The organism is Kribbella sp. NPDC059898 (assembly GCF_042730855.1).
Taxonomy (GTDB): domain Bacteria; phylum Actinomycetota; class Actinomycetes; order Propionibacteriales; family Kribbellaceae; genus Kribbella.
The window spans coordinates 1-57671 of the sequence record NZ_JBHWKR010000017.1; the positions used below are offsets into that span (position 1 = coordinate 1).

A 57671-nucleotide genomic window follows, 5' to 3' on the forward strand; every position below is an offset into this window, starting at 1 on the left:
GGGGGGGGCCCCCCTCATTTTAAAAACCGGGGGGGCCCCCCCAAATTTTTTTTGTTGGCCGGGCCACCCCAGGCGCTGTCCAGTCAAGCGACGGAGCGGACCCGGGTGACGAGGACGCCCGCCAGGACGGTGACGGCGGAGGCCAAGAGGTAGAGGACCGGGTAGCCGCCCAGGTGTTTGACGATCGGGGCGGCGATGACCGGGGCGAGGACTTGCGGCAGCGAGTTCGCGATGTTGATGACGCCGAGGTCCTTGGCGCGGTCGCGGGCGTTCGGGAGTACCTCGGTGAGCAGGGCGAAGTCGACGGACAGGTACACCCCGAAGCCGGCGCCGAGGACGATCGCGCCCGTGATCGCGCCGGTCCAGGTCGGCCAGACGGCGAGGATCACGCCGGCCACGGCCATCACCCAGCCGGAGACGTTGACGAAGATCTTCCGGCGAGCGGAACGGTCCGACCAACGGCCGAAGGTGATCGCGGTGGTCAGCACGCAGACGCTGTAGATCGCGGTCAGGATCAGTACGCCGGTGTCCGGGTCGGTGACGCCGACCTCGTCCTGGAGGTAGTAGAAGAGGTACAGCGTGCCGAGCGCGTTACCGACGTTGAAGAGGAACCGGGTCAGCCAGGCCCAGCCGAAGTCCGGGTAACGGCGCGGGCTGATCCAGAAACTCTTCAGGAAGTCGGGGAGGACGAACGCCGGACGTTCCGTCAACGGCTGGTCGTGGCTGCGCAGTAGGTACGGCACGACGGACAGCAGGAGGAAGGCGGCGCAGGCGACGTACCCGAGGGTGTAGTTGTTGAAGGACGCCGCGAGGGCCGTTCCGACCAGGGCGCCGAGGACCTGGGAGATGGCGACCCAGCCGCCCACGACCCCCCGTTGCGCGACAGGCACCCGGTCAGGGATCACCGCGGTCGCCGCCGCGAGGAGTGCGTTGCCGAACAACTGCATCAGGCACCAGCCGATCAGCATCAACGCGATCACCCGGGCGCCCGACAGGATTCCCAGACCGATGGCGCCACCAACGGCACCGGCGATCACCCACGGCACCCGTCGACCCAGTCGTGACGTCGTACGGTCGGAGATCGCCCCGAACGCCGGGTTCGCGACCACCGATACCGCCGCGCCGACCCCGGTCACCAGCCCGAACACGAACTCCTTGTTGCCCGGAGCAACCGCCTCGGACTGCTTCGCCAGCAGCACCTGGATAGGCCCGAGCCAGGCCGCGAACACGCCTACGTTGGCCAGTACGACGGCGGCGGTCCACCCACCCCGCACCCGCACCGTCGGTTCCGCCAACGCATCCCCAGCGCCCCACGCAGCCGCGGCGGGCGACGTGGGGTGCACGCCGGCGAGCGGCTCCTCCCCCTCGGGAATCATCTGCGGTTCTGAGCGATCAGGGCCTGCAGCCAGAAGTACGACTCCTTCGGGGTCCGCTTCTGTGTCTCGAAGTCGACGTCCACCAGCCCGAACCGCTGCGAGTACCCGGCCGCCCACTCGAAGTTGTCCAGCAACGACCACTGGAAGTACCCGCGCACGTCGATCCCGTCGTCGATCGCCACCTTCAGCGCCCGCAGATACCCGTCCAGGTAGTCGATCCGCCGCCGGTCCGACACCCCGTCGTTGATCGCGCACCCGTTTTCGGTGATGTAGATCGGCGGCAGCTTGTCGCCGTACCGCCGCTTGAAGGTCCTTAGGATCTCGCCGAACGCGTCCGGCACGATCGGCCAGCCGAAGTCCGTGGCCGGGTATCCGGGCAGCGTCCGCGGCTCGAAGGGCAGACCAGGCGGCAGCTGTACGCCGTCGGTCGCGGCCGTGTCGCCCTGCCCGGTGGCCGCGCCGACCGACACCGGCGCGTAGTGGTTGATCCCGAAGAAGTCGAGCGGCGTCGAGATCACCGCGAGATCGTCCGCGACCGGCCCGGGCATCCCGTCGCCGATCCCTGACGGGTACTCGCCGAGGATGATCGGATCGGCGAACATCCAGTTGATCAGGTTGTCGTACAAACCGGCCGCTTCGACGTCCTCGGCGCTGTCGCTGGCCGGCCAGGTCGGCGCGTGGTTCGACGCGATCCCGATCTGCGAAGCCCCGGCGGCACGCAAGGCCTGCACCGCGCGTCCGTGGGCGAGCAGCTGGTGGTGCGCGACCGGTAGCGCGTCGAAGAGCAGCTCCTTCCCGGGCGCGTGCGCACCGAGCGAGTACCCCATCAACGTCAGCACCATCGGCTCGTTGATCGTGATCCACAACGGCACCCGATCCGCGAACCGGGCGCCCAGCAGAGCGGCGTACTCCGCGAACCGCTCGGTGATGTCGCGGTTCAGCCAGCCGCCCGCGTCCTCGAGCGGCTGCGGCGTGTCCCAGTGGAACAGCGTCGGCGCCGGCTGGATCCCGGCGCCGAGCAGCGTGTCGACGAGCCGGTCGTAGAAGTCCAGCCCGGCCGCGTTCGCCGGTCCGCTCCCGGTCGGCTGGATCCGCGGCCACGCGAACGAGAACCGGTACGTGTCCACGCCCAGTTCCCGCATCAGCGCGACGTCCTCGGCGTACCGGTGGTAGTGGTCGCACGCGACCGCTCCGGTGTCGCCGTTCAGGATCTTGCCGGGCGTGGCGCAGAACGTGTCCCAGGTGGAGGTGCCGCGACCGCCCTCGGCCACGGCACCCTCGATCTGGTACGCCGACGTCGACACACCCCACCGGAATCCGGGCGGAAACGTCAGATCAGCTGTCATTCGCATCATCCTCATCAGGCTTGGAGTCCTGTACCCGCGGCGGCTCCACCTTCTGCACCACGACCGCCGTACCGTAGGCGGCCACCTCGCTCATCGTGTTCGCGATCTCGTTGCAGTCGAACCGCATCGCGAGGATCGCGTTCGCGCCCATCTGCTGCGCCATCTGGCACATCCGCAGGACGGCGACGTGCCGGGACTCGGCCAGCATCTGGGTGTACTCCGGCACCTCGCCGCCGCCGAGCGACCGGAAGCTCGCGGTGAAGTTCGACCCGAAGTCGCGACTCCGCACGGTCAGCCCGAACACCTCGCCGAACACCTTCTCCGCGGTGTACCCGGGTAGGTCGTTCATCGTCGAGACCAGCACCGGGTACGGCGAACCCTGCGGCGCCACGTGCGGCACGTTGGACGGCGCCGGCTGCTGATACCCGCCCTGCTGATACCCGGGGGGCGGCCCCTGCTGGTACCCGGGCGGCGGGCCCTGGTACCCGGGAGGCGGACCCTGCTGGTAGCCCGGCTGCTGCGGCGGATACGGCTGGTTCGGAGGAAAGTTCTGTGTCATGCACTCATCCTGGCATCACCATCGGAACACCTGGAACTCATACAGCGAATAGCCGTACGACGTCGCCCGCTGCGTCCCGGTGACGCGCACGTACCGAGCCGGTGTCGCCGCGAACCGGACCACGTCCTCCCCGCCGTTCCCGGCCGTCGTCGCGTACACCTGTTGCCACGTCGCCCCGTCCCGCGACACCTCGACCCGGTACCCCTTCGCGTACGCCGCCTCCCAATCCAGCACCACCCGGCCGATCGTCTGCTCGTTGCCGAGGTCAACCTTCAGCCACTGCGGATCCGACCAGTCGCTCGCCCACCGGGTGTCGAGCTTCCCGTCGACCGCCTGCGCCGGCGGCGAGTTGTACCAGCCCTTCTCGTAACTGCTCGCGGTCGCGGCTCTCCCGGCCGCCAGGTTGCTCACGTCGTCGCCGCGCTTCGCCGGGAACTCCACCACCTGCTGGTACGTCGGCCGGTTCACCCACGCGATCCGGTCCTGGGTGATGCCGCCCATCGGGTTGTGCGCGATCTGGTCGGCGCAGAACTGGTCCCCCGCTGCACAGTCCGCGGTCGCCGGGTACGTCGTACTCGCCGGCACCTTGGTTGCCGCCAGCAAGGTGTCCGTCAGGACCGAACGACAGCCCGCGAGGGATCCACCGCCGCAGTACGTGACGGGCTGCGACGCCTTCACGGGATCGCCCAGAACCTTGCGCATGTCCCGTTGGACGAAGCCCCACCAGCCGCTCTGGAAGGACGAGCCCTGCGCGCTCGGTCGCTCGTCGATCTTCAGGTTGGCCGTCAGCGAGTTGTAGAGGTCCGGCCCGAGGTCCTTGAACTCGGCCGGGACCAGCAGCGGCCACCAGGCGTCCAGGATGCGGATCGCGTCGGCGTTGTCGTAGGTGCGGGAGTTTGCGTTGGGGGTCTTTCGGTGCGCGCCGGACTGTTGCCACGCGGTCAGCTTGTTCACCGCGTCGGCGACCGCCGGGTCGGTGATCGGGGCCGACTTGAGAACGCGCAGCAGGTACGGCAGAACTTGGTCGCCGCGGAGGTCGACGGTGGCAGCGTCCTCCATCGATTCGACCAGCTTGCCGCGGGTGAACTTCTGCCCGCTGTCGATGACGGCCTTGATCCGGTCGTCGAGCGGCTGGCTGCGGTAGACCGCGTTGTATCCCCATTGCCCGTCCGAGGCGGAGTACCCGGGCGCCTGCTTGTTGTTCCAGCTGGTCAGGTAGTCCTGGTTGACGACCTGCGGGTGCTGCGCCGGCGGCGTGTAGGTCGCGCGGTTCGTGTCCGGGTTCCAGCCCTTCCACTCGTACGTGCTCCAGGTCGGCAGGTTCGGGTCGGCGCCGTCGGCCCGGACCGGGTTGTCGCCGGAGTTGAAGTACGCGATCGAGTTCTTGTCCGTGTAGAACCAGTTGAACGTGTACCCGATGTTCGCCGCGGCCTTCTGGAAGTCGGCGGCCGAGTGGATCCTGTCCGGGTCGTTGAACTGCATGAACCCGAGCGCCGACCCCGCCTCGTTCCCGTACGTCGACCGGTCCCTCGTGAAGAGAACAGGCTTGCCGCCGACCGTTCCGCGATGTGTCACGATGCCGTACTTGGTGCGCAGGGCAACCAACGTGTACGAGCCGGCCGGCTCCGAGGACCCGAGGCTGGAGTACCACGAGTTGTGCCGTTCGAGCCGCTCGATCGGCACGCACTGGCCACGGAAGACGTAGTACTGCGAGGCTTTCGTCGGCGTTCCGCCGTCGGGTTCGCACAGCGGTACGGCGAACGTGTCGGTGATGTCCTGCCCGGCGGACGTCGCGCTCCACGAGTAGTCCGGGCCACGGCCGATCAACGTGTAGAAGTTCAAGCCGGCGAACGCGATCCCGCGGGAGCTGACGCCCGGGCCTTGCAGCTCCTGGCGCAGCAGCAACTGCGGCGCGAAGTACCCGGTCTGCGGGCCGTAGACCGCGATCGGGTTTCCGGACTGGGTGTGCGCGCCGGAAACGAGGAGTGCGTTCGACATTCCCTTCTTTCCGAAGCCTTCCGGGAACAGGCCTTTGTCGAAGATTCCCTTCAGCGCCTCGGATCCGGCCGGTGCCGGTTTCGCGGCCGCAGTCTTGTTCGCGGTCTGGTCGATCACCTCGGGCTCGGCGGTGACCGAGCCGCGGTCCGGCATCGCGCGACCGGGCGGGTTCGGCCCGGTGGTCCCGTACGGGAAGGTCGTCCCGTTGTGCACCGTCGTACTGGCCTCGGGGTCGTTCTGCGAACGGAACGACTCCCACACCTTGGTGCCCTCGGCAACGCCGTACTTCGCCTGCGCCTCGAGCAGCGCCAGCGCCGACGTGACCTCGGAACCGCCGCCGGTGCCGAAGATGCCCGCGACGACGGCGGCGGTGGCGACCACGTCGGTCACCTTCCAGTGCGGCGTCGGCCACTGCAGACCGAGCGCGACGTACTCACCGGGGTAGCCGATGCCGACCGTGTCGATGTAGTGGTTGACGCCGTCGACCCAGGCCTGGATGTCCTGCTGCATCTTCACGCCGTCGGCGCCGTACAGCGTGGCGGCGTCGTCGAACTGGCGCTGCAGATCGGCCTCGGTGTACGGCGCGGTCCGCCAGAACTCCTGCTCGAACTCGCGGTTCGCCGCGGCACCGCCCGCGAACGGCGTCAGCTGCCCGCGGCCGAGGTGCCGGAACACGTCCATCACGAACAGCCGGTCCTGCGCGCCGGCGTACCCGGCACCGAACATCGTGCCGAGCCGCGTGGTGCCGGTGATGTGCGGGATGCCGCGGGACTTGTCGCGGACGATCGTCACGTCGCCGCGCGGGTGGACCGTGCTCGCGACGTCGTCCGGTTTCACCCCGAACGACGAGTCGTCGTAGTACGGCGCAAGGCCGTCGTCGGTCATGCCCTGCGAGTTCCAGACCAGGTCCTGGTACGGCTTCAGGCTGTCGCTGAAGTGCGGCGGACGGACCCCCAACGCCTTGAAAGCAAGGAGATCCGTGAACGTCGCGCTGCCGTTCTGGCCCGGCGGCAGGATGTCACGACATTGCCCAAGGCAATAATCTGTGGGGCCCGCGGCAACGGCCTGCGGCGCCGCCTGGGTCGGTGCGGGCAGGGCGGCGAGAACGGCGACGACAGCGGCAACGGCTGCCGAGGCGCGAAGGCGGGTGCGAAGTGCGGGGCGGGGCACGGTCCCTCCTCAGGTCGGTAAAAGTGAGAATGACTCACGAGTAGCTTCAGGTCAAGAACTTGCCACCGACAGACTCTCGCCAATTGCGGTCCGTGACCACTACGCTCAGCAACACCATGAGCATCCACGATCGTTATCGATTGAGTGTGGTGATCAACGCCAGGGGGACGTACACGCCGTTGGGGGTGTCCCGGAGCTCTGACGGAGTCGCGGCCGCCGTCGCCCAGGCGCTGCCCGAGTTCTTCGTGCTGGACGAACTGCGCGACCGGGCGAGCGAGGCGATCGCGCAGATCACCGGCGCACCCGCGGGCGCCGTCGTGCACTGCACCGCGGCCGGGATCACGCTCGCGGTCGCGGCCACGATGACCGGCGGCGACCCACGCCGTACGGCGGCGTTGCCCGACACGACCGACATGCACAACCGCGTCGTCCTGCCGGCCTGCCACGTGGTCGACTACGGCCACTCGAACCTGCAGGGCATCCGGCTGTCCGGCGCGCAGGTGGATCTCGCCGGCGACGAGGACAGCTGCACGCTCGCCGATCTGGAGGCCGAGCTCGACGGGCCGGACGTCGCCTGCCTGATGCTGGTGTCGTCGCGGCTGACCCGGGGCGAGCCGATCGACCTGGCGGCGGCGATCAAGGCCGCGCACCGGCGCGGCGTACCGGCGATCATCGACGGCGCGGCGCAGTTCCCGCAGATCGCGGACCTGCTCGCCACCGGCGCCGACCTGGTGCTGGTCAGCGGGCAGAAGTACCTCGGTTCACCGACCGCCGGGCTGGTGGCCGGGACCTGGCCGCTGGTGCAGGCGGTCCGGGCCCAGGACAAGGGCATCGGGCGGGTGATGAAGCCGACCAAGGAGGCCATCGTCGGCGTACTCGCGGCGCTCGAGGAGTGGCAGGCGATCGACCGGGTGAAATGGCAGGCGGACGAACGCGCCAAGGTGGACGCGTTCGTGGCCGCGGTGTCGCGGATCCCCGGCGTGGTGGTCACGGCGGAGCCGGACCCGGCCGGCCTGCAGGTGTCCCGGGTGCTGCTGAAGGTGGACGACGCCAAACGCGTCGCCACCGAGCTCGAGGCCGGCTCGCCGCCGATCTACGTGATGACCGACCGGGTGGCCGACGACGAGTTGATGCTCGAGCTGGTCCCGCTGGACGCCGAGGAGATCGCCACCGTCCTCGCCCGGCTCTGGGCCGTCCTCACCTGACCACCCCGGCCAGGGTCCGCAGTACCGCCGGCCCGTACGTTTCAGGGGTCAACCTCCGGCCTTGTCCCTTGACCGCCGGCATGCAGCGGGTCAAGGGACAGCCTCAGTGGTTGACCCCTGAAACGGCGGGACTCAGTGCTGGTAGGACTTTCCGTCGGTACGGCGGGGGCCGCCGTTGCGGCGGGGGGCGTTGCCGCGGCCGCCCGGACGGGCGCTGCCGAAGCGGCGGCCGCCACCCTTGTTGCCGCGCGGCTTCGGCACCGGCAGCTTCACCGGGTAACCGGACGGCTTGGTGCCGCCGGTCAGCTCGGTGACCAGCTCGTCGCCCGGACGGGCCCGCACGGGCTCGGCCTTGACGCCCGCGGACTCGGCCATCCGGATCATCCCGCGCCGCTGGTGCGGCAGCACGAGCGTGACGACGGCGCCCTTGCCGCCGGCGCGCGCCGTACGACCGGCACGGTGCAGGTAGTCCTTGTGCTCCGCCGGCGGATCCGCCTGGACGACCAGGCCGACGTCGTCGACGTGGATGCCGCGGGCCGCGACGTCCGTTGCCACCAGCACCGGGACCGAACCGTCCTTGAACTGGTCGAGCGTCCGGTTCCGCATGCCCTGGGTGAGACCACCGTGCAGGGCCGCGGCCATCACGCCACGGTCGCGCAACTGGGTCGCGATCCGGTCGGCGCCGAGCTTGGTACGGACGAACACGATGGTCCGCCCGTCCCGGCTGGCCAGCTCCGCCGTCAGCGACTGCTTGTGCGCCGGCTCGATCACCAGCAGGTGGTGCTCCATCGTGGTGACCGTCGCCTGGCCGGACTCGGTCGAGTGCTGCACCGGGTCCTTCAGGTAGGTCTTCACGATCTTGTCGACGTCGTTGTCCAGGGTCGCGGAGAACAGCAGCCGCTGGCCCTCGGGCGGGGTCATGTCGAGCAGCGTGGTGACCGCCGGCATGAAGCCCATGTCGCACATGTGGTCGGCCTCGTCGAGCACCGCGACCTCGACCGCGCCGAGGTCCGCCGCGCCTTGCTCGCACAGGTCGATCAGCCGGCCCGGGGTGGCGATCAGCAGGTCGACACCGCGCCGGAGCGACTCGATCTGCTTCGGGTACGGCAGGCCGCCGGCGATCAGCTTCAGCGACACGTTCATCACGTGCGCCAGCGGCTCGAGCGCGTCGTGCACCTGCATCGCGAGCTCACGGGTCGGGACCAGGATCATGCCGCGCGGACGGCGCGACTCGGTCCGGCCGCCGGCCAGCCGCATCAGCGTCGGGAGACCGAAGCCGAGCGTCTTGCCGGAACCCGTCTGCCCACGGCCGAGCACGTCCTTGCCGGCCAGCGCGTCCGGGATGGTCGCCGCCTGGATCGGGAACGGCGACGTGATGCCGTCCCGGGCCAGCCGCTGGACCAGCCGCGGGGCCAGCCCGAGCGCGGCGAACTGGTTGTCCTCGGCAACGGTGCCGAGGTCGACCGGCTCCTCGGAGCGAATCGGCTCGCCCCGCCGGGCGTCCTGCGACGCACGCCGCACGAACGGCTTCTCGTCCCGCCGGTACGCCGAACGCTCGTCCCGGTCGTACTGCGGCCGCTCGTCCCGGTTGTACTGCGGCCGGTCGTCCCGGTTGTATTGCGGCCGGTCGTCCCGGTTGAACCGCGGACGCTCATCCCGGGTGTACGCCGGCTTGTCGTCCCGGTTGTACGAGGAGCGGTCGTCGCGGGTGTGCTGCGGCCGCTCGTCCCGGTCGTACCGCGCACGGCTGTCGCCACCACGATCATCGCGACGGAACGGCTGCTTCTCACCACGGTTGAAGGACGAACGGTCATCGCGGTTGAACCGCGGACGCTCGTCCCGGTTGTACGACGAGCGGTCGTCCCGGTTGTACGTCGGCCGACTGTCGCCACCACGATCATCACGGCGGAACGGCTGCTTCTCACCACGGTTGAAGGACGAACGATCGTCCCGGTTGAACCGCGGACGCTCGTCGCGGTTGTACTGCGGCTTGTCGGCACGGTTGTACTGCGGCCGGTCGTCGCGGTTGTACGCCGGACGGTCGTCGCGGTTGCGGTCGTTGGGGCGCTGGCCTCGGTCGGCGCGGGGCTGCTCGGAGCGGTACCCCTTCACGGGGCCGTTCTCCCGGGGTGCCTCGAACGTCGGCTCCGCGGCCATCCGCTCGCCGTACGACTGGTTCTGGTGCTTCTTGTGCCGGGGCTTCTTGTCCCGCCCGTCGGCGGATTCGGCGTCGAACTGGTGGTGCTGGGTCACGCAAACTCTCTCTCGTATTCACGGACGAGGGGCGCCGGATCGCAGCCGCACGTGAGCGCCGGTCACGAAATCATGACCGGACTACGTACTCAGCAGGAGACGGGCATCGACCTGCGGGTGCTATCGCGTTGCACCCATGTCGCCGGAGTTCTCAGCGGGATGCTGAAACCGACGGGTCGGAGCACCTGGGAACATCTCTGGTGACGCGACGCGCGCACCGACACCACAAAAGTATAACCGATCGTGACGACCGCCCCGACCAGCAGACCAGCCGCCGCACTGGTCCCCTCCCACACTTCAAGCATGCTTGAGTGTTTGGAGCACCGATCTACTGTGGCGGTATGTCGGAGGAGAACGTTCCGAGCAAGGAGCACTGGCTCTCGATCGGGGAGATCGCGCAGCGGTCCGGAGTGGCGGCGTCGGCGTTGCGGTTCTACGAGGACCAGGGCCTGATCGCGTCCCGCCGTACCGCCGGCAACCAGCGGCAGTACCAGCGCAGCACGTTGCGCCGGATCGCCTTCGTGCAGGCCGCGCAGCGGGTCGGGCTGGCGCTCGCCGAGATCAGGAACGCGCTGGACTCGCTGCCCGAGGACCGGACGCCGACCCGGGCCGACTGGAGCAAGCTGTCGAAGTCGTGGCGCAGCCGTCTCGACGACCGGATCGCCGAGCTCGAGCGGCTCCGCGACGACCTCGACACCTGTATCGGCTGCGGCTGCCTGAGCCTGCAACGCTGCAACCTCTACAACAAAGAGGACCGCCTCTCCACCCGCGGCCCCGGCGCCCGGCTGCTGAACGTCGGCATCCCCGGCGAGAGCTAGGCCAGCAGCCCGCACTCCACCACACCGACGACCAACTCGCCACACCGTCCACCGGCCGCGCCTCCTCCACCGCTGCACCAACCGAGGCCACCAGCGTCGACACCAGGTGCTCGTGTGCGGCCTCGACCAGCTTCTGCTTCGACGCGAAGTGGTAGAGCACGCCTACCCGGAGTGGATCGCGGGGGATCTGCGGGTGTTCCTCATAACGTCGCCGCTATGACCGGCATAGAACGGTCCTGCTGAAGCGCGGGTTATCCCCAGGGTTTCGCGGCAGGCGATGCGCGAGGGGTGGAGTTCTTGGCAGCATCCGAATGTGGCGATCGGTAATCCGCCCGTCGCTATCCGCCACCGATTTCGGAGTGAGGCCTCCATGTCGTATCGCCGTATCCTGTCCGGTCTCGCGGGGCTCGCCGCCGCCGCGCTGGCCGTCCCCGCGCTCGCAGCGTCCCCCTCGACTGCCGCGCCCACCAACGTGTCCACCGCCGCATCCCGCGCCGCGTACGTCGGCTCGCCCCAGGACGAGGCCGCTAGCAAGGCGTTCTACGACGCCGTGATGAAGTCCGCCCGCGCCAAGATGGCCAAGCAGGCCGCGAAGGGCCGGAAGGTCACCGCGGTGACCGTGACGTACGCCGTCGACGCCCCGACGTTCGCGTCCCAGATCGCCTCCAGCGCACAGATCTGGAACTCGTCGGTGAGCAACGTGAAGCTCGCCGAGGGCAGCAACTACGACTTCTACTACACCGAGGGCAACGACTCCCGCGGCTCGTACGCGTCGACCGACGGGCACGGCAGTGGATACGTATTCATCGACTACACGCAGGCCGGGCAGTACGACAAGACCCGGATCGTCGCCCACGAGACCGGCCACGTCCTCGGCCTGCCCGACCACTACTCCGGCCCCTGCTCCGAACTGATGTCCGGCGGCGGCCCCGGCCCGTCCTGCACCAACCCGTACCCCGACAGCACCGAACGCTCCAAGGTCAACCAGCTCTGGGCCAACGGCTTCAACAGCACCATCACCCCGTTCCACCTCTCCAAGTAACCCACAGACCTCCGGCCCGGAGCCGCCCGGCAGGGGACGGCCCCGGGCCGGAGCCTGTTCTCAGCGGGCCGGGCCGGTGGAGCCGCGGACTACCAGTTCGGGGCGGAAGAGGAATTCGGTGTGGGGGGTGGCGTGGCCGCGGACCTCTTCGAGGAGGGACTGGACGGCGGCGAGGCCCATCGCCTGGACCGGCTGGCGGATGGTGGTCATGGGTGGGTCGGTGAACTCCATCATGGGAGCGTCGTCGTAGCCGACCACGGAGATGTCGCCGGGAACCGAGAGGCCGCGTTGGCGGGCGGCGCGGATGGCGCCGAGGGCCATCATGTCGGAGCCGCAGACGACCGCGGTGACGCCGGCGTCGAGCAGCTGGCGGGCGGCCGCCTCGCCGCCCTCGACGCCGAACATGCTGAGCGCGACCATCGGGTCCAGGTCGTCGTCGGACAACCCCAGCTGGGCCTTCATCGACGTACGGTAACCGGCCAGCTTCCGCTGGACGACGAGGAACCGCTCCGGCCCGGACGCGAACCCGATCCGGCGGTGGCCGAGGGCAACGAGATGGGACACCGCGAGCTCCATCGCGGCGTACTCGTCGGACGACACGAACGGCGCCTCGACCGACGGCAGCCAGCCGTTCACGAACACCACCGGGAGCCGGCGTTCGACCAGTGCCTGGTACCGCTCGTGGTCGGCGCCGGTGTCCGCGTGCAGACCGGAGACGAAGATGATCCCGGAGACGCCGCGCTCGAGCAGCATCTCGACGTACTCCTCCTCGGTCGCGCCGGACGGGGACTGCGTGCACAGCACCGGGGTGTACCCGCGCTGCGACAGCGCCGACTCGATCACCTGGGCGAACGCCGGGAAGATCGGGTTCATCAGCTCCGGCATCACCAGCCCGATCAGCCCGGCCGACCGCCGCCGCAACCGCGCCGGCCGCTCGAACCCCAGGACGTCGAGAGCGGTCAGCACGGACTGTTTCGTGTCCTCCGCGACCCCCGGCTTGCCGTTCAGCACCCGGGAGACCGTCGCCTCGCTGACCCCCGCCTTGGCCGCGATGTCCGCCAGCCGCGCTCTACTGCTCACGCGGGCACTGTACAGAGGCGAGGCTGACATTTCAGCAAGATCCTGCAAGAACTTGCAGCCTGCGGGCCGGTGTCCACTCCGTGAACAGAATGGACACATCACACCCCACAAACCTTGTCAGGACGAGTGGGGCCGGGCGAGGATAGGCGGACTCCCCCGCCCGGAGGAGAACCTTTACTCGGATCGTCCGGCACGTTCCTGCCGGTGAAGGGAAAGATCAGTCATGGCTACTGTGTCGTTCAAGGCGGCAACCCGGATCTACCCCGGTGGTGACACCCCCGCCGTCGACAAGCTCAACCTCGAGATCGAGGACGGCGAGTTCATGGTGCTCGTCGGCCCGTCGGGTTGCGGCAAGTCCACCTCGCTCCGGATGCTCGCGGGCCTCGAAGAGGTCAACGAGGGCGCCATCTACATCGGCGACCGCGACGTCACGCACCGTCCGCCGAAAGAGCGGGACATCGCGATGGTGTTCCAGAACTACGCGCTCTACCCGCACATGTCGGTCGCCGACAACATGGGCTTCGCGCTGAAGATGCAGGGTGTCTCCAAGGAAGACCGCGCCAAGCGCGTCATGGAGGCCGCCAAGCTGCTCGGCCTCGAGGAGTACCTCGACCGGAAGCCGAAGGCGCTGTCCGGTGGTCAGCGTCAGCGTGTCGCCATGGGCCGCGCGATCGTCCGTAACCCGCAGGTCTTCCTCATGGACGAGCCGCTGTCGAACCTCGACGCCAAGCTGCGGGTGCAGACCCGTACGCAGATCGCCGAGCTGCAGCAGCGCCTCGGGGTCACGACCGTGTACGTCACGCACGACCAGGTCGAGGCCATGACCATGGGTGACCGGGTCGCGGTCCTCAAGGACGGTCTGCTCCAGCAGGTCGACACCCCGCTGAACCTGTACGACAACCCGAAGAACAAGTTCGTCGCGGGCTTCATCGGCTCGCCGGCGATGAACCTGCTGACCGCCGACATCGCCGAGGGCGGCGCCAAGTTCGGTGACTACGTGATCCCGATCGGCCGCGACCTGCTGGCCAAGGCCGGCAGCGACAAGACCCTGACGGTGGGCGTTCGCCCGGAGGCCTTCAAGGTCGCCGACGAAGGCGTGCCGGTGAAGGTCGCCGTGGTCGAGGAGCTCGGCGCGGACGCGTACCTGTACGGCACCGCCGAGCACGACGGTGAGAGCCAGCAGATCGTCGCCCGCATCGACGCCCGCATGCAGGTCGAGAAGGGCTCCACGGTCCGCCTCGCGGCGGTCCCGGAGAAGCTGCACCTGTTCTCCACCTCCACCGAGGAGCGGCTGACCGCCTGATCCTCAGCAGTACTCGCTACCGGCCTCGGGTGACTTCACCCGGGGCCGGTGGCTTTTGCAGGCGGTCCGCCGGGTCCATGTTGGTCTGCTTCAGCAGGTAGTGCGGGCGCTTCTTGGTCTCGTAGTAGATCCGCCCGATGTACTCGCCGATCAGCCCGAGCATCACCATCTGCAGTCCGCCGAGGCCGGTGATCGCCGCGATCAGCGTGACGTACCCGGGCATGTCGACCCCGTGCAGGATCGCCGCCACCAGGACCCACACGGCGTACCCGGCGGCGACCGCGGTGAGCAGCAGGCCGATGTAGATCGCCGCCCGCAGCGGCTTGTTGTTGAACGAGAGCAGCCCGTCCAGGCCGTACTCGAGCAGCCGCCGGAACGTCCACCGGCTCTTCCGGTCCGCCGGCGCCTGCACGTTGTCGTACTCGAACAGGATCGACTCGAACCCGATCCAGGCGAACAGGCCCTTCGAGAACCGGTTGTACTCGTTCAGCTCGAGCAGCCCGTCGACCGCGCGCCGGGACAGCAGCCGGAAGTCGCCGACGCCGTCCATCAGCTCGACGTCGGCCCACTTGTTGATCAGCCAGTAGTACGCCCGCGAGAACAGCGTCCGGGTGGCCGGGTCGCCGGTCCGGTTCCGCCGGGCGATCACCTGGTCGAACCCGCGCTCGTACTCCTCGAGCATCCGGCCGATCAGCTCCGGCGGGTGCTGCAGGTCGGCATCCATGATCACCACGGCGTCACCGGTCGCGTACCGGAGACCCGCGAGCATCGCGGACTCCTTGCCGAAGTTCCGGCTGAACGAGAGGTATCTCACCGACTCGTCGGTGGCTGCCAACCCGACCAGGGCGTCGAGCGTCCCATCAGCACTACCGTCGTCGACATAGACGATCTCGTAGGGACGGCCGGTCCCGGCGAGCTCCCGGCTCAGTGCCTGATGGAACCGGGAGATCACCTCGACCTCGTTGTAACACGGCACCACCAGACTCAAGCGCATCGTTGTCCCCGCCCGCCCCGTCCATAGACCATGGTGCGATTCTTGTCCAGACCAGTACTACCCGCTAGCTTTGGCGGCCGAACGATCGGAACGAAGGGGCGGCCAGTGGTTTCCGAGGACGCTGTCGAACAACAGGCCCCACGGGGGCGTTCGGCATTACTCCCTGCCGGCGTCGCCGCTGTCGGGGTGGCGGCGGTGTTCATCGCCTCCGGAATCATCCGCGGTACCTATCCCTTCGGTTCGCTGTCCCGCAGTACCAACGATCTTGGCACGCAGTACGTCCCCTTCTTCGCCCACCTCTGGGACGTCCTGCACGGCCAGGCCCAGGGTGACCTGCTGTTCAACTGGCAGAGCGCGTTCGGCGTCGGCTTCTGGGCCGACCTCGGCGTCGACCTCGGCAGCCCACTGTCCCTGCTGGTGGGCCTGTTTCCGCGCGACCGGGTCGACCTCGCTGTCTTCGTCATTACCACTCTCAAGCTCAGCCTCGCCGCCGCCGCGATGGCCTACGCGTTGCTCAGGATGCGTCCGGGCCCTCGGTGGGTCGCGGCGATGCTGGGCATCTCGTACGGCGTCTGCGGCTGGGCGCTCGACGACGGATCCTACGTGCCGATGTGGCTGGACGGCCTGATCGCCCTGCCGATGTTCTTCCTGGTCGCGGAATGGTCACTGCGCCGCACCAACCGGATCCTGAGCGTGCTGGTGGTCGCCGTCTTCTGGCTGTCCAACTTCTACACCGCCTACATGGCAACGTTCGCGGGTGGGATCTACCTGCTCGCCCGGTTGCTGAGCAGCGACCTGAGCTGGTCCCTGCGACTCCGGTCGCTGGTCCGGCACGGCGTGTCGTTCGCGCTCGGTATGGGTCTGATCGCGCCCATCCTGCTACCGATCATCCTCGCCAACCGCGCCGCAACGCCGTCCCCGTCCGGGAACTTCCACCCGTCCGCGATCGACGTGTTCCTGTCCCGGCTGCTGCCGCTGACCGAGGGCGTCGGCAAGACGGCCAGCCTGTACGTCGGCACGCTCGCGTTGCTGCTCGCGCTGACGATGCCGTTCAACAAGTTCGTGCCGTGGCGGTCGAAGATCGTCTGGGTGATCACGATCGTCGGCGTCGCGCTGACGTTCCGGTGGGCGCCGACGCAGGAGTTCTGGCACGCGTTCGACACCCCGAACGGCAGCCAGTACCGGGAGGCGTTCGTCCTTTGCGGTCTGCTCGTCGCGGTCGCGTGGATCTCGGTCGCGCACAAGCTGCCCGGGCCGCTCGCGCTGCTCGGCGGCGGCGCGCTGCTCGCGGTGATCGCGTACGTCTCCGACGGCAGCCCGCTGCTGAAGGAACACTGGCTGACGGCGCTGAGCGTTTCCGGAGCGGTCGCTCTGGTTGCGTTCGGCACCATTTGGCTGCTGCGCCGGAAGCCCGGGCCGCGGCGGGTGCCGGTGGCGGCGGCGTTCGCCGTACTGCTCGCGGTCGTCGCCCTGGAAGCGACGTGGAGCGCGGTCGTCACCGACGAGTACCGCGGGAAGATGCTCAGCTCGTCGGCCGCGGCCTGGGGCGATCCGCAAACCGCGCAGTACAAGGCGATCCGGGCGGCCGGCGACTGGCCGAAGTACCGGACCGAGGCGGGAACGGCGACCGTACCGAACGACCCGATGCTGCTCGGCGGGCAGGGCGCGGGGCTGTACAGCAGCCTGCTGCCGTACTCCGTGAACCAGATGATGACGAGCCTCGGGTTCGGCTGGTCCGGGTACGGGCGGGCGTCGCGGACCCTCGACAACCCGGTCACCGACGCGATCTTCTCGGTCGGCGCCCGGATGCGGCTGATCGGCGGGGACCCGCACATCAGCAAGGCGACGGTGCCGCCATTGGTGACGGTACGGCGGCGGCTGGATCCGGCGGTGCCTGTCGACACGGATGCGCCGAACGCTTACGCGGCGCAGGAGCGGTTGCTTGGGTCGACGGTTTACCAGGTGCCGGACTACAAGGGGACTCGGTTCGCCACCGGGGATGTGAAGCTGGTTGCGGCTTGCGCGCCGACGAGTACGGCGTACCTGTTCATGCCGCGCGTTGGTGGGCGAGCGCGGCTGGATGGTGGGGATTGGCACGAGCTGAGCTCGACTCGGCGGCCCGGGATCAACACCAGCAGCGCGATGATCAAGCTGGGCACGGTGCCGAAGTCCGGGATCGTGCTGATCGAGGTCAACTTCGGCGAAGATCCGCAAGGGATTCCGCCGCACAACGCGATCGGGTGCCTGAGCCCGACGGCGTTGGAGAAGGCTATGAAGACGCTGCGCACTACGGGTGCTACGGATGTGCAGGCCGGCGGGCATTCGCTGCGCGCGACGTTGCCGGCGGGGAGCAAGGGGTGGGCGGTGATCGCCGTACCGAAGATCGACGGCTGGTCCTGCAAGGCCGGCGGCAGTAACCAGGTCCCCAGCGACTTCGGCGGCCTGATGGCCGTCCCCCTCGCCAACGGCGCCACCCAGGTCGCCTGCACCTTCACCCCACCCGGCCTCCGCCGCGGCCTAGCCATCGCCGCGGCCGCCGCCGTACTGACCCTCGGAATCGCGGGCATAGGAGCCGTACGCCGCCGCCGACGCACGACCTGATGTCAATCCCCCCGAATGCTCCGGTCGCTCCGCTGGCGGCTGCGGGTGGGGCGTGTGACTCGCGGCAGGAGCAGGCGACGGATTGCGGGTTCTGTGTTCGAATCAGGACCGTGTTCATCGACGGTCGGCTAACGGGCGGCACGGAAGTCCTCAGGTACCCGTGATTCCCACCAATCTCATTGCTCCCGGGGCCGTGGGTGCCCTCGCGTTCGTTGTGTGGGTGCTGCTACGGCTGCACCGTTTGGACCGGCGGGGGCTGGGCGACCAGGCGGCGCGGCTGGCACGGAGTTGCCTCGGCCTCTGGTTCGTCGGTCTCCTACTGGTGACGCTCGGAGACCGACCGCACGATCCCACCCGGGGCAGCTACTTCAACTGGGTGCCCTTCGGAGCGCAGAGTGCGGCACCGGCAATCGAGAACCTGGTGAACCTGCTGCTTTTCGTCCCGGCCGGTTTGTTGCTCGTGTGGATCGCAAGGCACGCGTCGGCGGGCCGGCTGGTGCTGATGTCGTCGGCCGGCGCGCTTCTTCTGTCGTTCTTGATCGAATGCCTTCAGGCCTTTACGCCGTTGGGCACCGCCGGAGACATCACAGATGTCCTCCTGAACATCACCGGGTGCATGGTCGCCACAGCCGTCAGCATCGGCGTCCGTCACGCGCTGGCTCGCCGGTGAGTGCATAACCGGTCGCCGGGCGGGACTGTGCATACCCCGTGGTGTCGGGCGACAGGCTATGGCTTGTTGCCGGACCCCATAGCTTGTTCGCAGTCCCCAGGACTCTTACCCCCAGGTGGTATTCGTTCGGTACTTGCGTTCGATACCCAGAGGGGGTAACTTCATGGGCGTGGAGATACCCCCGAGGGGTAGCTGAGCGAGGAGAGGGACGCGAGATGACCAGCGAACACGTGCATGGGTACACCGCCAAGAAGGACAGCCACCTCAAGCGGCTGCGGCGGATCGAGGGGCAGGTTCGCGGTCTGCAGCGGATGGTCGAGGAGGACCAGTACTGCATCGACATCCTGACCCAGGTGTCGGCGGCCACCAAGGCGCTGCAGTCGTTCTCGCTGGAGCTGCTCGACGAGCACCTGTCGCACTGCGTGGTCGAGGCCGCGCAGAAGGGCGGCCCGGTGGCCGACGAGAAGGTTCGCGAGGCATCCGAGGCGATCGCCCGGCTCGTTCGTAGCTGAGCGCCTCCACATCACAACCCGTTTCGAGCAAGGAGCGTTGATATGAGCACCACCACTACCTACTCCGTGTCCGGTATGACCTGTGGGCACTGCACTTCCGCGGTGACCGAGGAGATCAGCAAGCTGGTCGGGGTCCAGGAGGTGCGGATCGATCTCGTCGCGGGTGGCACCTCCGCGGTGCACGTGACGAGCGAGGCCGGGCTGGACGAGTCCGCCGTACGGGATGCCGTCGACGAGGCGGGCTACGAACTGGCGGGGTCGTGAACCGGGCCGCCGCGCTCCGGCTCGGCGCGTTCGCCGGTGCGCTCGCGCTCGCCTTCGGGGCGGCGTTCGGCATCGGGTCCGCGGTCGACCCGATCGCGGCGGCCGACGACACCTCCGCGGCCCCCGCGCACGGAGAGGAGATGGGTGGAATGGAGCAAGGCTCACACGGTGGGCACGACGCCGGCGGGCAGGTGCCCGGGCTGGCGGTGTCCGATCAGGGGTACACGTTCGCGCCGGTGAAGACGTTCTTCACCGGGCAGCAGCAGACGGAGTTGCGCTTCACGATTCAAGGGCCGGACGGCAAGCCGATCACGAAGTACACGAAGACCCACGAGAAGGACCTGCACCTGATCGTCGTACGGCGGGACCTGTCCGGGTTCCACCACGTGCATCCGGTGCTGGCGGCGGACGGGACGTGGAGCATCCCGTTCACGTTCACGGCGGGCGGGACCTGGCGGCTGTACGCCGACTTCCAGCCGGCCGGGCACGACAGCACGATCACGCTCGGTACGGACGTCAACGTCACCGGGATGTACGTCCCGGTCCCGGTCGCCGAGCCGGCGAGCGTGTACAGCTTCCACGGGTACGACGTGACGCTGGCGGGCACGCCCGTCGCGGGCAAGGAGTCCGAGCTGACGTTCAAGGTCAGCAAGGACGGCAAGCCGGTCACCGATCTGCAGCCGTACCTGGGCGCCTTCGGGCACCTGGTGTCGCTGCGCGGCGGCGACCTGGCCTACCTGCACAACCACCCGGCGGAGCATGCCGAGCCGGGGGCGAAGGGCGGCCCGGAGATCAAGTTCGCGACCACCTTCCCGACCGCGGGGACGTACAGCCTGTTCCTGGACTTCCAGCACGGCGGCACCGTCCACACCGCGGAGTTCACGGTGCAGGTGGACTCGACCGGTACGACGATCACGCCGCCGGCCGCCGTACCGACGCACACTGGAGCAGAGGAGGCACACGAGCATGAGCCAGTCCGTTGAGCTCATCATCGGCGGGATGACGTGCGCCTCCTGCGCCGCCCGCGTCGAGAAGAAGCTGAACCGGATGGACGGTGTCACCGCGACCGTCAACTACGCCACCGAGAAGGCGAAGGTGACGTTCGCGGAGGACATCTCCACCGACGATCTGGTCGCGACGGTCGAACAGACCGGGTACACGGCGGCGCTGCCGTCGCCGGCTGTCGAACCGTCCGCCGAGGCACCGGACGAGCTGAAGCCACTGCGGCAGCGGCTGACCGCGAGCATCGTGCTCGCGGTCCCGGTGATCGCGTTCGGGATGATCCCGGCGCTGCAGTTCGACTCGTGGCAGTGGGCGTCGCTGACGCTGGCGTTCCCGGTGGTGACGTGGGCGGCCTGGCCGTTCCACAAGGCCGCCTGGACGAACCTGCGGCACGGCGCCGCCACGATGGACACGCTGATCTCACTCGGTGTGGTGAGCGCGTTCCTGTGGTCGCTGTACGCGCTGTTCCTCGGCTCGGCCGGTGCGCCCGGGATGAAGATGCCGTTCACGCTGATCCCGTCCCGGGGCGGCGGCGCCGAGGAGATCTACCTCGAGGTCGCGGCCGGTGTCACCACGTTCATCCTGGCCGGGCGGTACTTCGAGGCACGGGCGAAGCGCCGCTCGGGCGCCGCGCTCAAGGCACTGCTCGAGCTCGGCGCGAAGGACGTCGCCGTACTGCGGAACGGAACCGAGACGCGGATCCCGGCCGACCAGCTCGTCGTGGGTGACGAGTTCGTCGTCCGGCCCGGCGAGAAGGTCGCGACCGACGGCGTGATCGTCACCGGCAGCAGCGCGATCGACGCATCGATGCTGACCGGCGAGTCGGTGCCGGTCGAGGTCGGCGCCGGGGACGCGGTCGTTGGCGCGACCGTCAATGCCGGCGGCCGGCTGGTGGTGCGGGCTTCGCGAGTCGGCGCGGATACCCAGCTGGCGCAGATGGCGCGGCTGGTCGAGGACGCACAGAACGGGAAGGCCGCCGTACAGCGGCTGGCCGACAAGGTGTCCGGGATCTTCGTGCCGATCGTGATCGGGCTGGCGCTGGCGACCCTCGGGTTCTGGCTGGGCAACGGTTCGCCGGTGGGGGTCGCGTTCACGGCCGCGGTCGCCGTACTGATCATCGCCTGCCCGTGTGCGTTGGGTCTGGCCACGCCGACCGCGTTGATGGTCGGTACGGGTCGGGGCGCGCAGCTGGGCATCCTGATCAAGGGGCCGGAGGTGCTGGAGTCCACGCGCCGGGTCGACACCGTCGTACTCGACAAGACCGGCACGGTCACCACGGGCCGGATGGAGCTGGTCGACGTACTGCTGGCTCCCGGTCAGGAGCGGTCCGAGGTACTGCGGTTGGCCGGGGCGCTCGAGCACTCGAGCGAGCACCCGATCGCGCAGGCCGTGGCGCGGGCCGCGGCGGCCGAGGGCAAGCTGCCAGAGGTCGAGGACTTCGGGAACGTCGAAGGCCTTGGTGTGCAGGGGATCGTCGACGGGCACGCCGTACTGGTCGGGCGGACGCGGTTGCTGGAGGAGTGGAGCCAGCACCTGCCTTCCGAGCTGGCGCACGCGAAGGAACATGCCGAGGCTGAGGGCAGTACGGCGGTCGCGGTCGGCTGGGACGGTGAGGCCCGAGCCGTGCTGGTCGTCGCGGACACCGTGAAACCGACGTCCGTGGAGGCGATCCGGCAGCTGCGCGAGCTGGGGTTGCGGCCGGTGCTGCTGACCGGCGACAACGAGGCCGTCGCGACGAAGGTGGCCAACGAGGTCGGTATCGACGACGTGATCGCCGAGGTGCTGCCGGCGGGCAAGGTCGACGCGGTGAAGAAGCTGCAGGACGAGGGTCGCGTGGTCGCGATGGTCGGTGACGGCGTGAACGACGCGGCCGCCCTCGCCCAGGCGGATCTCGGCCTGAGCATGGGCACCGGGACCGACGTCGCGATCGAGGCGAGCGACCTGACGCTGGTCCGCGGCGATCTGCGGGCGGCCGCGGACGCCATCCGGCTCTCCCGCAGCACGCTCCGCACGATCAAGGGCAACCTGTTCTGGGCGTTCGCCTACAACGTGGCCGCCCTGCCGCTCGCCGCGGCCGGCCTGCTGAATCCGATGCTGGCCGGCGCCGCGATGGCGTTCAGCTCGGTCTTCGTGGTGTCGAACAGCCTGCGGCTGCGGCGGTTCAAGCCGCTCACCTGAGCCAAACGGTCGCGTCACTCGGAAGCCTGCCGCCGTCGAGGGGGATGCTGGAAATCAGCACCTCTTCGTACGGCGGCAGGTCAACGGCGTCACCGCTCAAGTTCGTAACACACAGCAACCGCTCCCGCCGGAACGCCAGCACATCGTCGTCGGACTCGACCCACGACAGACTCCCGTCCCCGAGCAACTCCCGCCGCAACCGCAGCCCGGTGCGGTACAGGGACATCATCGAGTTCTGGTCATCGAGCTGAGATTCGACCGTCAGGTTCTTCCAGTCGGCAGGCTGTGGAAGCCAGGAGGACCCAGTTCCGAAGCCGAACGGAGGCTCCTGCCCCGACCACGGTAGGGGCACCCGGCAACCATCTCTCCCCCGGTCGGCGCCGTTCGACCGCCGGAAGATCGGATCCTGGAGTACGTCGTCAGGCAGGTCCTCGACCTCGGGCAGACCGAGCTCCTCGCCCTGGTAGACGTACAACCCGCCAGGCAGCGCCATCGCCAGCAGTGCGGCCGCCCGGGCCCGTCGTTCGCCCAGCACCAGATCGGTCGGCATCCCGTGCTTGCGGTCCTGGTGCGAGAACGACGTGTCGGATCGCCCGTACTTCGTCACCGGACGGGTGACGTCGTGGTTCGAGAGGACCCAGGTCGGCGGGGCGCCGATCGGGACGTGGGTCGACAGCGTGAGGTCGATCGAGGCGCGCAGTTCAGCGGCGTCCCACGGGCGGGACAGGAAGTCGAAGTTGAACGCGGTCTGCAGCTCGTCCGGTCGCAGGTACAGCGCGAACCGCTCCTGGTCCGGCATCCACATCTCACCGACGAAGAACCGGTCGTCGTACCGGTCGGAGATCCGCCGCCAGCCGCGGTACACCTCGTGGACGTCGTCGTGGTCCGTGTACGACTCCGCCGTACTGTCGAGGTCCTTGAAGAGTACAGCGGCGCTGTCGATGCGGATGCCGTCGACGCCGCGGTCCAGCCAGAACCGCAGGATGTCGTGGAACTCCTCGACGACCTCGGGGTTGCGCCAGTTGAAGTCGGGCTGCTCCGGGGCGAACAGGTGCAGGTACCACTCGCCGTCCGCGACCTGGGTCCAGGCGGGGCCGTTGAAGATCGACTGCCAGTCGTTGGGTGGACCACCGTTCTTGCCGGGGCGGAAGAGGAAGCGGTCGCGCTCGGGTGCGCCTGGTCCGGCCTGGAGGGCCTGCTTGAACCAGTCCTGCTGGTCCGATCCGTGGTTCGGGACGATGTCGACGATGGTCCGGATGTTCAGGGCGTGCGCCTCGGCGATGCACGCCTCCGCCTCGGCCAGGGTCCCGAACGCCGGGTCGATCGCCCGGTAGTCCGCCACGTCGTACCCACCGTCGGCCATCGGGGACGGGTACCACGGGTTCAGCCAGATCGCGTCGATGCCCAGGTCGGCGAGGTACGGCAACCGCGCCCGCAACCCGGCGAGATCCCCGATCCCGTCCCCGTTCCCGTCCGCGAAACTCCGCAGATACACCTGATAAATAGCAGCCCCACGCCACCATTCGCCGGCCATAGAACTCCTTAACCTTTGAGGCTTCCGGCGGTGAGGCCGGACATGATGTTTTTCTGGAAGATGAAGAAGACGAGGATGGTGGGCAGGCTGGCGATGACCAGCGAGGCGATCAGGACGTTCTGGGGCATCTGGGCGGACAACGACGCGATCCCCACGCTGATCGACATCTTGCCGGTCTCCGGCAGCACCAGCAGCGGCCAGACGAAGTCCTTCCACACCGTGACCACCGACAGGATCGACACCACGCCGATGATCGGCCGGGAGACCGGCAGCACGATCGACCACAGGATGCGGAACGGCGACGCACCGTCGATCTCCGCCGCCTCCAGCAGTTCCTTCGGGATCGAGTCGAAGAAGCGTTTCAGCAGAAACACGAAGAATCCGTTGGCTGCCGCCGGCAACCAAATCGCCCACGGGGTGTTCAGCAGGTCCGCGTGCAGGATCGGCACGTCCTTCGCCACCAGGTACATCGGCAGCAGCAACACCATCGGCGGGATCATCAACGTCGCCAGCATCGCCCCGAGCACGAGCTTCCCGAGCACCGGCCGCAGCTTCGACAGCGCGTACGCCGCCGTCACGTCGACGGCAAGCGTGAACAACCAGGCGCCCCCGGCGTACAGCACGGTGTTCTTCAGGAAGACCCCGAGCTGCAGTTGCTCCCACGCGTCGGCATACACCTGGAAATCCAGCGTCTTCGGAAAGAAGCTCGGTGGGATCTGCGCGAGTTCGTCGGGTGACTTGAGGGCGCCGGTCACCATCCAGTAGAGCGGAAACACGAACGCCCCGGTGAATCCGGTGACAGTGAGCGTGAGGACCGTCCAGTAGACGATCCGGCCACGGGGGGTGCGGAGCGTGAGGGGTGATACCAGGGTCCTCATCGTTCGGCCTCCTCGCGGGACACCCGCAGGTAGATCGTGGAGAACACCAGCAACACGACCATCAGCATCAGGCCGAGCGCGGACCCGCCGCCGAAGTCGCCGAAGTTGAACGCGTACTGGTACATCAGATATGCCACGGTGACAGTCGCGTTCTCCGGACCGCCGCCGGTCAGCAGGTACGGCTCGATGAAGACCTGCATGGTCGCGACGATCTGCAGGAGCAGCATCACCAACAGGATCAGCTTGGTCTGCGGGATCGTCACGTGCCGGACGCGCTTCAGCAGCCCGGCACCGTCCAGCTCGGCGGACTCGTACAGCTCACCCGGGATGCTCTGCAGCGCGGCGAGGTAGATCAGCGTGCCGGTGCCGAGGTTCATCCAGGTCGACACGATCACCAGGCTGATCAGCGCCGTACTCGTGGAGTCGAGCCAGCTCAGCGGCGGGATGTGCACGACGCCGAGCGCCTGGTTGAACAGGCCCGAGCCGGGGTCGTAGAACCATTTGAACAGCAGTACGGCGACCGCCGGCGGCAGCATCACCGGCAGGTAGACGACGAACCGCAGGTACGCCTTCGCGTGCTTCAGCTCGTTGAGTACGACGGCCAGCACGAACGGCACGGCGTACCCGATCACCAACGCCAGCCCACTGAACGCCGCCGTATTCAACCAGGCAACCCCGAACGCCGGGTCCGTGAACACCGTCGTGAAGTTGTCGAACCCGACCCACTTCCCCGGGTCCACGAAGTTGTTCTGCTGAAAGCTCAGCACGATCTCCCGCACCATCGGATACCAGGAGAACAACGCAAAACAAATCAACGCCCCACACAAGAACCCATAAGCCGTCAGATTCCGCCCAACCGCCCTCCGCAGAGCGCCGTGGTCGTCTGTGGATCGCGGATCCGTCGCTCCCTGAGCCTGAGAGCGACGGACCTGCTGCTCGGTCACCGTCATTACGTGTTCTTCGCCAGGATCTTGTTGGCCTTGGATTCGGCGTCTGCGAGGAGCTTGTTGATGTCGGCGTCCTTGCGGGTCAGCACCGCGGACATCGCCACGTCGAGGACGGCGTACAGCTCCTGCGCCTTCGGGGGCTCGAGTTTGTTGGTGATCTTCCCCTGCGTCTCGACGTACGGCGTGAAGTTGTCGACCGGCACCGTCGCGTACTGCTTCCGCAGCGCGTTGATCTGTTGCCCGGGCGCACTGTCGCCGTACAGATCCGGAATCGGCAGCCCCACCGGACGCCCCTGCTCCTTGGCACGCGCGTAGTTGAACTGCCCCTGCCCCGGCGTCAGCTCATGGAACTCGAGCCACAGCAGCCCCGCCTTGATCTTCTCCGGCGACGCCTTCGGGTTGAACATGTACCCGTCGCCACCGCTCAGCGACGACTGCCCGGACGACTCCGGTACGGCGGTCACCCCGTAGTCCTCGAACTTGCCCTTGAAGTCGTTGTTCACCGACTGCACGACGTCCGGCGCCCCGATCATCATGCCGAGCTTGCCGCCGCCCATCATGCGCATCAGGTCCGCCCACTGCAGCAGCTGCTTGCTGCCCATCGAGTTGTCGTCCCAGCGCATCTGCTTGAGGTTCTCCAGCACCGCCTTGCCCTGGTCACTGTTGAACGCCGCGGTCTTCCCGTCGTCGCTCACCATCGACCCGCCGCGTGCATACAGCTCCGCAGCGAAGTGCCAACCGCCCGTGTTCCCGGCCGAGTACTCGCCGTACCCGACGTACCCCGGCCCGAGCGCCGCGATCTTCTTGGCGGCCGCCCGTACGTCGTCCCACGTCTTCGGCGGGTTCGCCGGGTCGAGTCCTGCCTGGGTGAAGAGCTTCCGGTTGTAGACCAGGCCCATGTTGTAGTTGTTCCGCGGCAGCCCGTACGTCTTATCCGTTTTGTCATGGGCCTTGAACACGCCCATCACGTCCGGCCGCAGGTCCTTCACCGCACCCACGCTGCCGACGTACTGGCTGATGTCCGCGGCCTGCTTCTTCTCGATGATCTTCTGTACGTCGGTGTAGTAGACGTAGAACACGTCCTCCTGCGTCCCGCCGGCCAGCTTGGCCTGGAACGTGTCGGGGTTGATGCAGGGGAACGCGTCCTTGCCCTGCACCGTGATGTTCGGGTGCGCCTTCTGGAACGTGGCGACGTCGGCCTCCCAGGCCTCGCGCTCCTTCGGGTTGCTCTTCGGCGGCTCGCAGCCAACCGTGATCGTCACCTGACCGCCGGCCGTGTCCCCCGCCGGCTTCTTGTCCGTTCCGCAGGACGCGGCCACCAGCCCGAGTCCCATCACCAGCAGCAGGCTGAGCCCGCGACGCGTTGTGGTCATGTCCACCCTCTCCCTTTCCGGTGTCGTCACCGTAGGGAACTGGATGCATGAGCGCAATACTTCGATTTGAAGTTGCAAAAAATTGACTGCTGAACGCCGCCTTACGTCCGGGCGCGCGCGGTGGAGGCACGGACGACGAGCTCGGGCTCGAAGAGCAGCTCGTCGGCCGGTACGGTGGCGCGCTCGATCAGCGCGACCAGCATGTCCACGGCGGCCCGGCCCATCGCGTCGATCGGCTGCCGGACGGTGGTCAGCGGCGGGTCGGTGCAGTTCATCATCGCGGAGTCGTCGTACCCGATCACCGAGACCTCGTCCGGGACGGACAGCCCGGCCCGGCGGACCGCGCGGATCGCGCCGAGCGCGAGGATGTCGCTGGCGCAGACAATGCCGGTGACGCCCGCGTTGACCAGCTTGGTGGCCGCCGCGTGCCCACCCTCGAGCGAGAACATGCTGTGCTCGACGAGCGCCGGATCGGCCTCGTCGGCGGCCAGGAAAGCGTCCAGTTTCCGCCGCGACGGGATGTGGTCGCGCGGCCCGAGGACCATGCCGATCCGCCGGTGCCCGAGCGCGCGCAGGTGGCCGATCGCCATCTCCGCCGCGACATGGTCGTCGGACGAGACCTGCGGGAAGCCGAGGTGGTCGACCGCCGCGTTCACCAGTACGGCGGGCAGCTTCCGCTCCTGGATCAGCTCGTAGTGCTGGTGCGGCGCGTCGGCCTGCGCGTAGAACCCGCCGGCGAACACCACGCCGGACACCTGCTGCTGGAGGAGCAGGTCCACGTAGTCCGCCTCGGACACGCCGCCGAGCGTCCGGGTACAGAGCAAGGACGTGAAACCTTGCTGCGCGAGCGCCCCGCCGACGACCTCGGCGAACGCCGGGAAGATCGGGTTCTGCAACTCCGGCAGCACCAGGCCGACCAGCCGGGCCCGGTCCCCGCGGAGCTGGGTGGGACGCTCGTACCCGAGCACGTCCAGCGCGGTGAGGACCGCTTCCCGGGTGGCATCGGAGACGCCGGGCTTCCCGTTCAGCACCCGGCTGACGGTCGCCTCACTGACGCCGACCTTCTTGGCCACCTCTGCAAGTCGTCGTGTCATGGCGCAAACTCTACGCCAGATCACGCAAGTTCTTGCAAGAGCTTGCGCGCCCTCCCTGAACCCTCAAGATTCCTGACAGACTGGTGGTCGTGCCTCGATTCGTCGCCACCCGCCCGGACACCGGTCTGCTGTCGCTCCCGTGGGACATCCCGCTGGAGGACTGGCCCGAGGACCAACTGGTCGCGCTGCCGCGCGGTATCTCGCGGCACGTGGTCCGGTTCGTCCGCGTCAACGGCAGCGTGTACGCGATCAAGGAGGTCCTCGAGCACCTGGCGATGCACGAGTACCGGCTGCTCCGCGACCTCGAACGGCTGGAGGCGCCGTCGGTCGAACCTGTCGGCGTGATCACCGACCGGGTGGACCGCGACGGCGAGCCGATCGACTCGATCCTGATCACCCGGCACCTGCAGTTCTCGCTGCCGTACCGCGCGCTGTTCTCCAGCACGCTGCGCCCGGACACCGTCAACCGGCTGATCGACGCGCTGGTCGCGCTGATCGTACGGCTGCACCTGCTCGGGTTCTTCTGGGGCGACTGCTCGCTGTCCAACACGCTGTTCCGGCGCGACGCCGGCGCGTTCGCGGCGTACCTCGTGGACGCCGAGACCGGTGAGCTGCACCAGGACATCTCCGACGGGCAGCGCGCGCACGACCTCTACACCGCGGAGATCAATCTCTTCGGCGAACTCCTCGACCTGCAGGAGGGCGGGCTGCTCGACGAGTCGATCGACCCGCAGGAGACGGTCGAGTCGATCCAGAAGCGGTACGAGGCGCTGTGGGCGGAGCTGACCGCGCCGGAAGAATTCGCGAACGACGAAATGCACCGGCTGGACTCGCGGATCCGGCGGCTGAACGAGCTCGGGTTCGACGTCGCCGAGATCGACATCATCACCGACTGGGACGGCAGCCAGGTCCGGATCCAGCCGAAGGTCGTGGACGCCGGGCACCACTCGCGCCGGCTGCTGCGGCTGACCGGGCTGGACGTCGAGGAGAACCAGGCCCGGCGGCTGCTCAACGACCTGGACTCGTTCGCCGCCGCGACCGACCAGCAGAACGAGGACGAGGAGATCGTCGCGCACCAGTGGCTGACCAAGATCTTCGAGCCGGTCGTCCGGTCGGTGCCGCGGAACCTCAGCCGCAAGCTCGAGCCCGCGGAGATCTTCCACGAGGTGCTCGAACACCGCTGGTTCCTGTCCGAGCAGGCGGGGCACGAGGTCGACACGATGGAGGCGGCCCGCTCGTACGTGAACGACGTACTCGCGGCGAAGCCCGACGAGAAGTTGTCGCTGCCGACGCCGACGTTGCCGGAACCCGACTGACGCGTGCAACGTTCGGGTCCTCGCCGGCGTGATGTGGGTGTGGAGATCCCCGACTTCGACGAGTGGGTCGCTGTTCGCGGCGCGGCGTTGCTGCGGTTCGCGTACCTCGTCACGCGCGACCACAGCCGCGCGGAGGAGGCGGTGCAGGACGCGTTGATCGCGGCGTACTCCCGGTGGTCGCGGATCTGCCGCGCGCAGGACCCGGAGGCCTACGTACGCCGGTCGATCGTCAACGCGGACATCTCCCGCTGGCGGCGCTTCTTCCGCCGCGAGACCCCGACCTCGGACACCGGCAGCGCCGACGCGGCACCGGATCCCGCCGACGCCCAGGCGGACCACGACGCCGTGTGGGCGCTCTGCGCGACCTTGCCCCCGAAACAACGGGCAGCCGTCGTCCTGCGGTACTACGAGGATCTCCCGGATGCGGAGATCGCCCTGATCCTGGACTGCTCGCCCGCCACGGTCCGCTCGCAGATCCACCGTGCGCTGGCCTCCCTGCGCACCGCCATCGGGACCGAGGAGGTCACGAGCTGATGGAACGACTCATCGCCGACAGCCTGACGAAACACGCCGCCGATGCCCCGACCGACGACCACCTCCTGGCCGGCATCCACGCCCGCCTGCACCGCCGCCGTACCCACCGCGCCCTCGGCGCAGTCGTCATCGCGGCCGCGGCCGTCGCCACGGCGATCACCGCATCTCAAGGCACCACGCACCCCCAACCCGCGCAGCAGACTCCCTCGTGGCGCTGGGAGTCCTTCAAACGGGTCGAAGTACAGGTCCCGGCCACGTGGACGCAGTACATCTCCGGCCCGGCACCCTGTACGTTCATGGCCAACTCGGCGGTTCCTTCCATCGGGCGGGTCAACGGCTGGTCGGCGAGCCGCGAGTACACCTGCCGTACCCCCGTCATCCCGCTGGCCCAACGGCAGCCGTACCTCTGGTTCGACGATGTCCAGAAGCCGGGGATCAAGCGGTACGACGGCGGCTGGACCGAGGAGACCCGCGCGGTCGGTGGCGTGAAGGTGAGCGTCCTCACCAAGGACGACGCACTGCGCCGGAAGATCCTCGACTCGGCACGACCGATCTCCGGTACCGACTCCTACGGCTGCTCGCCCGAGCAACCCGCGGACGAACCGTTCACCAAGCCGCCCGCTCAGTTCACCTCCGCCTCGCTGTGCGAGTACTGGCAAGGTTCGCTCATCGCCGGCTCGGCGGTCTCGGCCGGCAGCGCTCGCGAGCTGGCCGACCGGATCCCCGACCCGAACGAGCCTGTGAGGCCGGCTCCCGTTCCCTACGGTTGCCAAGACCCCGCCCCACGGGTGTACATCCTCCACCTCCGCGCCGAGGGCCAAACCTGGTCGGTCCGCTACAGCTACAACTCGTGCGTCAACCTCGTCCCGAGGATCATCGACTTCCTCCCGCTCGGTCCGCACAAGCAGCTCGAGCCCGCTGACACGTTCGACCCTGCCACGCCCATCGTCTCGCTTCCGCGCTGAGCACAGGCACGCGCAGTCGATCTCCGAGCTCAGGACACTCCCGGGCTGACAACAGGCAGGCCGATCGCCTTGGCAGTGGCCAGGAGCCGACGGTCGTACGTGACGAATGCGGTCAGGTTGTCGCCGAGAACGGCATCCGCCGTCGCGAGGTGGATGGCGTCGAGCGACCGTATCCACGGATCCTGGTAGGACGCCGCCGTGGTTCGGACCTCTCGTTGCCGGTCGCCAGAGAAGGTACGGGCGTTTCTCCCGAGATCAGCCGTTGTCCACAGGGCTGTTCGTCGACACCGTCATTTGATTCCTGAGGTGGAGAAGCCGCTGACGAAGCGGCGTTGCATGAAGAGGAACAGGACCAGGACGGGGAGCACGTACATGACGGCGCCGGCGGCGACCAGGTTGTTCATCGGGAGGCCCTTGTCGTTCACGTAGCCGGTGGCCATCGCGACGGCGAGCGTCGTACTGTCCTGGCTCAGGAACATCGCCGGGCCGACGAAGTCACCCCAGGCGTGCGTGAACGACAGGATCACGCTGGCCGCGATCACCGGCCAGGACTGTGGGAGGAAGATCCGCCAGAAGATCCCGACGTACCCGCAGCCGTCGATGATCGCCGCCTCCTCCATCTCCCGCGGGATCCCGGCGAAGAACTGCCGGAACAGGAAGATCAGGAACGCGCTGCCGCCGAGTCCCCACGCCACCCACGGCCAGTACGTGTTGACCATGTGCAGCTTGGCGAAGATCAGGTACGTCGGGACCAGCGTCACGATCCCGGGCAGCATCATCGTGGCGAGCAGTACGACGAACAGCTGCTTCTTCCCCGGCGCCGTCAGCCGCGCGAACCCGAACCCGACCCACGCCGAGCTCAGCGTTGTCAACGTGGTGCTGATGAACGCGATGGTCAGCGAGTTCTGCGTGGCACCGACGAAGTTCACCTGACTGATCGCGTCGGTGTAGTTCGCGAACCGCGGCGTGGACGGCCACCAGCTCGGCGGGAACGACGCCATCTCGGCCGGCGACTTCAGCGAGGTCGACAGCAGCCAGAGGATCGGGCTGAGCATCACCAGGACGACGGCGAGCAGCACGATGTAGAGGGCCCAGCGGTAAGTCCGCGTCATTTCTTCCCCTCCGGCTCGACGGTGTAGAACACGGTCCGGGCGCTGACCTTGATGATCACCAGCGTCACCACCAGGATCACCGCGAACAACATCCACAACATCGCCGACGCGTACCCGAACCGGGAGGCGCTGAAGTACTGCGCGAAGACGTGGATCATGTAGAGGTAGTTGCCCTGCGGCACGGTCCCCGCCCCGCTCAACGACCCGGACGACAGCAGCAGCGGCGCGAACGACTGCAGCGACCCGATCATCCCGGTGATGACCTGGAACAAGATCACCGGCGACAGCAGCGGCACGGTGATCCGCGTGAACGACTGCCAGTACGACGCACCGTCGACCTGCGCCGCCTCCAGCAACTCCCGCGGAACGTCCTGCAGCCCGGCGAGCGAGATGATCATCGACCCGCCGCAGCCCCACAACACCAGCGCATACAGCACGTAGCGCGCGTTCGGGTCGACCAGCCAGGTGATCGGATTGGCGCCGAGCTTGTCGAGGATGCCGTTCGCGGCACCGGCATCGCGGTCGAAGATCAGCCGGAACGTCAGCGCGGCCCCGACCGGCGGCACGACCGCAGGCAGATAGATCAGCCCACGCAGCAGCCCGCGGCCCCTGATCGGTTGGTTCAGCATGACGGCCAGCAGCAGCCCGGCGAGGATCGACAACGGGACGGTGACCAGCGCGAACAGCCCGGTCTTCCCGAGCGAGCTCAAGGTCAACGGGTCCTTGAAGATCTCCAGGTAGTTGTCGAAGCCGACGAAGTGCGTCCGCGGCGACAGCCCGTCGGAGTCGGTCAGACTCAGCCAGAACGCGTACCCCAACGGGAACACCGTCAGCGCCACGAACCCGATGATCCAGGGCGCGACGAACAGGTAGAACGTGCGCGCCTTGCGGAGCTTCGGCGGCTTCCTCCGCCGGTCCGCCGCCGGCGCCGCGGGTGCGGCGCGACGGCGTACCTCGGTCAGCGCCGACGTCACCGCAACCGCTTCTTTCCGTCCGCGAGCTGCGCGTTGATCTCCGAGTTCAGCGTGTCCGCGAACTGTCCGATGCTCGTCGTCCCTTTGATTGCCTTCGGCAACTCGCGGGTGATGATCGCGTTGATCGCGTCCTGCCGCACGTACGGCGTGTACGAGGTGACCGAGAAGTGCTCCTTCTCGGCCATCTGGGTGTCGTACGCCTGCTTCTGGTACGGCAGCTTCTGCGGCATCAGCTTCTGCAGCGACTTCAGCGGCGGGATGCCCCAGCCGCCCGAGGCCCGGGCCTTGGCCGGATCGCCGGCCAGGTACCACTCCATCACCGCCCAGGCGGCGTCCTTGTTCTTCCCCGCCTTCGGCATCCACAGGCCGGTCGCGCCGAAGCACGGGCTGACCCGCCGGCTGGTGTCGAACTGCGGCGCGGGCGCGAACCCGGCCACCTTCGCGGACTTCGGGTCACCGGCGAACAACCCGCCCAGCCAGTAGCCGCTGAGCGAGGCCGCCATCCGGCCGGCCTGGAACGTCGGGCCGTCCCAGCCGTTCGGGTCGGGGTTCAGCACGGTCGGGCCGATGCCGGCCTTCGCATAGTCGAGGTACCAGGTCAAGGCACGCTGCGCCTCGGAACTGCTGAAGTCGACGGACGCGAGATCGTCGGAGGTCAGCTTCCCGCCGGCGAGGTCGGTCAGCCAGGTGAGCTGGCCGAACAGGCCGAGCCCGTTCGGGTTCAGCCCGTAGACGCTGACCTTCGCGCCCTGACGCTTCACCAGTCGCTTGCCCTCGTCGAGCAGTTCGTCGAGGAGCAGCGGTGTCGTCGCGCTCGGCCGCGTCACCGTCGACGCGTCGAACAGCGCGCTGTTGTACCAGATCGTGCAGTCCTGCGAGTAGTCCTTCGCGAACCCGTACCGCGGGCCGCTGCCCTGCTTCAGGCCGTCGTACCGCCAGACGTCGTTGACGGGGTCGATGTCGTCGGCTTTGATCAGCGTGCTCTTTGCGAAGTACGGGTCCAGGTTCTCCGCGACCTGCCGGGCCACCAGGTACGGCGTCTCGGTCGCGCCCATGCCCCGGACCACGTCCGGCGGGTTGCCGCTGGCAAGCATCGCCGTGAGCTTGGTCAGGTCGTACTCGACGGTCTTCACCGTGAGGCCGAGCGCCTGCGATGCCGCCTTCGCCTCCTTCGGGCCGAACTCGCCCGACTGGGACATCACCGTCACCACACCCTTGGCGCCGGAACCGGTGCCGGTGGCGGCCGGCGTGTTCGTGGAGGAGGCGGGCGAGCAGCCCACCGCCAGTGCTCCGCCCGCGGCCGCGCCGCCGAGTGCCAGGAACCGGCGGCGGGACAGCCCCGGGGTCGTTGTCGTCATGGCAGAACCTTTCAATCGGAAACGTCTGGATCGAAGAGCCGGCAGACCGGGCCGGAGGAGGGACCGGCCTGGTCCGCGAGCGTCTCGCTGTCGTCTTCGGGTCGGTAGCCCAGCTCGTGCCGGGCGGAGGTGATGTCCCAGTAGTTGCGGGCGTTCGCGGACACGCCGAAGTGCACGCCGAACCGCTCGCGGGACTGGAGCGCCGCGAGCATCAGCCGCCCCGCGTCGTCGTCGGACAGCCACTGCGCGAGATAGCGGCGTTCGTCCGGTGGCCAGCCGGTCAGGCCGAGCCGCAGGCAGGTGACCGAGGCGCCGGTACGGTCCGCATGCATCCGGCCGAGCGCCTCCAGCACGACCTTGCCCAGCCCGTACGCGCAGCACGGACGCGGGTCGAGCTGTGGATCGACCGGCCGGTACTGCGGCCGGTTGTACTCCCCTGCGGCGTGCAGGGAACTCGCCAGCACGATCTTCGGTACGGCGTGCTTCTCGGCAGCCTCCAGCACGGCCTGGGTCGGCCGGACATTGGCGGCGTACACGCTGTCCCAGCTCTGAAAGGGACTGCTGTTTCCCGCGAGGTGCAGGAGAACATCCGCACCGGCCACGGCGTCGTCGGCCGACTCGGGATCGCCGATGTCGGCCTGGACCAGCTCGCCGTGCAGGCCGGCCCGCGACCGCGGGACAGCGCGGTCGACGAGCCGGACCCGGTAGTGCTTGCGCAGCCACGGCGAGACCACCGTGGCGACTCGCCCCAATCCACCCGTGACCACCACCAGCGGTGCACTGCTCGGCTCAGCGTCCATGTCGTTCGTCCGGTCGCCAGGTCCCGGGGCGATCCCCGGGGCTGTGGCCGAAATTGTTCGAGCAGTTCCCCATCTGTGTCAATAGTGTGAACACAGAATGTCAGTTTTGTTGACTCCGTCGTGTCGTACCGCCGATACTCGACGTCGTGGCTGCGAAGGACACCGGATCTCTCCGAGCGCTACGGCGCACCAACTCCGAACGGATGCTGTCCGCACTCATGGAGCACGGCGCACTGCACCGGGCGGAGCTGGCGCGGATCTGTGGCGTGTCCCGGACGACGGTCTCGACGATCACCGCCGACCTGATCCTCGGCGGCGTGGTGATCGAGGTGAACGGCGACCAGGCCGCGCGGGCCGGGATCGACGCGTCCGAGGTCGACGGCCGGGCCCGCGGCTTCCTGCGGGCGAACCCGGCGGCCGGCGCGGCCGCCGGTCTGGACTTCACCCTCGAGCGCGTCTGGTGCCACGTCACGGATCTGTCCGGCGCGACGCTCGCCAGCGACGGTGTCCGGGCGGCTTCGGACACTCCCTGGCAGGAGCGGCTGACCGCCGGCCTGACGCTGCTCGACGAGCTGCTCACCCAGGCAGGTCTGCAGCAGGACAGCCTGGTCGGCGTCGCGATCGGTGTCCCCGGTCCGCTCGACCTGCAGACCGGCGTGGTCGGTCCGTCGTTACCGGGGCAGGCCTGGGCCGGGGTGAACGTCGCGGCGGAGTTCGGCCGCCATCTCACCGTGCCGGTGCTGGTGGAGAACAACACCCGCCTGGAAGCCGTCGCGGAGTTCACCTGGGGTGCCGGCCGGGATCTCGCCGACGTGCTGTACGTCGGGCTCTCGACCGGGATCGGTTCCGGGATGCTTGTCGACGGCAACCTGCACCACGGGGGCGCGCGCGGTGGCGGCGGCGAGATCGGCCACCTGTCCGCGGACACCTCCGGCCCACCGTGCCCCTGCGGGAACCGGGGCTGCCTGGTGCACTACGCGTCGCTGCCCGCCGTGCTGGCGAAGCTCGAGCCGGTGCTCGGCGCGGACGCCGGCCTCGACGAGCTGCTCGCCGCCGCGGCGGACGAACAGCCGGAAACCTTACAAGCGCTCCGTGAAGCCGGTGAGCTGACCGGCCGGGTGCTCGCGAACATCTGCAACCTGCTGAATCCGGCCCGGATCATCGTCGGCGGCGAGCTCGCCCGGGCCGGCGACCTGATCCTGGAGCCGATCCGCGGCACCCTCCGGCGGACCGCGATGTCACTGACCCGGGACGCCGACGTGGTCGCCGCCGAGCTCGACCTCGGCGCCCGGGCCGGCGCCTCCGGGGCGGCCGCGCTGGTGCTCCGGCAGACCGACCAGCTCGTCGCGGCCCTGCTCGCCGCGCCCGCCCACCAACCGAATGAGGCAGTGTGAAGATCGTCGGCTACGAAACGTTCCTGGTGGCGCCGCGCTGGCAGTTCCTGCGCATCGACACCGACGAGGGCATCAGCGGGTGGGGTGAGCCGATCGTCGAGGGCCGCGCCGAGGCCGTGCAGGGCGCGGTCGCGGCCCTGATGGAGTACCTGGTCGGTGCCGATCCGCTGCGGATCGAGGAGCACTGGCAGGTGATGGCCAAGGGCGGCTTCTACCGCGGCGGCGCGGTGCTGTCGAGCGCGCTGGCCGGGATCGACCAGGCGCTCTGGGACATCAAGGGCCGGTTCCACGAGGTCCCGGTGCACGAGCTGCTCGGTGGGCCGGTCCGCGAGCGGGCGCGGGTCTACACCTGGGTCCACGGCCGTGACAACGCCCAGCTGGTCGACGAGGCACAGGCCAAGGTGGCGAAGGGCTTCACCGCCCTCAAGCTCAACCTCTCCGAGGCGCTGCCGCCGATCCCGTCGGCCGCGCAGCTGCGGGCTTCGGTGAGCCGGGTCGAGGCGCTCCGTGACGCGCTCGGCGACGGGATCGACATCGCGCTGGACTTCCACGGCCGGTTCAGTACGGCGGCCACCCGGCAGATCCTGCCGCTGCTCGAGCCGCTGCTGCCGATGTTCGTCGAGGAGCCGGTCACGCCGGAGTTCTCCCGCGACCTGCGCCGGATCACCGAGTCCACCAGCATCCCGATCGCGATCGGCGAGCGGCTGTTCTCCCGCTGGGACTTCCGGGACGTGCTGCCCACCGGCATCGCGGTCGCGCAGCCGGACATCTCGCACGCCGGCGGCGTCTCCGAGGTCCGCCGGATCGCCGCGCTCGCCGAGACGTACGACGTGAGCGTCGCGCCGCACTGCCCGCTCGGGCCGATCACCCTGGCCGCCAGCCTGCAGATCGACTTCGCGATCCCGAACTTCCTGATCCAGGAGCAGAGCCTCGGCATCGAGTACGGCGGCGGCAACGCGCTGCTCGACTACCTGGTCGACCCGGAGGTGTTCGCGTTCACCGACGGGCACGTGCAACGCCCGACCGGTCCCGGGCTGGGCATCGAGGTCAACGAGGACGTCGTCCGGGCGGCGGCCGCCGAGCCGCACCGCTGGCGATCCCCCGTGCTGCGGCACGACGACGGATCCTTCGCCGAATGGTGAGCCCGCCGATGGGCTGGAACAGCTGGGACTGCTTCGGCACCACCGTGACCGAGGACGAGGTGCTGGCCAACGCGCAGGTGATGCACGACCAGCTGCTGGCGTTCGGCTGGGACACGATCGTCGTGGACATCGCCTGGTACGACCCGACCGCGAGGTCGCACGGCTACAACGAGAACGCGCCGGTCGTCCTGGACGGCTACGGCCGCCAGTTGCCGGCGCCGTCGCGGTTCCCCTCGGCCGTGGACGGCGCCGGCTTCGGGCCGCTGGCGGCGAAGGTGCACGCGCTCGGGCTGAAGTTCGGGCTGCACATCATGCGCGGGATCCCGCGCCGGGCGGTCGAGCTGGACCTGCCGATCTACGGGACCGAGTGGACGGCGCGCGACGTGGCGGACCACGACCACGTCTGTCCGTGGAACCCGGACAACCTCGGACTCGACCACGACCACCCCGGCGCCCAGGCGTACTACGACGCCCAGGTCGCGCAGTTCGCCGAGTGGGGTGTGGATTTCGTCAAGGCCGACGACATGCTGGCGCCGTACCACGACCGCGAGATCACCGCGTACGCACGCGCGATCGAACGAACCAGGCCGAACGGCCCGACCGGACGGAACGAGCCAAGCGGCCCGAGCGGACGGAAGGAGCCGGGCGGACCGAGCGAGCGGGGCGGGGTGGGGCGGAGCGAGCCGGGCGGACCGAGCGCGGTGAGTGGGCCGGGCCGGACGAGCGCCGCGAGCGATCCGAGCGGGACGAGCGCCGCGAGCGATCCGGGCAGGGCGGGCGGGGTGAGCGGGCGGGGGATTGTGTTGTCGCTGTCGCCGGGGACGCGGTTGTCTACGCATCATCTGGAGCATCTGCGGGCGAATGCGGAGATGTGGCGGATCTCGGACGATCTGTGGGATCGGTGGGAGGACGTGCACGCGCAGTTCGCCCGGCTGGCGCGCTGGGCACCGTTCCAGCGGGACGGCGGATGGGCGGACGCGGACATGCTCCCGCTCGGCCACATCGGCATCCGCGCCGAGCGCGGCGACGACCGGATGAGCCGGCTCACCGTCGACGAGCAGAAGACGCTGCTGACGCTGTGGGTGATGGGCCGCTCGCCGCTGATGATGGGTGGTCACCTGCCCACGACCCCGCCGGAAACCCTTGCACTGTTGGCGAATCCGGCGCTCGCCGAGCTGCTCCGGTCGTCGTCCGACGGCCGGGAGATCATCCGCGAGCCGCTGGACGACGGCGAGCTGATCGTCTGGACCGCCCAGGGCAACGGCTGCTCGTACGCCGCGTTGTTCTGGACCGGCGCCAGGCCTCGAGAGGTGACGCTGCCCGCCGAGCTGCCCGCTCCCGCCCGCGATCTGTGGACCGGCACGCCCACCACTGAGCGCGCGGACACCGTGCCTGCGCACGGCGTCCGCTGGCTCGAGCTCAGCACACCGATCTGAGCGAGGAGCTACTTGTAGACGACCCACAGCTCGTAGTCGTGGCCCGAGATCGCCGAGCCCGTTGATGCACTTGTACTTCGCCCACTTGGTGCCGGCGGCACCGGCGGTGTGGCAGTCGGGCTGCCAGAAGCAGTCACCGACGCACTCCAAGTTGCCGGAGGCAACGACCGTCGAGGTGGCCGGGCTGACCAGGGTGGCCGGGTGGCCAGGGTGGCCGGGGTGGCCAGGGTGGCCGGGGTGGCCAGGGTGGCCGGGGTGGCCGGGGTGGCCGGGGTGGCCGGGGTGGCCGGGGTGGCCGGGGTGGCCGGGGTGGCCGGGTGGCCAGGGTGGCCGGGGCCGGGTGGCCAGGGTGGCTGGTGCCTCTGCCGCTCGCACCTGCTTTCGGGCGACCCCGAAAGGCGCTAGGGCTATTCGATGAGGGCTGAGAGCAACCATCTTGACAGCGGCGCGTCGCCCAGTTCCTGAAGGTCTTTCAGCCAACGGGCCTCGGCGATCTCCGCGGACAGGATGGTGGACTCCGAGGGCGCGAACGCAGTCAGAATCGTGAGAGTGTCGTGTTTTCCTTCGAGGGTGGTGACGGTGCTGCTCAGGATCGTGAAGTCGGTCGGACGGATCCTGAGGCCGAGTTCTTCGTGGACCTCGCGGGCGGCTGCTTCGGAAGGAGTTTCACGGGCGGGTTGGTAGCCGCCGCCCGGGAGGCCCCAGCGGTGGACGTCGGCGTACGAGTGCCGGACGACCAGGAAACGGCCGTCCGGTAGGCGCAGCAGAGCTTTCACGCCGAAGGTGGTGGGCCTGCGGATTCGCCACCACAGCTGGAGGAACGGCGACCCCGCGCGGAGCAGGATCGCGGGGACGCGCATCAGCGCGGGGGCATGCGGAGGGCGCCGTCGAGGCGGATGACCTCGCCGTTCAGGAGCTGGTTGTCGAGGATGTGCCGGACGAGCGCAGCGTACTCCGACGGCTTGCCGAGCCGGGACGGGTGCGGGACCTGCTGCTCGAGGACCGCCCGGGTCTCCTCCGGCAGGCCGGCGAGCATCGGGGTCTCCATGGTGCCGGGGGCGATCGTCAGCACCCGGATGCCCTTGTCGGCGAGGTCGCGCGCGGCGGTCAGCGTCAGCGCGACGATGCCGCCCTTGCTGGACGCGTACGCCGCCTGCCCGATCTGGCCGTCGTACGCCGCGATCGACGCCGTCATCACGATGACGCCGCGGTCGCCGTCCTCGGACGGCTCGGAGGCGATCATCCGCTCGGCCGCGAGCCGGAGGACGTTGAAGGTGCCGATCAGGTTGATCTCGATCACCTGCCGGAAGGTTGCCAGCGGCAACGGGCCCTTCCGCCCGACGACCCGGCCGGGCGTCGCGACACCGGCGCAGTTCACCACGACCCGCAACGTCCCGAGCTCCGCGGCCGCATCCAGGGCAGCTGTCACGGCGACCTCGTCGGTGACGTCCGTCGGCGCGAACACCACCCGGTCGCCGAGCTCCTCCGCGATCGCCTTGCCCGCGGACGACGGCAGGTCGACGATCACCACGCCGAGCCCGTCCGCGGCCAACCGCCGTACGGTCGCCTCCCCGAGCCCCGAACCACCACCGGTGACGAGGGCGACATCGGACGGGCTGAACTCCATCACACGCTCCTGAGCAAATCGCGGCTGATCACGAGCCGCTGGATCTGGTTCGTACCTTCGAAGATCTGGGTCACCTTGGCCTCGCGCATGTACCGCTCGGCCGGGAACTCCCGGGTGTAACCGTACCCACCGAGCACCTGGACCGCGTCGGTGGTGACCTTCATCGCCGCGTCCGTGCAGACCAGCTTCGCGATCGCCGCCTCCCGGGTGAACGCCCGGCCCAGGTCGCGCCGACGCGCGGCGTGCAGGTACGTCGCCCGCCCGGACTCGACCGCCGCCGCCATGTCCGCGAGCAGGAACTGGATCCCCTGGAAGTCCGCGATGGACTGCCCGAACTGCTGCCGCTCCCGCGAGTACGACGTGGCGAGGTCGAGCGCCGCCTGCCCCAGGCCGACCGCGCACGCGGCGATCCCGAGCCGGCCGGAATCGAGCGCGGACAGCGCGATCCGCATCCCGTCGCCCTCCGCGCCGATCAGGTTCGCCGCCGGGACCCGGACGTCGTCGTAGTTCACGAGCGTCGTCGTCGACCCGGTCAGGCCCATCTTCCGCTCGGGCGCCCCGAAGCTCAGCCCGTCGACGCCCGCCGGGACGTGGAACGCGGAGATCCCGTGCTTCCGGTCGTCCGACGTCCGCGCGAACGTGGTGAAGAAGTCGGCGTACGGACCGTGGCTGATCCACGCCTTCGTACCGTTCAGCACGTACGAGTCACCGTCGCGGACGGCGCGGGTGGTCATCGAGCTGATGTCGGACCCGGCCTGCGGCTCGGACAGCGCGTACGCCCCGAGCAGCTCGCCGCCGACCATGTCGGGCAGCAGCCGCGCCTTCTGCTCGTCGCTGCCGAACGTGGCCAGTCCGTACGACGTCATCGTGTGCACCGAGACGCCGACGCCGACCGACATCCACGCGGACGCGATCTCCTCGAGCATCTGCAGGTACACCTCGTACGGCTGCTCGGCGCCGCCGTACTGCTCCGGGTAGGGCAGGCCGAGCAGGCCGGCCTTGCCGAGCGTCCGGAACGCGTCCCGCGGGAACACCTCGGTCTCCTCGGCGTGCGCGGCGTACGGCGCCAGTTCGTGTTCGCACAGGTCCCGGACCAGGGCGAGCAGGTCAACGGATTCGTCAGTGGGCAGGAGCCGGTCGACAGCCATCAGGAACCCCTCTCAACAGCTGACGAAATGATACTCCAAACGATACTGACGCATCTAATTCAGTATCGTTCTATGCTGTCTCGATATGACAACAGTCGTTCCGGGCCGACGTACCCGCCGGCAGTCCGAGCTGCTGGACCGACTCCTGTCCCTGTTCCTCGAGCAGGGGTTCAGCCGGTTCACCCTGGACGACCTGGCCGCCGAGCTGCGCTGCAGCAAGACGACCCTCTACGCGTTGGCGCCGAGCAAGGAACAGCTCGCCGTCGAGGTGGTCAAGCACTACTTCAAGAACGCCACCGCGCAGGTGGAGTCCGCGGTGGTCCGGCAGACCCGGCACGACCGGCGGATCGCGGCGTACCTCGGCGCGGTCGCGGACGCGCTCCGGCCGGCCAGCCGGACCTTCCTCGACGACGTGGCGACGTTCGCGCCGGCCCGGTCGGTGTACGAGCGGAACACCCGGATCGCGGCCGAGCGGGTCCGGCAGCTGATCGAGGACGGCATCAACCACAACACGTTCCGGCAGGTCGACATCGCGTTCGCGGCCGAGATGATCGCGCACACCATGCAGGCGATCCAGCGCGGCGACATCGCCCGCCGTACCGGCCTGAACGACGCCGAGGCCTACCGCGAACTCGCCTCGTTCGTCCTGCACTCCCTGCGGCTCGACTGAACCAGTGGTCCCCTTAGGGTGGGAAGTCGTCCTCTTGCTGCCATTTCGTGCATCGGAGCCGTACGCCCCGGAAGGCTGATCACCATGAAATCTCTCCGACGAACCGCGGCCGTGGTGGCGGCCGCCGCTCTCGCCCTCACCGCCGCCGCGCCGGCCGGGGCAGATCCGGTGAAGCCGCCCCGCCTGTCCGCCAAGGCGATCACCGCCACTCTGAACGACCAGATCCACACCGCGGGTACGGCGTGGATGACGAAGCCGGACGGCACCGTCGTGGTGTCGTACGACTCCACCGTGACCGGCACGAAGCTGACCAAGCTGACCGGCCTGACCAAGCAGCTCGGCACCAACGTGCAGATGGAGAAGCTGCCCGGCAAGCTGCAGAAGTACATCAGCGGCGGTATGGCGACGTTCGGCGGCAACTACAAGTGCTCCGTCGGCTTCAACGTGCAGCGGCGCGGGAAGTACTACTTCCTCACTGCCGGCCACTGCGGCAAGGACGCGGCCCGCTGGTACCAGGACCAGGCGCACAAGGTCTACACGGGCGCCGTCTGGAACGCGACGTACCCGTACCACGACTACGCGCTGGTCGTGTACCGGACCGACATCAAGACGAAGCCGCCGGGCGGCAGCGTGTACCTGTACAACGGCCACTCGCAGGACATCACCAAGGCGATGAACCCGGGCCTCAACCAGCTGGTGTACCGCTCCGGCGCCACCAGCGGGCTGCACAGCGGCCGGGTGACCGGCCTGAACGCCACGGTGAACTACGGCGACGGCCGCGTGGTCGGCCTGATCCGGACGAGCGTCTGCGCCGAGCCGGGTGACTCGGGCGGCCCGCTGTTCTACCGGCAGTACGCGTTCGGGCTGACGTCGGGCGGTTCCGGTGACTGCACGCAGGGTGGCGTGACGTACTTCCAGCCGATCGTGCAGGCGCTGAACGCGTACGGGGTCTACATCTACTGAGCGCGGGTTTCCCCTACGCTCCGAGATTACCTGAATACTCAGGGAGATGGTGGGTAGGACTCGTCACGGTTGAAGTCAAGGACGCCCCGCCCCGAAGGCGTCCTCATCGTGAGGAGGCTGAAACCATGTTCCCACTCCGCCGTACCACCGCTCTCCTGGCCGCGGCCGGGCTTGCTGCCGCCGGACTTCTGGCAACGCAGGCCTCGGCCGCACCGGTCAACCCGGCCACACTGTCCGCAGCCGCGATCACGTCCACGCTGGCCGAGAACGCGACGATCCCGGGCACCGCCTGGGAGACCGACCCGAACGGCCGGATCATCGTGTCGTACGACAGCACCGTCACCGGCGCCAAGCTCGCGCAGCTGACCGGTGCGACCAAGCAGTTCGGCAGCCGGATCAAGCTCGAGAAGATGTCCGGCAAGCTGACCAAGTACATCGCCGGCGGCGACGCCATCTACGGCGGGCAGTACCGCTGCTCGCTCGGCTTCAACGTCCGCAGCGGCAGCACGTACTACTTCCTGACCGCCGGTCACTGCGGCAACATCGCCTCCAGCTGGTACTCGAACTCCAGCAAGACCACGTTGCTCGGTACGACGTACGGGTCGAGCTTCCCGGGCAACGACTACGCGATCGTCAAGTACAACACGTCGTACACGAACCACCCCGGGACCGTTGACCTGTACAACGGGTCCTCGCAGGACATCACGTCCGCCGGCAACGCGACGGTCGGCCAGTCGGTCAAGCGGAGCGGCAGCACCACCGGCGTCCACAGCGGCACCGTCACGGCGGTCAACGCGACCGTCAACTACGCCGAAGGCACCGTCACCGGCCTGATCAAGACCACCGTCTGCGCCGAAGGCGGCGACTCCGGCGGCGCCCTCTTCGCCGGCTCGGTAGCCCTCGGCCTCACCTCCGGCGGCTCCGGCAACTGCTCCTCCGGCGGCACCACCTACTTCCAGCCCGTCACCGAAGCCCTCTCCCGCTACGGCGTGAGCGTCTACTGATCCACACCTGACAGATGGGCCGGGGACTCAGTTCCCCGGCCTATCTGTCGTTCAGGGTGGCGAGGTCTCGGGTGGCGTAGTGGTGGTGTTCGAGTTCTTCGTCGAGGATTACGTGGAGGCAGGTGAGGGTGGTCAGGGGGTCTTCGGCTGCCCAGGGTGGGCCTTGGCGTTTTTCGGCGAGGAGGGCTGGGGTGGCGTCGGCGAGGAAGGTTTGTACGGCGGCGGCGCGGTCTGCGCGGAGGGCCAGGATGTCGGCGTACTGCGGGGTGGCAGTGGGGTCCAGGCCCAACGAGGTGGGGTCGGTGAAGTCGGTGAAGGCGAGGCCACTGGGGTGGTAGGTGGTCGACTGCTGGGCGGCGCCGAGCCAGGCGTCCGTGGCGAAGACCAGGTGGCGGAGGGTTTGGGCGAAGGTCCACTCCTCGTCGACCGAGATGTCGGTGGTGCCTTCGGGGAGGGTGGCCACGTGGTCGTACGTCTGTTGCCAGGTGTCCTGGATCAGCGTCCATGCTGTGCGCAGGTCGGCGAGGTCGGTCGCGTGGCGGAAGGCCCGGGCCGGTTGGCGGCGGACCAGTTCCGCCTCGACCAGCGGGGCTACCTCGACACCGTCGATGGTGAGGCCGCGCAGGTCCGCGCCGTCGATCGAGACGTCGGTCAGGCGGACCTCGCGGAGGATCGCCCCGGACAGGTCGACCAGCCGGAAACGTGCGTCGTTGAGGTACACCTGACGGAAACGTGCGTCATTGAGGCGCACCTGGCTGAAGTGCGCCCCGCTCAGGTCGGCCTGTTCGAAGTTCTCCATGAACGCGACGGTAGAGGATGTTCCGGACGGTTCACGTCCGGAACATGTCAGCCGCGGCGGCGGGAGATCTCGTACAGCGTGACGCCCGCCGCGATGCCCGCGTTCAGCGACTCGGTGGCGCTGGTCATCGGGATCGAGACGATCAGGTCGCAGTTCTCCCGGACCAGGCGGGCGAGGCCCTTGCCCTCGGAGCCGATGACCAGGACGATCGGCTCGGTCGCGGCCTCGAACTCGGGCAGCTCGACCGCACCGTTCATGTCCAGGCCGATCACCAGCAGCCCGGCGTCCTTGTAGGACTTGAGCGCCCGGTTCAGGTTGCCGGCCCGGGCGACCGGGATCCGCGCCGCGGCGCCGGCCGACGTCTTCCACGCCGACGCCGACATCGACGCCGTACGGCGCTCCGGTACGACGACGCCGTGCGCGCCGAACGCGGCCGCCGACCGGGTGATCGCGCCGAGGTTCCGCGGGTCGGTCACGCCGTCGAGCGCGACGATCAGCGGCACCTCGCCGGCGTCGTACGCCCGCTGCGGCAGGTCGTCGGGGTGCGCGTACTCGTACGGCGGGATCTGCAGCGCGACGCCCTGGTGCGCGCCACCCGCGGTGACCCGGTCCAGCTCGGAACGCGGTACCTCGAGCACCGAGACGCCGGTCTCGACCGCGACCAGCAGCGCCTCGCGCAGCCGGGCGTCCCGTTCGGTGCCTTCGGCAACGTGCAGCGCGGCCGCCGGCACGCCGGCGCGGAGCGCCTCGACGACCGGGTTCCGCCCGTACACCCACTCGACCGTCGAGTCAGCGTCCTTGCGGGCCGGCCGGCGGCTGCGCCCCTCGCGTTCCTTGGCGCGCTCGGCCGCCTTCGCCCGCTTGTGCGCCGGGTGCTTGACCCGGTCCACCGCCTTCGGCGTCGGGCCCTTGCCTTCGAGACCGCGGCGAACCCGGCCACCGGAACCGGCCGTCGGGTTGCCCCGCGGCTTCTTCCGGATGGCTCCCTTGCGCTGACTACTGCCTGGCACGTCAGTTTCCTTCGGTTGATACCAGCGACCAACGCGGTCCCTGGGGGGTGTCCTCGATGACGACGCCGAGCGCCTTCAGCTGGTCGCGGACGGCGTCCGCGGCGGCATAGTCCTTGCGGAGGCGGGCAGCCTGGCGCTGCTCGAGCAGGGCCTTCACCAGCCCGTCGACGACCTCGGTCAGCTCGTCGCTGCCGCCGGTGCGCGACACCCACGGCTCGGCCAGCGGATCCAGCCCGAGCACGCCGAGCATCCCGCGCACCGCCGCGAGCGCCTCACGCAGCGCCTCCGAGTCGCCGTCGGCAACCAGCTTGTTGCCGTCGCGGACCGTGTTGTGCAGCACGGCGATCGCGGCCGGCGTCCCCAGGTCGTCGTCCATCGCGGCGGCGAAGTCCGACGGCAGCTCGGCCGCCGGCTCGACCCCGCCGGTCACCTCGGTGGCGCGGTCGACGAACCCCTCGAGTCGCTGGAAGCTCTTCGCCGCCTCGTCGAGCGCCTCGAACGAGAACTCCACCACCGACCGGTAGTGCGACTGCACGAGGTAGTAGCGCAGCTCGATCGGGCGGACCCGCTCGACCACGTTCCGCACGACGGCGCTGTTGCCCATCGACTTCGACATCTTCTCGCCGGCCGTGGTGACCAGCGCGTTGTGCATCCAGAACCGGGCGAACCGCTGCCCGACCGCGGTCGACTGGGCCAGCTCGTTCTCGTGGTGCGGGAACCGGAGGTCCAGCCCGCCGCCGTGGATGTCGAACTCCTCGCCGAGGTACTTCCCGGCCATCGCGGAGCACTCGATGTGCCAGCCCGGGCGGCCGCGGCCCCACGGCGCCGGCCACGAGGCGGTCCGCGGCGTGGCCTCGGTCCAGCCCTTCCAGAGCGCGAAGTCGCGCGGGTCCCGCTTGCCGCGCGGGTCCGCGTCCTCGGCGGGCTCCATGTCGGCGATGTTCTGGTGCGAGAGCTCGCCGTACGCGGGCCAGGACTTCACGTCGAAGTAGACGTCGCCGGACCCGTCGGGCGCGACGTACGCGTGGCCGCGCTCGATCAGCTGCTCGATCAGCTCGAGCATCTCCGGGATGTGCCCGGTGGCGCGCGGCTCGTACGTCGGCGGGCGGCAGCCGAGCACGTCGTACGCCCAGTGCAGCTCGCGCTCGAACTCGTACGCGTGCGCCCACCACGGGACGCCGCGCTCGGCCGACTTGGCGAGGATCTTGTCCTCGATGTCGGTCACGTTCGCGATCACCGTGACCTCGAACCCGGAGCGCTCCAGCCAGCGGCGCAGGACGTCGAAGACCACTTCCTTGTAGATGTGCCCGACATGCGGGGCACCCTGCACCGTCAGCCCACAGTGGTAGATCCCGACCTTGCCCGGATGGACCGGCTCGAAATCCCTCACTGCTGCTGTTGCGGTGTCGTACAAGCGAAGTGTCACCGGTCAAGGGTAACGGGAAGTGGCACCCGTCCTTGACAAGATATCCACAGCACATCTCCGGGAGGACGGGTCAGTGTCGAACCAAGGGCCGTACGGGCCGCCACCAGGGCAGTACCCACCGCCGCCGCAGCAGTATCCCTACCCCGGTCCGCCGCCGCAGCAGCAGTACCCCGGGCCACCGCCGCAGTACGGCCCCCAGTACGGCCCGCAGTACGGCCCTCCGCCGGGACCGCCGAACTGGGGTCCGCCGCCCGGCCCCGGGTTCGGATTCCCCCCGCAGCCGCCCAAGAAGAAGAGGAGCAAGGCTCCCTTCATCGTCGTACCGCTCGTGCTGCTGTTCGGCGCCGTCGGGCTGTTCGTGGTGAGCTCGATCCTCAAGCACAACGGCGACGACACCTACACGCAGCCGGAGCCGACCAGCTCGACGCACCCGACCGAACCGGCGACGACCTCCGCCCCGGCGACCACCCGCCCGACCCAGCCGGCCCGCACCACCGCCACGACGACCACGACGACGACCCAGCCGAGCGCCACCCGGACCACTGCCGCCCCGCCCTCGGACAACGTCATGGTGACCAAGAACCGGGTCTACAAGTCCGGTGTGATGAAGTCGGTGAACTGCCGCGAGCCCGGGTACCGCCCGACCAGTCTCACGAACGCCCGCAAGTACTACGCCGCGGTCCTGACCTGCCTGAACCGCGCCTGGCCGCGCCAGGTGCAGTACGCCGGGGGCCGCTTCCGGCCGCCGAGCCTGATGATCTTCTCCGGCTCCGCGACCAGCCCGTGCGGCGGCAGCAGCGGCGCCGGGATCTCCTTCTACTGCCCGACGAACCAGACGATCTACATGGAAGCCGGCACCGACGTCACGTTCTGGCGGAAGAACGGCAACATCTCGTACCAGAGCGACTGGGTGCGGATGAAGATGGCCGACACGGTGGCCCACGAGTTCGGGCACCACGTGCAGAACATGGTCGGCATCCTGACCGCGTCGTGGAACCTCCGGTACGCGTCGTCGAACACCAAGGCGCTCGAGATCAGTCGCCGTACCGAACTGCAGGCCAGCTGCTTCGGCAACGTGTTCCTTGGCTCCAACCGGTCCACCTTCGGGATCACCGGCGACAAGAAGTACCAGCTGCAGTGGCTGCACTCACACCAGGGCGACGAGTACGGCGTACAGCCCGACCACGGCAGCCGTGCGGTGTACCCGCTGTGGACCAACGCCGGCTGGACCAGCCGGAGCCCGGCGTCCTGCAACACGTTCACCGCGCCCGCGTCGTACGTTCGGTAAATGATGACGGAACGCAAGGTGTAAAGGGTTGATTTCCTCCGAAGTCGGGTAAGACCTCCGCTGAGCGCTTTGTCCGCCCCTCATATCGCTCTGGAGGAGAACCGTGAAGTCCGCCCTTTTCACGGGTGCCGCCGTGACTCTTGGCCTGCTCTTGGCCTCAGTCGGCTCCGCCCAAGCAAGCAACGCCCATCAGCCCACCGCGCAAGCGCGCCAGCACGGCGTCACCGCTGCCGGTGGCGGCTACATGGGCTGGACGAACCCCAAGACGTCCGGCACGGCCGCGACGCCGAGCGTCATGGCTCCGGCCGCCACGGTCGAAGGTATCGACGTGTCCAGCTACCAGGGAAACGTGAACTGGTCCGCGCAGTGGAGCGCCGGTAAGCGCTTCGCCTACACAAAGGCGACCGAAGGCAACTACTACACGAACCCGTACTTCGCCCAGCAGTACAACGGGTCCTACAACGTCGGGATGATCCGTGGCGCCTACCACTTCGCCACGCCGAACGACTCCAGTGGCGCGAACCAGGCGACGTACTTCCTGGCCCACGGCGGTGGCTGGTCCAAGGACGGCAAGACGCTGCCAGGCGCGCTCGACATCGAGTACAACCCGTACGGCGCGACCTGTTACGGGCTGAGCGCGTCCGCGATGGTCAGCTGGATCCGCGACTTCGCCAACACCTACAAGGCGAGGACCGGCCGGGACGTGCCGATCTACACGAACCTGGACTGGTGGAGCCGCTGCACCGGCAACAGCACCGCCTTCAACTCGACGAACCCGCTGTGGGTGGCGAAGTACGCCTCCTCGCCGGGCACGCTGCCGGGCGGCTGGCCGTTCCACACGATCTGGCAGTACAGCTCGAGCCCGATCGACCAGGACCGGTTCAACGGCGACTACAGTCGGCTGCAGGCGCTGGCCAACGGCTAAAAGGGTTGCGGTGGTCGCATAGTCTCGGTCGGTGAGCTACTCGCTGCCGATCGAGACCGACCGCCTGACTCTTCGACGTTACGTCGAGACCGACTACGACGACCTGCTGAAGCTGCAGTCCAACCCGGACGTCACGCGGTTCCTGCTGTACGACGTACGGACGCCCGAGCAGGTCAAAGAGGCCCTCACCGGCAGGTTGGCCGATGTCCCCATGGACACGGACGGTCAAGCGCTCACCGTCGCCGTGACCCTGCGGGACACCGGCCGGCACCTGGGCGAGGTCACGCTGTTCCTGAACAGCACCGAGCAGCGCACCGGCGAGATCGGGTACGTCTTCCATCCCGAGTCGCACGGCCACGGGTACGCCGCGGAGGCCTCGGTGGAACTGCTGCGCCTCGGGTTCGAGGAGCTCGGCCTGCACCGGATCATCGCCCGGCTGGACGTCCGCAACACCGGCTCGGTGAAGCTGTTGCAGCGGCTCGGCCTGCGCCAGGAGGCGCACTTCGTGCAGAACGAGTACCTGAAGGGCGAGTGGACCGATGAACTGGTCTTCGCGATGCTCTACACCGAGTGGGACGACCGCTCGTAAATTTATTTCCATTATGCTGGGGGTCGTGGTCCTCAGTACCGGCACCGTGCCGAGCCAAGCTGTGAAGGTTGCTCCGGCCCGCGCGATCGCGTACCGGAGCTGGACGTCGACCTCAGACTTCCTGGCCGGCCAGCAGTTGGGCACCACGGTCGCCGACGGCGCCCTCACGTTCGGTACGTCGACCGGCACCACGTCGTACGTCGACCCGTTCGGCGACGGCACCGCGAAGACGTACGACCGGACGAGCTGGGTGTCGCCGCCGGTCAGCACCGGCTTCGGGCTGACCGAACTGGTCGCGTCCTGGAACGCCACCACCCCGCCCGGCACCTGGGTCGAGGTGTCGATGGCCGGTACGACGAACCTCGGCACGACGACCAAGTGGTATGTGCTGGGCCGCTGGTCCGGCGGCGACGACACGGCCGCCGGCGACATCCACCGGACCTCGGTACCGAGCCAGGGCGACGCGGACGGATCCGTTGCCGTGGACACCTTTCAGGCCGCGACCGGCAAGTGGCTGGACCGCTGGCAGCTGAAGGTCACGCTGTACCGGCTGAGCGGTACGGCCCAGGCCCCGGTGGTTCGGTCCGTCGGCGCGATGGCGTCGGCGCTCCCCTCCGACAGGAAGGTTGCCGCGAGCCCCCTCGGCGGCGCGGAAGGCGTCGTACTGAACGTTCCGACGTACTCGCAGGAGACACACGTCGGCCAGTACCCGCAGTGGGACGGCGGCGGTGAGGCATGGTGCTCGGCGACCTCGACCGCGATGGTGCTGGACTACTGGGGTGCCGGTCCGGCAGCGGCCGAGACCGCGTGGGTGGATCCGTCGTACACCGACCCGCAGGTGGACCACTCGGCGCGCTCGGTCTTCGACTACGCGTACGACGGGGCGGGCAACTGGCCGTTCAACACGGCCTACGCCGGGTCCCGCGGCGTGGACGCGTTCGTCACGCGGCTGCGGTCGCTGACCGAGGCGGAGCAGTTCATCAAGGCCGGGATCCCGTTGATCGCGTCGTTGTCGTTCAAGAAGGGCGACCTGCCGGGCGCGGGGTACGGGACGAACGGGCACCTGATGGTGATCGTCGGGTTCGACCAGGCCGGCAACGTGATCGTCAACGACCCCGCGTCGCATCTGATCGCCAGCAACGACCAGGTGCGGACGACGTACGACCGGACCGCGTTCGAGAACGCGTGGGTGCCGCACTCGGGCGGACTCGTCTACGTGGTGCATCCGGAAGGTACGGCGTTGCCCGCGCCTTCGGACCCGCAACACAACTGGTGAGACGACAGAGCCCGCCACGCCGGGGCGGCGTGGCGGGCTCTGTTCTTTCAGACCTCAGCGGGCGAACAGTGCGCCTGTCAGGTTCGTGGTGAGGTTGCGGAGCGAGTCCGGCAGGTACTGCAGGTGCCAGCCGCCCGGGCCGCGGTACCAGGGGAAGCCCTCGTCCTCCACGCCCGGTGTGGAGTCCGTGGCAACCAGTGCGTCGATCCAGCGCTCCGAGCCGCCGAGCACGACGGCGTACGGCAGCGCCCGCGAGCACAGGTCGACCGCCTGGTCGGCCGGGAGCTCGCTGACGTCCATCTCCAGCAGCTCACCGCGGATCGCGGCGACCTGACCGAGGACGCGACCGGCGGCCGGGGCCTTGGCCGGCATGTAGCGGCCGATCACCAGCAGACCGACGCCGACCAGCGTGATCGCGATCCCGAGCAGACCCCAGGTCGACAGCAGCGCCGGCAGGACGGTCGCGATCACGCCGACCACGGTGGTCCCGATGCCGATCGTCGCCCACAGCGAACGGGTCCGGTCCGGACGCTCGGTGAACCAGCCGCGCTTCACGACACCGTCGTACAGCGCGTCCTGGACCTGGTCGAGACCGGCGCGGACCTGCTTGCCGAGCTCGGAGACCAGCACCGAGTCGGCGTCGCCGAAGATCGCCCGGATCAGGACGTTCTCGTACCGGTGCAGCTCCTCGGCCGGCGCGTTCGTGACCCGGCGCAGCTCCCAGTCGCCGCGGGCGTACTCGCTGCGCTTGTCCAGCTCGACGATCGTGATGTGGCCGCGGACCGCGAGGTCGATGATCGTCGCGGTCACGTCGACCGGGTCGATCCGCTCGTCGATCAGCGTGCCGACCTCACCGGGCCGCAGGCCGGACGGCGGCGTGAAGTCGATCCGCGCGTCGGTGCCGAGGCTGAACAGCGACGCCGGTACGACCCGCCGCGGGTCCACCTGGTCGCGGCCGCGGAGCCGGTACAGCACGCCGAGCGCGATCGCGCCCAGCAGCAGCACCAGCAGCGCGGTGATCAGCTGCGCGGCGTCGGTGGAGAAGGCGCGCTTGAAGGTGTGCCGGTACTCGACGATCGTGTTCGCCGCGATCTGGTCCTTCGGGAAACCGACGATCATCCGAACCGTGTTGCCCGGCGGCAGCGCGGTCTGCTTGAACGTCGGGCCGGACGTCTCGCCGATCTGCGCCAGCGAACACGGGACGTTGCTGTTCACCGGGCCGGCGAAACAGGCGACGTGCGTCACGTCCGGGACGCTGAAGACCGCGTTCACCTCCTGGATCGGGATGCTGATCCCGGTCAGTGGCGCGAACTGCACCTCGGTGCCGTCCAGCGTCTTCGACACCGCGCCCTTCACGGTGTACGTGAAGTCGAGCTCCGTCGTACTGCTGGTCACGTCCGGGACCGCGATCGACGTGACGTCGCCGTCCGTCTTCACCTCGGTCTTCTTGTCCTGGCCGCCGGCCTTGACCTGCAGGTCGCCGATCTCCTGGACGTGGTCGATGTCGTTGTCCAGGTGGTCACGGGTCACCACGAACCGGGTGAAGGTCCCGTTCACGTTGCTCAGCTTCCAGGTCTCCGAAACCCGGAGCAGGCCGTCACGCTCGACCCGGACCTGACTGTCGTAGTTGGTGACCACCGGGTCGGCGGTCGCGCTGCTTCCGGCCGCGGCACCGGTCCCGGCCGCGCCCGCGGGGACAGCGGACAGGCCGAGCAGGCCGAGGGCACACAGGGAGAGCCCGAGGAGACGTAGACGCATCGCCCAATCACACCGTAGAGAGAGGGTCAGGTTGACACCGGGCACCCTAGCGTCCGCCGGGTGTCAGGCACGCAACGGGGCACCCGGACCGGCGCCGAAGTTGAGCCCGCACTCCGGTAGCGTCTCGGGGGTGTCAGGCAACCAATGGGGACCACCGCCCGGTCAGCAGTACCCACCGCAGCAGCCACAGCAACCGTGGCAGCAGGGGCCTGGGTACGGCGGAACACCGCCGCCTGGCCGTCCGCCGTACCAGGGGCCTCCGCAGGGACCGCCGTACCAAGGGCCACCTGGTTACCCAGGGCAACCAATTCCGGGACAGCCGCAGCAGTTCGGCTGGGGCGCGGCGCCCGGTGGACCACGGCCGCCGAAGAAGAAGGGCCGCGGCCCACTGATCGCCGTACTGGTGGTTCTTGGCGTGCTGGTGATCGGCGGTACTGCGTTGAAGGCGCTCTCGTCGGCGCTGAAGCACAACAGCGACCCGGTATCCGAGCCGAGCATCACGACGACGTACAGCCCGACCGAGCCGACGGAACCGACCGAGGCGCCGTCGACGCGGGGTGAGCCGACCACCACGCAGTCCACCACCCAGCCGACCCGCCCGACGGCCAGCCGGCAGACGACGACCACGTCGAAGCCAACGACCAACCCAGGCCCTTCAGACAGCGACCTGGTCGTGAAGAACGCCCTGTACAAGACCGGTGTGATGTCGTCGGTGCGCTGCAGAGAGGTCAGCGCACGGCCTAGCAGCGCAGCCGGTGCCAGGGCGAACTACAAGAACCTGCTGGGCTGTCTGAACAAGGCCTGGGCGCCGATGGTCGCCAAAGCCGGCGGACGGTTCCGTGCGCCACACGTGATCACGTTCAGCGGGTCGGTGTCGTCGCCGTGCGGCACCCACTCGGACGCCAACCCGCCGTTCTTTTGCGGTACCAACGACACCATCTACATGAACCTCACCGAGGACACCGGCAACTACAACCGGTACCCGGAGAGCTACCAGAAGGTGTGGGCGCGGATGTGGATGCTGCACCAGATGGCCCACGAGTACGGGCACCACGTACAGAACAACATGGGCATCCTGCAGGCGTACGCGCGGATCCGGTACGAGCGGCCGAACTACGCGATGGAACTTCAGGACAGCCGGCGGCTCGAACTCCAGGCCTCCTGCTTCTCGGACATCTTCATCGGCGCGAACAAGAGCAGCTACCCCGTCACCGGGCAGTCGCAGGTCCAGTGGCGCTGGCTGATCGGCCACGTCACCGACCTGAACAACGACCACGGCGACGCCAACAACCACCAGTACTGGGCGCTGCGCGGCTACAACGCCCGCGACCCACGCGTCTGCAACACCTGGTCCGCGTCGGCCGGCAAGGTCCAGTGAGAGCACGGTCCGATCACTCCTGCCGAACCAACTGCCGGGCGACCTGCCGAACTAGCTAGCCTGGTGGGTCCGGATCGCGCAAAGTATGTGCCGGGGGAGGCGGCTTCGGCGCCCCACCAACGAGCTACGCCGAGCAAGGTCGTGAGGAGCATCGATGTCGGACAACTGGAACCAGCCCCCCGAGGGCGACCCGGCTGAACCCCAGCCGGACCGCCCACAGGAGCCCGTTCCTGACCACCCCACCCCCACCCCACCACCCCCAGGCACACCCGCCCCTGGTGGCCCCGGGAGGTCCGGCCACGGTGGTCCAGGCGCATCCGGCCCAGGCGGACCCGGCGCGGGCGGATCCGGCAGGTCCGGTCCAGGCACCCCGGGTTCAGGCACCCCCGGGCCGGGCAGCCAGGGCACGTCCGGTCACGGTGCCTATGGCTCCGGTCAGAACAACCCCGGCGCACCCACCCAGTACGGCCCCAACACCGGCAACCCCGGCGCGGGCACGCCTGGCGTGAGCGGTCCCGGCAACGCAGGCCCCGGCGTACCTGGTGGACCAGGTGGGCCTGGGGGCTCTGGCGGGTACAGCGCTGGGGGTGCGGGTGGCTCCGGTGGGTCCGGGGCTGGTGGACAGGGTTCGGGGAAGCCGGGGTCTGGGGAGAGTTGGTTCTCCCGGCGTGGGCCTGAGGCGAGTGGTTCGGGTCAGGACGGGTCTGGCGCTTCCGGTGGTTCCGGGAGCGGGCAGGGGTCGTCCGGTGGGTGGTTCGGGTCGCGGGACAACGAACGCGGTCCCCAGGCGCCGGCTTCTGGTGAACAGCCGGCTGGTGGTGACGGACAGGGCTCCAGTTGGTGGAGCGCCGACAACCAGGCCAAGCGCGAGTTCCAGAACCCGGGTCAACCCGACGCCCCCGCCAACAACTGGTTCGACGGCGGCTGGGACCCCAACCGCCGAGAACACCCCGATCAACCAGACAACCCGTCCTCCCCCAACCACCCCGGCCCCGCCCGCACGCCACGCACACCCACCGGCGGCGCCACACCAGGCCAGTACGGCCCAGGCCAACCAGGCCCCGGCGGTCCCACCTCCGGCCCGTCCGGCCCCGGCCCGTCCGGCCCTGGTCAAGCGGGCCCCGGTCAACCAGGCCCCAGTCAGGCAGGCCCCAGTCAGGCTGGCTCCGGGCAGGCAGGTGACGGCTCCTTCGGCCCTGGTCAAGCAGGTCCCGGTGGTCCCGCCTCCGGCCCGTTCGGCCCCGGTCAGGCAGGCACCGGCTCCGGCTCATTCGGCCCCGGTCAGGCGGGCTCCGGTCAGGCAGGCGACGGCTCCTTCGGCCCCGGTCAGACGGGCTCTGGCTCCGGCTCATTCGGGCCCGGTCAAACAGGCTCCGGTCAAGCGGGCCCCGGCCCAGGTCAACCGGGCCTAGGTCAGCCAGGCCCAGGTGAATCGGGCACCGGCGGCGCTACCTCCGGCTGGTACAACCCCGGCGTACCAGGTGCTGGCCGGCCGACGTCGGGTCAGCCCGGCCAGGGCCAACCCGGTGGTGGACCGTTCGCACCCGGGCAGTCCGGACCGAGCCAGTTCGGTGGCGGGCAGTCCGGGCCGAGCCAGTCGGGCTCAGGCCAGCCGGCCTCAGGGCAGTCGGGCTCAGGGCAGTCGGGCTCAGGGCAGTCGGGCTCAGGCCAGTCGGGCTCTGGCCAGGGTGGGGCTGGTCAGGGTGGGGCTGGGGAGTTTGGTGGGCAGGGCGACGAGAGGGAGGCTTGGCGGGCTAATCCGGATTGGGCTCCTTCCAAGCCGGCTTGGTCGCAGGCGGAGTCGGGTGAGTCTGGTTCGGGTACCTCTGAGTTGTGGCAGCCCAACCAGGGGCAGTCGGGGACGAACGGACCGGACCCGTGGCAGCCGCGGCCTTCCTGGTCCGAGCCGCCGGAGTCTGGTCAGCCGCAGGACGGTTCGTCCGGTACGCCGGCCGGCAGCAGCTCCGGTACGTCGTCCGCCGGCAACTCTCGTACGCCGGACGGGTCGGGTACTTCGCGCGACGACTCGTACACGGGCGGATCCGCGCAGGGCCCCTCGTGGGGTTCGCAGTCCGGTGAGACGGGCAGCGGAAGCTCCCAGGGCGCCGGCTCGCAGCCGGGCGAACTGTGGGGCAGCCGCTCGACGGGCGGCGGCTCGCAGCCGGGTGCGGCGTGGGGCGACAGCTCGCAAGGCGGCAGTCCACAGGCCGGCACCTCCCAGCCCGGCACCTCCCAGGGCGGCGGCTCCCAGGGGGATGGTGAGGGTGGGGAGGGCGGCGGGGGTTGGGGTAACCAGTCTTGGACGTTGCAGGCTGGGGGGCGGTCGGAGTCGAGTGCTTGGCAGGCTTCGCCTTCGCAGCAGGAGCCTCGGCAGCAGGCGGGGCCGCATTCTGAGGGGTCTTATCTGTGGGGAACGCAGGGGAATCAGGAGCAGCAGGCGGCTTCGCCTTGGAGTAATGCGTTGCCGCCGCAGAATCAGCAGGGCGGTGGGCGGCACTCCGCTGGGCAGTCATCCGAGGCGGGGCAGGGCATGTGGGGCGCCCAGGCAGGGCAGGGTCCTCACGGTGGACAAGGCTCAGCTG

General features: G+C 68.9%; 48 protein-coding genes. 24 read left to right on the forward strand and 24 right to left on the reverse strand.

What is annotated here, in order from left to right; genetic code table 11:
* Positions 1 to 83 precede the first annotated feature (83 nt).
* From ACFV9C_RS37180 to ACFV9C_RS37195, 4 genes are read right to left on the reverse strand one after another with little or no spacing between them, the layout of a single operon-like run.
* On the reverse strand, positions 84 to 1376 hold the full coding sequence (locus ACFV9C_RS37180; protein WP_380201287.1) for an MFS transporter: 1293 nt from the start codon (positions 1374 to 1376) through the stop codon (positions 84 to 86).
* On the reverse strand, positions 1373 to 2722 hold the full coding sequence (locus ACFV9C_RS37185; protein ID WP_380201289.1) for a GH1 family beta-glucosidase: 1350 nt from the start codon (positions 2720 to 2722) through the stop codon (positions 1373 to 1375). Before ACFV9C_RS37185 ends, ACFV9C_RS37180 begins: the two co-directional genes overlap by 4 nt.
* Positions 2712 to 3281, reverse strand: coding sequence for a YbjQ family protein (locus tag ACFV9C_RS37190; protein ID WP_380201291.1), 570 nt, complete (start codon positions 3279 to 3281; stop codon positions 2712 to 2714). The genes ACFV9C_RS37185 and ACFV9C_RS37190 overlap by 11 nt, the downstream gene beginning before the upstream one ends.
* 15 nt (positions 3282 to 3296) lie before the next feature.
* A complete protein-coding gene (locus ACFV9C_RS37195; RefSeq protein WP_380201293.1) occupies positions 3297 to 6449 on the reverse strand; it encodes a penicillin acylase family protein in 3153 nt (1050 codons plus the stop codon).
* Positions 6450 to 6565: 116 nt separating this feature from the next.
* On the opposite strand from ACFV9C_RS37195, the gene ACFV9C_RS37200 reads away from it, so the two are divergent.
* Complete coding sequence (locus tag ACFV9C_RS37200) at positions 6566 to 7654, forward strand: aminotransferase class V-fold PLP-dependent enzyme (RefSeq protein WP_380201295.1); 1089 nt, start codon at positions 6566 to 6568, stop codon at positions 7652 to 7654.
* Positions 7655 to 7786: 132 nt separating this feature from the next.
* Here the strand turns inward: ACFV9C_RS37200 and ACFV9C_RS37205 are convergent, their stop codons facing one another.
* Positions 7787 to 9907 carry a DEAD/DEAH box helicase gene (locus tag ACFV9C_RS37205; RefSeq protein ID WP_380201297.1) on the reverse strand — a complete coding sequence of 707 codons (2121 nt, stop codon included), beginning with the start codon at positions 9905 to 9907 and terminating at the stop codon, positions 7787 to 7789.
* Positions 9908 to 10248: 341 nt separating this feature from the next.
* Here ACFV9C_RS37205 and soxR point away from each other — a divergent pair, with 341 nt between their 5' ends.
* Complete coding sequence (gene soxR, locus ACFV9C_RS37210) at positions 10249 to 10725, forward strand: redox-sensitive transcriptional activator SoxR (RefSeq protein ID WP_380201299.1); 477 nt, start codon at positions 10249 to 10251, stop codon at positions 10723 to 10725.
* 370 nt (positions 10726 to 11095) lie between these two features.
* Entirely contained in the window at positions 11096 to 11767 is a 672-nt protein-coding gene (gene snpA / locus ACFV9C_RS37215) for a snapalysin (protein ID WP_380201301.1), read from the forward strand.
* A gap of 60 nt (positions 11768 to 11827) precedes the next feature.
* Here snpA and ACFV9C_RS37220 read toward each other — a convergent pair whose 3' ends face one another.
* Entirely contained in the window at positions 11828 to 12847 is a 1020-nt protein-coding gene (locus ACFV9C_RS37220; RefSeq protein ID WP_380201303.1) for a LacI family DNA-binding transcriptional regulator, read from the reverse strand.
* Positions 12848 to 13070: 223 nt separating this feature from the next.
* On the opposite strand from ACFV9C_RS37220, the gene ACFV9C_RS37225 reads away from it, so the two are divergent.
* A complete protein-coding gene (locus ACFV9C_RS37225; RefSeq protein ID WP_380201305.1) occupies positions 13071 to 14150 on the forward strand; it encodes an ABC transporter ATP-binding protein in 1080 nt (359 codons plus the stop codon).
* A 16-nt stretch (positions 14151 to 14166) separates the two neighbouring features.
* On the opposite strand, the gene ACFV9C_RS37230 is transcribed toward ACFV9C_RS37225, so the two are convergent.
* Positions 14167 to 15144, reverse strand: coding sequence for a glycosyltransferase family 2 protein (locus ACFV9C_RS37230; protein ID WP_380201307.1), 978 nt, complete (start codon positions 15142 to 15144; stop codon positions 14167 to 14169).
* 195 nt (positions 15145 to 15339) lie between these two features.
* Here ACFV9C_RS37230 and ACFV9C_RS37235 point away from each other — a divergent pair, with 195 nt between their 5' ends.
* The 6 genes from ACFV9C_RS37235 (at position 15340) to ACFV9C_RS37260 (ending at position 22371) form a co-directional block, all read left to right on the forward strand.
* Positions 15340 to 17745, forward strand: coding sequence for a YfhO family protein (locus tag ACFV9C_RS37235; protein WP_380201309.1), 2406 nt, complete (start codon positions 15340 to 15342; stop codon positions 17743 to 17745).
* Between the two features lie 220 nt (positions 17746 to 17965).
* Positions 17966 to 18415, forward strand: a complete 450-nt coding sequence (locus tag ACFV9C_RS37240; RefSeq protein WP_380201311.1) for a VanZ family protein — start codon at positions 17966 to 17968, stop codon at positions 18413 to 18415.
* A gap of 215 nt (positions 18416 to 18630) precedes the next feature.
* Positions 18631 to 18927 (forward strand): metal-sensitive transcriptional regulator, encoded by a 297-nt coding sequence (locus tag ACFV9C_RS37245; protein ID WP_380201313.1) that lies wholly within the window; start codon positions 18631 to 18633, stop codon positions 18925 to 18927.
* Positions 18928 to 18969: 42 nt separating this feature from the next.
* On the forward strand, positions 18970 to 19191 hold the full coding sequence (locus tag ACFV9C_RS37250) for a heavy-metal-associated domain-containing protein (RefSeq protein WP_380201315.1): 222 nt from the start codon (positions 18970 to 18972) through the stop codon (positions 19189 to 19191).
* Positions 19188 to 20174: a hypothetical protein gene (locus ACFV9C_RS37255; RefSeq protein WP_380201317.1), complete on the forward strand. Its 987-nt coding sequence runs from the start codon at positions 19188 to 19190 to the stop codon at positions 20172 to 20174. The genes ACFV9C_RS37250 and ACFV9C_RS37255 overlap by 4 nt, the downstream gene beginning before the upstream one ends.
* Positions 20158 to 22371, forward strand: coding sequence for a heavy metal translocating P-type ATPase (locus tag ACFV9C_RS37260; protein ID WP_380201319.1), 2214 nt, complete (start codon positions 20158 to 20160; stop codon positions 22369 to 22371). Before ACFV9C_RS37255 ends, ACFV9C_RS37260 begins: the two co-directional genes overlap by 17 nt.
* On the opposite strand, the gene ACFV9C_RS37265 is transcribed toward ACFV9C_RS37260, so the two are convergent.
* The 5 genes from ACFV9C_RS37265 to ACFV9C_RS37285 form a co-directional block, all read right to left on the reverse strand.
* Positions 22364 to 23905, reverse strand: a complete 1542-nt coding sequence (locus ACFV9C_RS37265) for a glycoside hydrolase family 13 protein (protein WP_380201321.1) — start codon at positions 23903 to 23905, stop codon at positions 22364 to 22366. The genes ACFV9C_RS37260 and ACFV9C_RS37265 overlap by 8 nt on opposite strands.
* An 8-nt stretch (positions 23906 to 23913) precedes the next feature.
* Positions 23914 to 24783 carry a carbohydrate ABC transporter permease gene (locus tag ACFV9C_RS37270; protein WP_380201323.1) on the reverse strand — a complete coding sequence of 290 codons (870 nt, stop codon included), beginning with the start codon at positions 24781 to 24783 and terminating at the stop codon, positions 23914 to 23916.
* Positions 24780 to 25565 carry a carbohydrate ABC transporter permease gene (locus ACFV9C_RS37275; RefSeq protein ID WP_380201325.1) on the reverse strand — a complete coding sequence of 262 codons (786 nt, stop codon included), beginning with the start codon at positions 25563 to 25565 and terminating at the stop codon, positions 24780 to 24782. Before ACFV9C_RS37275 ends, ACFV9C_RS37270 begins: the two co-directional genes overlap by 4 nt.
* 167 nt (positions 25566 to 25732) lie before the next feature.
* Entirely contained in the window at positions 25733 to 27103 is a 1371-nt protein-coding gene (locus ACFV9C_RS37280) for an ABC transporter substrate-binding protein (protein WP_380201327.1), read from the reverse strand.
* 101 nt (positions 27104 to 27204) lie between these two features.
* On the reverse strand, positions 27205 to 28197 hold the full coding sequence (locus ACFV9C_RS37285; RefSeq protein WP_380201329.1) for a LacI family DNA-binding transcriptional regulator: 993 nt from the start codon (positions 28195 to 28197) through the stop codon (positions 27205 to 27207).
* 68 nt (positions 28198 to 28265) lie between these two features.
* Here ACFV9C_RS37285 and ACFV9C_RS37290 point away from each other — a divergent pair, with 68 nt between their 5' ends.
* From ACFV9C_RS37290 to ACFV9C_RS37300, 3 genes are read left to right on the forward strand one after another with little or no spacing between them, the layout of a single operon-like run.
* Positions 28266 to 29513: a DUF4032 domain-containing protein gene (locus tag ACFV9C_RS37290; RefSeq protein ID WP_380201592.1), complete on the forward strand. Its 1248-nt coding sequence runs from the start codon at positions 28266 to 28268 to the stop codon at positions 29511 to 29513.
* Positions 29514 to 29552: 39 nt separating this feature from the next.
* Positions 29553 to 30047: a SigE family RNA polymerase sigma factor gene (locus tag ACFV9C_RS37295; RefSeq protein ID WP_380201331.1), complete on the forward strand. Its 495-nt coding sequence runs from the start codon at positions 29553 to 29555 to the stop codon at positions 30045 to 30047.
* Positions 30047 to 31012, forward strand: a complete 966-nt coding sequence (locus tag ACFV9C_RS37300) for a hypothetical protein (protein ID WP_380201333.1) — start codon at positions 30047 to 30049, stop codon at positions 31010 to 31012. Before ACFV9C_RS37295 ends, ACFV9C_RS37300 begins: the two co-directional genes overlap by 1 nt.
* Before the next feature lie 290 nt (positions 31013 to 31302).
* Here the strand turns inward: ACFV9C_RS37300 and ACFV9C_RS37305 are convergent, their stop codons facing one another.
* Genes ACFV9C_RS37305 through ACFV9C_RS37320 form a run of 4 tightly spaced genes read right to left on the reverse strand, consistent with a single transcriptional unit; the run spans position 31303 to position 35256 of the window.
* Complete coding sequence (locus ACFV9C_RS37305; RefSeq protein ID WP_380201335.1) at positions 31303 to 32124, reverse strand: carbohydrate ABC transporter permease; 822 nt, start codon at positions 32122 to 32124, stop codon at positions 31303 to 31305.
* Positions 32121 to 33098 (reverse strand): carbohydrate ABC transporter permease, encoded by a 978-nt coding sequence (locus ACFV9C_RS37310; RefSeq protein ID WP_380201337.1) that lies wholly within the window; start codon positions 33096 to 33098, stop codon positions 32121 to 32123. Before ACFV9C_RS37310 ends, ACFV9C_RS37305 begins: the two co-directional genes overlap by 4 nt.
* Positions 33095 to 34456: an extracellular solute-binding protein gene (locus ACFV9C_RS37315; protein ID WP_380201339.1), complete on the reverse strand. Its 1362-nt coding sequence runs from the start codon at positions 34454 to 34456 to the stop codon at positions 33095 to 33097. Before ACFV9C_RS37315 ends, ACFV9C_RS37310 begins: the two co-directional genes overlap by 4 nt.
* An 11-nt stretch (positions 34457 to 34467) precedes the next feature.
* Positions 34468 to 35256, reverse strand: coding sequence for an NAD-dependent epimerase/dehydratase family protein (locus ACFV9C_RS37320; protein ID WP_380201341.1), 789 nt, complete (start codon positions 35254 to 35256; stop codon positions 34468 to 34470).
* Positions 35257 to 35402: 146 nt separating this feature from the next.
* Here ACFV9C_RS37320 and ACFV9C_RS37325 point away from each other — a divergent pair, with 146 nt between their 5' ends.
* Genes ACFV9C_RS37325 through ACFV9C_RS37335 form a run of 3 tightly spaced genes read left to right on the forward strand, consistent with a single transcriptional unit; the run spans position 35403 to position 39228 of the window.
* Positions 35403 to 36650: an ROK family protein gene (locus ACFV9C_RS37325; RefSeq protein WP_380201343.1), complete on the forward strand. Its 1248-nt coding sequence runs from the start codon at positions 35403 to 35405 to the stop codon at positions 36648 to 36650.
* Positions 36647 to 37792, forward strand: coding sequence for a galactonate dehydratase (dgoD, locus tag ACFV9C_RS37330; RefSeq protein ID WP_380201344.1), 1146 nt, complete (start codon positions 36647 to 36649; stop codon positions 37790 to 37792). Before ACFV9C_RS37325 ends, dgoD begins: the two co-directional genes overlap by 4 nt.
* Entirely contained in the window at positions 37786 to 39228 is a 1443-nt protein-coding gene (locus tag ACFV9C_RS37335; protein WP_380201346.1) for a glycoside hydrolase family 27 protein, read from the forward strand. The genes dgoD and ACFV9C_RS37335 overlap by 7 nt, the downstream gene beginning before the upstream one ends.
* Before the next feature lie 407 nt (positions 39229 to 39635).
* On the opposite strand, the gene ACFV9C_RS37340 is transcribed toward ACFV9C_RS37335, so the two are convergent.
* From ACFV9C_RS37340 to ACFV9C_RS37350, 3 genes are read right to left on the reverse strand one after another with little or no spacing between them, the layout of a single operon-like run.
* The gene (locus tag ACFV9C_RS37340) at positions 39636 to 40088 is read right to left on the reverse strand and encodes an NUDIX hydrolase (protein WP_380201348.1); all 453 of its coding nucleotides are present in this window, start codon (positions 40086 to 40088) and stop codon (positions 39636 to 39638) included.
* Entirely contained in the window at positions 40088 to 40855 is a 768-nt protein-coding gene (locus tag ACFV9C_RS37345; RefSeq protein WP_380201350.1) for an SDR family NAD(P)-dependent oxidoreductase, read from the reverse strand. Before ACFV9C_RS37345 ends, ACFV9C_RS37340 begins: the two co-directional genes overlap by 1 nt.
* Positions 40855 to 42003: an acyl-CoA dehydrogenase family protein gene (locus ACFV9C_RS37350; RefSeq protein ID WP_380201352.1), complete on the reverse strand. Its 1149-nt coding sequence runs from the start codon at positions 42001 to 42003 to the stop codon at positions 40855 to 40857. The genes ACFV9C_RS37345 and ACFV9C_RS37350 overlap by 1 nt, the downstream gene beginning before the upstream one ends.
* Positions 42004 to 42088: 85 nt before the next feature.
* Between ACFV9C_RS37350 and ACFV9C_RS37355 the strand changes: the two genes are divergently transcribed.
* From ACFV9C_RS37355 to ACFV9C_RS37365, 3 genes are all read left to right on the forward strand, one after another.
* Positions 42089 to 42673: a TetR/AcrR family transcriptional regulator gene (locus tag ACFV9C_RS37355; protein WP_380201354.1), complete on the forward strand. Its 585-nt coding sequence runs from the start codon at positions 42089 to 42091 to the stop codon at positions 42671 to 42673.
* A gap of 84 nt (positions 42674 to 42757) precedes the next feature.
* Positions 42758 to 43636: a S1 family peptidase gene (locus tag ACFV9C_RS37360; protein ID WP_380201356.1), complete on the forward strand. Its 879-nt coding sequence runs from the start codon at positions 42758 to 42760 to the stop codon at positions 43634 to 43636.
* Between the two features lie 125 nt (positions 43637 to 43761).
* Positions 43762 to 44640 carry a S1 family peptidase gene (locus tag ACFV9C_RS37365; protein ID WP_380201358.1) on the forward strand — a complete coding sequence of 293 codons (879 nt, stop codon included), beginning with the start codon at positions 43762 to 43764 and terminating at the stop codon, positions 44638 to 44640.
* Positions 44641 to 44680: 40 nt separating this feature from the next.
* Here the strand turns inward: ACFV9C_RS37365 and ACFV9C_RS37370 are convergent, their stop codons facing one another.
* The 3 genes from ACFV9C_RS37370 to cysS are packed head-to-tail and all read right to left on the reverse strand — an operon-like array spanning position 44681 to position 47875.
* Positions 44681 to 45439 carry a DinB family protein gene (locus ACFV9C_RS37370; protein WP_380201360.1) on the reverse strand — a complete coding sequence of 253 codons (759 nt, stop codon included), beginning with the start codon at positions 45437 to 45439 and terminating at the stop codon, positions 44681 to 44683.
* Positions 45440 to 45486: 47 nt separating this feature from the next.
* A complete protein-coding gene (gene rlmB / locus ACFV9C_RS37375) occupies positions 45487 to 46449 on the reverse strand; it encodes a 23S rRNA (guanosine(2251)-2'-O)-methyltransferase RlmB (protein WP_380201362.1) in 963 nt (320 codons plus the stop codon).
* Between the two features lies 1 nt (position 46450).
* Positions 46451 to 47875: a cysteine--tRNA ligase gene (cysS, locus tag ACFV9C_RS37380; RefSeq protein ID WP_380201364.1), complete on the reverse strand. Its 1425-nt coding sequence runs from the start codon at positions 47873 to 47875 to the stop codon at positions 46451 to 46453.
* Between the two features lie 73 nt (positions 47876 to 47948).
* Between cysS and ACFV9C_RS37385 the strand changes: the two genes are divergently transcribed.
* The 4 genes from ACFV9C_RS37385 (at position 47949) to ACFV9C_RS37400 (ending at position 51953) form a co-directional block, all read left to right on the forward strand.
* Positions 47949 to 49163 carry a neutral zinc metallopeptidase gene (locus tag ACFV9C_RS37385; protein WP_380201366.1) on the forward strand — a complete coding sequence of 405 codons (1215 nt, stop codon included), beginning with the start codon at positions 47949 to 47951 and terminating at the stop codon, positions 49161 to 49163.
* Positions 49164 to 49266: 103 nt separating this feature from the next.
* On the forward strand, positions 49267 to 50088 hold the full coding sequence (locus tag ACFV9C_RS37390) for a lysozyme (RefSeq protein WP_380201368.1): 822 nt from the start codon (positions 49267 to 49269) through the stop codon (positions 50086 to 50088).
* Positions 50089 to 50119: 31 nt separating this feature from the next.
* Positions 50120 to 50677, forward strand: coding sequence for a GNAT family N-acetyltransferase (locus ACFV9C_RS37395; RefSeq protein WP_380201370.1), 558 nt, complete (start codon positions 50120 to 50122; stop codon positions 50675 to 50677).
* A gap of 25 nt (positions 50678 to 50702) precedes the next feature.
* Positions 50703 to 51953: a peptidase C39 family protein gene (locus ACFV9C_RS37400; RefSeq protein ID WP_380201372.1), complete on the forward strand. Its 1251-nt coding sequence runs from the start codon at positions 50703 to 50705 to the stop codon at positions 51951 to 51953.
* Positions 51954 to 52007: 54 nt separating this feature from the next.
* Here ACFV9C_RS37400 and ACFV9C_RS37405 read toward each other — a convergent pair whose 3' ends face one another.
* Positions 52008 to 53711 carry a DUF2207 domain-containing protein gene (locus ACFV9C_RS37405; RefSeq protein ID WP_380201374.1) on the reverse strand — a complete coding sequence of 568 codons (1704 nt, stop codon included), beginning with the start codon at positions 53709 to 53711 and terminating at the stop codon, positions 52008 to 52010.
* 130 nt (positions 53712 to 53841) lie between these two features.
* Here ACFV9C_RS37405 and ACFV9C_RS37410 point away from each other — a divergent pair, with 130 nt between their 5' ends.
* Positions 53842 to 55089: a neutral zinc metallopeptidase gene (locus ACFV9C_RS37410; RefSeq protein ID WP_380201376.1), complete on the forward strand. Its 1248-nt coding sequence runs from the start codon at positions 53842 to 53844 to the stop codon at positions 55087 to 55089.
* A 376-nt stretch (positions 55090 to 55465) separates the two neighbouring features.
* Here the strand turns inward: ACFV9C_RS37410 and ACFV9C_RS37415 are convergent, their stop codons facing one another.
* Entirely contained in the window at positions 55466 to 56293 is an 828-nt protein-coding gene (locus ACFV9C_RS37415) for a pentapeptide repeat-containing protein (protein WP_380201378.1), read from the reverse strand.
* Between the last annotated feature and the right edge of the window lie 1378 nt (positions 56294 to 57671).

Coding starts and splice junctions, on each gene's coding strand:
- ACFV9C_RS37180 (WP_380201287.1), bottom strand. CDS start 1,376: ATGATTCCCGAGGGGGAGGAGCCGCTCGCCGGCGTGCACCCCACGTCG.
- ACFV9C_RS37185 (WP_380201289.1), bottom strand. CDS start 2,722: ATGACAGCTGATCTGACGTTTCCGCCCGGATTCCGGTGGGGTGTGTCG.
- ACFV9C_RS37190 (WP_380201291.1), bottom strand. CDS start 3,281: ATGACACAGAACTTTCCTCCGAACCAGCCGTATCCGCCGCAGCAGCCG.
- ACFV9C_RS37200 (WP_380201295.1), top strand. CDS start 6,566: ATGAGCATCCACGATCGTTATCGATTGAGTGTGGTGATCAACGCCAGG.
- soxR (WP_380201299.1), top strand. CDS start 10,249: ATGTCGGAGGAGAACGTTCCGAGCAAGGAGCACTGGCTCTCGATCGGG.
- snpA (WP_380201301.1), top strand. CDS start 11,096: ATGTCGTATCGCCGTATCCTGTCCGGTCTCGCGGGGCTCGCCGCCGCC.
- ACFV9C_RS37225 (WP_380201305.1), top strand. CDS start 13,071: ATGGCTACTGTGTCGTTCAAGGCGGCAACCCGGATCTACCCCGGTGGT.
- ACFV9C_RS37230 (WP_380201307.1), bottom strand. CDS start 15,144: ATGCGCTTGAGTCTGGTGGTGCCGTGTTACAACGAGGTCGAGGTGATC.
- ACFV9C_RS37245 (WP_380201313.1), top strand. CDS start 18,631: ATGACCAGCGAACACGTGCATGGGTACACCGCCAAGAAGGACAGCCAC.
- ACFV9C_RS37250 (WP_380201315.1), top strand. CDS start 18,970: ATGAGCACCACCACTACCTACTCCGTGTCCGGTATGACCTGTGGGCAC.
- ACFV9C_RS37260 (WP_380201319.1), top strand. CDS start 20,158: ATGAGCCAGTCCGTTGAGCTCATCATCGGCGGGATGACGTGCGCCTCC.
- ACFV9C_RS37265 (WP_380201321.1), bottom strand. CDS start 23,905: ATGGCCGGCGAATGGTGGCGTGGGGCTGCTATTTATCAGGTGTATCTG.
- ACFV9C_RS37270 (WP_380201323.1), bottom strand. CDS start 24,783: ATGAGGACCCTGGTATCACCCCTCACGCTCCGCACCCCCCGTGGCCGG.
- ACFV9C_RS37275 (WP_380201325.1), bottom strand. CDS start 25,565: ATGGTGCGGGAGATCGTGCTGAGCTTTCAGCAGAACAACTTCGTGGAC.
- ACFV9C_RS37280 (WP_380201327.1), bottom strand. CDS start 27,103: ATGACCACAACGCGTCGCGGGCTCAGCCTGCTGCTGGTGATGGGACTC.
- ACFV9C_RS37285 (WP_380201329.1), bottom strand. CDS start 28,197: ATGACACGACGACTTGCAGAGGTGGCCAAGAAGGTCGGCGTCAGTGAG.
- ACFV9C_RS37300 (WP_380201333.1), top strand. CDS start 30,047: ATGGAACGACTCATCGCCGACAGCCTGACGAAACACGCCGCCGATGCC.
- ACFV9C_RS37305 (WP_380201335.1), bottom strand. CDS start 32,124: ATGACGCGGACTTACCGCTGGGCCCTCTACATCGTGCTGCTCGCCGTC.
- ACFV9C_RS37315 (WP_380201339.1), bottom strand. CDS start 34,456: ATGACGACAACGACCCCGGGGCTGTCCCGCCGCCGGTTCCTGGCACTC.
- ACFV9C_RS37320 (WP_380201341.1), bottom strand. CDS start 35,256: ATGGACGCTGAGCCGAGCAGTGCACCGCTGGTGGTGGTCACGGGTGGA.
- ACFV9C_RS37335 (WP_380201346.1), top strand. CDS start 37,786: ATGGTGAGCCCGCCGATGGGCTGGAACAGCTGGGACTGCTTCGGCACC.
- ACFV9C_RS37340 (WP_380201348.1), bottom strand. CDS start 40,088: ATGCGCGTCCCCGCGATCCTGCTCCGCGCGGGGTCGCCGTTCCTCCAG.
- ACFV9C_RS37345 (WP_380201350.1), bottom strand. CDS start 40,855: ATGGAGTTCAGCCCGTCCGATGTCGCCCTCGTCACCGGTGGTGGTTCG.
- ACFV9C_RS37350 (WP_380201352.1), bottom strand. CDS start 42,003: ATGGCTGTCGACCGGCTCCTGCCCACTGACGAATCCGTTGACCTGCTC.
- ACFV9C_RS37355 (WP_380201354.1), top strand. CDS start 42,089: ATGACAACAGTCGTTCCGGGCCGACGTACCCGCCGGCAGTCCGAGCTG.
- ACFV9C_RS37360 (WP_380201356.1), top strand. CDS start 42,758: ATGAAATCTCTCCGACGAACCGCGGCCGTGGTGGCGGCCGCCGCTCTC.
- ACFV9C_RS37365 (WP_380201358.1), top strand. CDS start 43,762: ATGTTCCCACTCCGCCGTACCACCGCTCTCCTGGCCGCGGCCGGGCTT.
- ACFV9C_RS37370 (WP_380201360.1), bottom strand. CDS start 45,439: ATGGAGAACTTCGAACAGGCCGACCTGAGCGGGGCGCACTTCAGCCAG.
- ACFV9C_RS37405 (WP_380201374.1), bottom strand. CDS start 53,711: ATGCGTCTACGTCTCCTCGGGCTCTCCCTGTGTGCCCTCGGCCTGCTC.